This window comes from Pantoea sp. nfd-35, assembly GCF_056892255.1.
Map to the genome: position 1 here is coordinate 3,106,823 of NZ_CP122403.1, position 57,671 is coordinate 3,164,493.

Here is a 57,671-nt window from a genome sequence, read left to right on the forward strand (position 1 = left end):
TGCCAAGAATCCAGGCAAAATACCACATGTGTTGACTCCTTATCAGTACAGTGAGTTGCTGTTGCTCTCAACATGCTCTTTGGTAATACGGCCAAACATCTTCCAGTAACACCAGCTGGTGTAAAGCAGGATGATGGGCACAAAAATAATCGCGGCAAAGGTCATGGTTTTCAGCGTCAGCAGACTGGAGGTTGCATCCCACATGGTCAGACTGGTGCCCGGTACCGTGCTGGAAGGCATAATAAACGGAAACATGGCAATACCGGCCGTCATAATGACGCAGGCAAGCGTCAGTGAAGAGAACACAAACGCCCATGCGCTTTTGTGCATACGTGAGCACAGCACCGTCAGCAGAGGCAGCACAACGCCCAGCAGTGGGAACAACCACAGCACGGGATGCTGCTGGAAATTCACCATCCAGGCACCGGCTTCGCGCACCACGGTTTTACCCAGCGGATTCGAGGCCGCATAGTGATCAAGCGTACTGGTCACCACATAACCGTCAATGCCGTACTTCACCCACACGCCCGCCAGTGCGAAGCACACCATCATCACCAGCGTGGAAATCTGGGTCGTGGCGCGCGCGCGCAGGTACAGTTCGCCGTTCGTGCGCATCTGCAGGTAGGTTGCGCCCTGCGCCAGTATCATGGCGACGCTCACCACCCCTGCCAGCAGGCCGAAGGGATTAAGTAACTGGAAGAAGTTACCGGTGTAATACAGGCGCATATACTCATCAGCATGAAACGGAACGCCCTGGAGCAGGTTGCCAAAGGCCACGCCAATCACCAAAGGAGGGACGAAGCTGCCGATGAAAATGCCCCAGTCCCAGGCACCGCGCCAGCGCTTGTCTTCAATCTTAGAGCGGTAATCAAAGCCCACCGGACGAAAGAACAGCGACGCCAGCACCAGAATCATTGCCACATAAAATCCTGAAAACGCCGCCGCATAAACCATCGGCCAGGCGGCAAACAGCGCACCACCCGCAGTAATTAACCAGACCTGGTTACCGTCCCAGTGCGGCGCAATGGTGTTAATCATTACCCGACGCTCGGTATCGGTGCGTCCCAGCAGGCGCGTCAGCATGCCCACGCCCATATCAAAGCCATCAGTGACGGCAAAGCCCACCAGCAAAATGCCGATCAGCAGCCACCAGACAAAGCGCAGAACTTCGTAATCAAACATGGCGGTTCTCCTTATCCACGTACCGGCTGAACGGTTTTCGCCATCTGCTCATGGTGATAACGACCCGTTTTCAGGCTACTTGGACCCAACCGGGCAAATTTAAACATCAGGTACATCTCGGCGACCAGGAACAGGGTATACAGACCGCAGATCAGCCCCATGGAGAACAGGATATCCCCAACGGTGAGCGAGGAATTCGCCACAGCCGTAGGCAGCACTTCGCCTATCGCCCAGGGTTGACGGCCGTACTCCGCCACAAACCAGCCTGCTTCAACCGCAATCCACGGCAGCGGAATGCCATACAGCGCGGCCTTGAGTAACCAGCGATGTTTGCCGATACGATTACGAATGACGCTCCAGAATGACAGCGTGATAACGCCGAGTAACAGCACGCCGCAGAGCACCATGATGCGGAAGGCAAAATACAGCGGCGCCACGCGTGGAATGGAATCCTGTGTTGCCTGCTTGATTTGCGCCTCGCTGGCATCTGAGACGTTTGGCGTATAGCGCTTCAACAACAGACCATAACCCAGATCTTTTTTGCTGTGATTAAAGGCATCACGCACGGCCGGATCGGTATTCCCGCTGCGCAGTTCATTTAACAGTGCGTAGGCTTTCATCCCGTTACGAATGCGAACTTCATGTTGGGTCATAAGCTCTTTCAGGCCCGTTACAGGCGTATCCGTAGAACGGGTGGCAATGAGTCCCAGCAGATAAGGAATTTGAATGGCGTAGTGGTTCTCTTGTGATGCCTGATCGGGCAAACCGAACAGCGTAAACGCAGCCGGTGCGGGCTGGGTTTCCCATTCGGCTTCAATGGCCGCCAGCTTGGTTTTCTGCACATCGCCCATTTCGTAACCGGACTCGTCACCCAACACGATGACTGACAATACGGCTGCCATACCGAAACTTGCCGCGATAGCAAAAGAGCGTTTGGCAAACGCCATGTCGCGGCCTTTCAGTAAATACCAGGCGCTGATACCCAAAATAAACATGGCACCCGTGGTGTACCCTGCCGCGACGGTGTGAACAAATTTCACCTGGGCGACCGGATTTAAGACCAGCTCAGAGAAGCTCAGCATCTCCATGCGCATGGTTTCAAAGTTAAACTCAGAGGCAATTGGGTTTTGCATCCAGCCGTTTGCCACCAGAATCCACAGCGCCGACATATTGGATCCCAGCGCCACCAGCCAGGTCACGGCCAGGTGCTGAACTTTGCCCAGCCGATCCCAGCCGAAAAAGAACAGGCCAACAAAGGTGGACTCAAGAAAGAAAGCCATTAATCCTTCAATAGCTAACGGCGCGCCAAAAATATCGCCGACATAATGAGAATAGTAAGACCAGTTGGTGCCGAACTGAAACTCCATGGTCAGTCCGGTCGCCACGCCCAGCGCAAAGTTAATACCAAATAACTTGCCCCAGAATTTTGTCATATCCTTATAAACTTGTTTGCCGCTCAGCACATAGACCGTTTCCATTATCGCCAGCAAAAACGCCATACCGAGCGTTAAAGGTACGAAAAGAAAATGGTACATGGCTGTTAAGGCAAACTGTAAACGCGACAGCTCGACAATATCTAGCATAATGACTCCTTGCTCCTCACCTTAACTCTGTATCCGTACAGACTGAATAAGAGTCAGGAACGACTGATTATTGATTCCAGTTTTGTCATCGACAGGACAGTTCTGTGTGCGGCCTGGGATGAGGGCGTAACCGTTAGCGGTAACCTGTGAAACACCAATGCAGCCGCGTGGTTCAGACGTTTAACGGGGCATAATTTAAAAATTGATGCTTTCCCGTATTTGAACAAACGTTTGATTATTTTTTTAAAAGGCTGGATTGATGCAGCGCAATTTAAGCGCTTAACCGCGCCCTTTGCTAGCAGTAAAGTTTGTTATATATGGCGGGAAATTGATTTGGAATAAGGAAATAATGTGGGAAATATGTTTAAACGGAAGCTTTGTTAAAAATGTGTCACCGGACAATTCAATTTTATATAAATATTTAACTTTATAGCGTGTTTAATAACGCCCATTCTTTTTGCGCCCCAAAAGCCAGGTCAGATAAAGCATAGCAAACACCACGGAAATACTTAAGATTATTTTATGTTATTTAAGGCACGACGCCAATCAGTTATGCGGCAAAAAGGCGTGCTCAGGTTTAAGCGATAAAAAAAGCCACCCGAAGGTGGCTTAATGCATTCCGCCCAGACCGCTTATTTGGCTGGCAGAACCGCTTTCACGGCATCGCCGATGTCAGCCAGGCTGCGTACGGTTTTCACACCTGCGGCTTCCAGCGCAGCAAACTTCTCGTCTGCCGTTCCTTTACCACCGGCAATGATGGCGCCAGCGTGGCCCATACGTTTGCCCTTCGGTGCCGTTACGCCCGCAATGTAGCCGACAACCGGCTTGGTCACGTGCTCTTTGATGAACGCAGCAGCTTCTTCTTCCGCACTACCACCGATTTCACCGATCATGACGATCGCTTCAGTCTGTGGATCGTCCTGGAACATTTTCAGGATGTCGATGAAGTTTGAACCCGGGATCGGGTCGCCGCCGATGCCGACACAGGTAGACTGACCGTAACCGATATCGGTGGTTTGCTTAACGGCTTCATAGGTCAGGGTACCGGAACGCGAGACGATACCGACACGGCCAGGCTGGTGAATGTGGCCCGGCATGATGCCGATCTTACATTCGCCAGGGGTGATTACACCCGGGCAGTTTGGCCCGATCATGCGCACGCCTGCTTCATCCAGCTTCATCTTCACGGTCAGCATATCCAGCGTTGGGATGCCTTCGGTGATGGTGATGATCAGCTTGATACCGGCATCGATAGCTTCCAGGATACCGTCTTTGCAGAACGGAGCTGGCACATAGATGACGGTTGCGGTCGCGCCTGTGGCTTCAACGGCTTCACGCACGGTGTTGAACACCGGCAGGCCCAGATGGGTCGTGCCGCCTTTGCCCGGTGTTACGCCACCAACCAGCTGCGTGCCGTATGCCAGCGCCTGCTCAGAGTGGAAAGTTCCCTGTCCGCCGGTGAATCCCTGGCAAATGACTTTGGTGTTTTTGTCGATCAAAATGGACATTATTTACCCTCCGCAGCAGCAACAACACGCTGTGCCGCGTCTGTCAGACTGGTTGCTGCAATGATGTTCAGACCACTGTCCGCCAGTTTCTTAGCGCCCAGTTCAGCGTTGTTACCTTCCAGACGTACCACGACCGGTACGTTAACACCGACTTCTGCTACTGCACCGATGATGCCGTCTGCGATCAGGTCGCAACGCACGATGCCGCCGAAGATGTTAACGAATACCGCTTTCACCGCGTCGTCAGACAGGATGATTTTAAAGGCTTCGGTTACGCGCTCTTTGGTCGCGCCGCCGCCGACATCCAGGAAGTTCGCTGGCTGGCCACCGTGGTGCTTAACGATGTCCATCGTACCCATCGCGAGGCCTGCGCCGTTAACCATACAACCGATGTTGCCTTCCAGCGCAACATAGTTCAGTTCCCACTGTGTCGCGTGCGCTTCACGAGGATCTTCCTGGCTTGGATCGCGCATTTCACGCAGCTCTGGCTGACGGAACAGGGCATTGCCATCAGCACCCAGTTTGCCATCCAGACAGATCAGGTCGCCCTGCTTGGTGATCACCAGCGGGTTGATCTCAACCATCGCCAGATCGCGCTCCAGGAACATGGTGGCCAGACCCATGAAAATTTTGGTGAACTGGCTGACTTGCTTACCGGTCAGGCCCAGTTTAAAGGCTAACTCACGGCCCTGATAAGGCTGTGGACCGGCCAGTGGATCAAGCGCCATTTTGTGGATCAGGTGTGGCGTTTCTTCTGCCACTTTCTCGATTTCCACGCCGCCTTCGGTCGATGCCATAAAGATGACGCGACGGGTTGCACGGTCAACCACGGCACCCAGGTACAGCTCCTGATCGATATCGGTTGCCGCTTCAACCAGAATCTGGTTTACCGGCTGACCATTGGCGTCAGTTTGGTAGGTTACCAGACGTTTGCCCAGCCAGTTTTCAGCGAAAGCACGGATGTCTTCTTTGCTGTTAACCACTTTCACACCGCCCGCTTTACCGCGGCCACCGGCATGAACCTGACATTTAACTACCCACGGGCCTGCACCGATTTTCGATGCCGCTTCTTCTGCTTCACGTGGTGTAGTACAGGCGTAGCCGGTCGGTGCTGGCATGCCATACCGTGCAAACAGCTGTTTAGCCTGGTATTCGTGTAAGTTCATGATGTTCTATCCATTCAGATCTGAAAAGAGTATTGAGATTGGGCACGCAACGCGTGCCCAGTGATGAATCAGACATCCAGCAGCAGACGCGCCGGATCTTCCAGCATCTCTTTCACTGCGACCAGATAGCCAACAGATTCACGACCATCGATTAAACGGTGATCGTAGGAGAGAGCCAGGTACATCATTGGCAGGATCACAACCTGACCATTGACCGCCATAGGACGATCTTTAATGGCGTGCATGCCCAGAATCGCGCTCTGTGGCGGGTTGATGATTGGCGTAGACATCAGCGAACCGAACACACCACCGTTGGTGATGGTAAAGTTACCGCCCGTCAGATCGTCAACCGTCAGCTTGCCGTCACGGCCTTTCACTGCCAGTTCTTTAATTTTCTTCTCGATGTCAGCCATGCTCAGCGCATCAACGTCACGCAGGACAGGCGTCACCAGGCCGCGTGGCGTAGAGACGGCAATACTCACATCGAAATAGTTGTGGTACACCACGTCTTCGCCATCGATAGAGGCGTTGACTTCTGGATAACGCTTCAGCGCTTCGACCACGGCCTTGATGTAGAAAGACATAAAGCCCAGACGCACACCGTGACGCTTCTCGAACGCATCGCCGTACTGCTTACGCAGATCCATAATCGGCTTCATGTTGATTTCGTTGAAGGTCGTCAACATGGCGGTGCTGTTCTTGGCTTCCAGCAGACGCTCCGCGACGCGCTTACGTAAACGCGTCATCGGAACACGTTTTTCGCTGCGGTTGGCAACAGGCTGCTGAGCCGTTGCTGCACCCGCCGATGGCGCGGCAGCTTTCTCAGCCTGCGGTTTGTTCGCCAGATGTTTTTCAACGTCTTCACGCGTTAAACGTCCGCCCACGCCGGTGCCTTTGATCTGCGCAGCGTCAAGATTATGCTCCGCAATCAGGCGACGGATCGCCGGGCTGAGCGCATCGCTGCTCTCTTCTTCAAGCGACGCTGTCTGACGCTGGGCTGGCGTGGTGTCATTGCTTTCCGCTTTGGCACTGCTTTCTTTACCCGCACTGTTGCCTTCTTTCAGGCGACCCAGGATCTGGCGGGACGTAACGGTTGCCCCTTCGTCTTCCAGCACGGCTTCCAGCACGCCATCGGCAGATGCCGGCACTTCCAGCACGACTTTGTCAGTTTCAATTTCGACGATGACTTCATCGCGGCTGACTGCATCGCCTGGTTTCTTGTGCCAGGTTGCTACTGTGGCATCTGCAACCGATTCAGGCAGGTCGGGAACGAGAATATCTACGCTACTCATTATCTTTCCTTTTAATTAATTGACGTTCAGTGCGTCATTAACCAGGTCTTGCTGCTGTTGTTGGTGTACGGACATATAACCCACGGCCGGAGAAGCCGATGCCGGGCGACCTGCATAACGCAGGGTGGCGCCAAACGGCACGACATCACGGAAATGATGCTGGCTACAGTACCAGGCGCCCTGGTTTAGAGGCTCTTCCTGGCACCAGACAAAGTCCTGTACGTGAGAATAGGCTTTCAATGCTTCCTGTACCGCCTGATGCGGGAACGGGTAAAGCTGTTCGATGCGCACGATGGCAACATCGGTTTTCTCGTCTTTGCGACGCTGTTCCAGCAGATCGTAGTAAACCTTACCGGAGCACAGCACGACGCGTTTTACGCCCTGCGGATCCAGATCGTCGATCTCACCAATGGCCGGCTGGAAACTGCCGTTTGCCAGTTCATCCAGCGACGAGATCGCCAGCGGATGGCGCAACAGCGACTTCGGCGACATCACCACCAGCGGACGGCGCATCCCGCGCAGCGCCTGACGGCGCAGCATGTGATACACCTGAGCGGGCGTCGACGGGACGCAAACCTGCATGTTCTGCTCGGCGCAAAGTTGCAGATAGCGTTCCAGACGGGCAGAGGAGTGTTCCGGGCCCTGACCTTCGTAACCATGTGGCAGCAACATCACCAGGCCACACATACGGCCCCACTTCTGTTCGCCAGAGCTGATGAACTGGTCAATCACCACCTGAGCACCGTTGGCAAAGTCACCAAACTGCGCTTCCCAGATGGTCAGCACGCGCGGCTCAGCCGTGGCGTAACCGTATTCAAACGCCAGCACCGCTTCTTCAGACAGCACCGAATCCCAGACTTTGAACTCGCCCTGGCTGTTATGAATATGGTGCAGCGGCGTATAGGTTGAACCGTTAGCCTGGTTGTGCACGACCGCATGGCGATGGAAGAAGGTTCCACGACCGGAGTCTTCACCCGAGAGGCGAACCGGAATACCTTCATCCACCAGCGTGGCGTACGCCAGATTCTCGGCACCGCCCCAGTCGAACGCTTTCTCGCCTTCGGCCATCAGCTTGCGATCGTTATAGATCTTGGCCACGCGCGACTGCACTTCAATCTGCTCAGGGACCTGACTGATACGCAATGCCAGTTCCTTCAGGCGTTTCATGTCAACCTGTGCCGGATAAGGCTCATCCCATTCGTGGTTCAGATAAGGCGACCACGTGAAGGAGTGCAGGCTCATCGGACGCCATTCCGGCACCACGCATTCGCCCGCATCGAGCGCATCGCGGTACAGGTTCACCATCTCGGTGGCATCTTCCTGCGACGCGACACCTTCGCCTTCCAGACGATCGGCGTAAATTTTACGCGGCGTCGGATGCTTTTTGATTTTCTGGTACATCAACGGCTGGGTAGCACTTGGCTCATCCGCCTCGTTGTGACCATGACGGCGATAGCACACCAGATCGATAAACACATCGCGTTTGAAGGTGTTGCGATAGTCCAGCGCCAGGCGGGTAACAAAGGCCACCGCTTCCGGATCGTCAGCATTGACGTGGAAAATCGGTGCCAGCACCATCTTGCCGATGTCAGTACAGTACGGGGTTGAACGCGCATCTTTCGGGTTGGAGGTGGTAAAACCAACCTGGTTGTTAATGACGATACGTACCGTGCCGCCCACTTCGTAGCCGCGCGCCTGAGACATGTTCAGGGTTTCCTGAACCACGCCCTGACCAATCACCGCCGCATCACCGTGAATGGTGATAGGCAACACTTTATTGCTGACCGGTTCGGCCAGACGATCGAGACGTGCACGTACCGATCCCATGACCACCGGGCTGACAATTTCCAGGTGAGACGGGTTAAACGCCAGCGCCAGATGCACCAGACCACCTTCGGTTTCGATATCCGAAGAGAAGCCCATGTGATACTTCACATCACCGGTGCCCAGATGCTCTTTGTGTTTACCGGAGAATTCGTCGAACAGATCCTGTGGCTTTTTACCCAGTACGTTAATCAGTACGTTAAGACGGCCACGGTGCGCCATCCCCAGTACCACTTCACGTGTGCCGCTTTTGCCCGCATGACGAATCATCTCGCGCAGCATCGGCACCAGCGCATCACCGCCTTCCAGCGAGAAGCGTTTTGCACCCGGGAATTTCGCGCCCAGATATTTTTCCAGCCCTTCTGCCGCGGTCAGCTCTTTCAGGAAACCTTTTTTCTCTTCGCCACTGAATGACGTCTGGCTCGCACCGGATTCGATACGCTGCTGGATCCAGCGTTTCTCTTCGGTGTTATTGATGTGCATATACTCTGCACCAATCGAGCCACAGTAGGTCTGCTTCAGCGCGTCGAACAGATCGGCCAGCTTCATGGTTTCTTTGCCAATGGCAAAAGAACCTACGTTAAAGCTTTCCTGAAAATCGGCGTCGGTCAGATCGTGAAAGGCAGGATCGAGATCGGCAACGCGGTCCTGTTTCCACAGGCCAAGCGGATCGAGATTTGCTTCCTGATGTCCGCGGAAACGAAACGCGTTAATCAGCTGCAGCACTTTCACTTGTTTGGAGTTGGTTGCCGGATCGGTAACTGAGGAGGTGTAACGAGATGCGTCTTTCGCCAGGCGACGGAAATATTCGCGAGTTGCGGAGTGGAACTGCTCAGGTTTCACTCCCGTGCCTGGTAACTGTTGGAACATCGAGCGCCACACTGCATCCACAGAGTCAGGATCGGTCAGGAAATCCTCATAGAGTTGCTCTATGTAAGACTGATTCGCGCCGGCCAGCCAGGAGGAGTCCAGCCAGGGCTTCATCGCGCTGTTCTGCATTGTGATCCCTTAAGCAATGTTATGCTTTTTTGAGGTTTCATTTGTTGCCGCTTTCGCGGTTTGCCGTAGTGAGTTCAGCGATACGAGCACTGTGCGCAGCGCGCGCCCGGCCCGTAAGGGAACCTTTGTAAACGTGGTCGGGACCGCGTTTACAGAGGCTTCCGTAAAATACCGGGAACCTGAGGTTCCCGGTGGTACAACTACGCGCTGCGTTGCAGCAGCATCGACTTAATGTGGCCGATAGCACGCGTCGGGTTTAGCCCTTTAGGACAAACACTTACACAGTTCATGATGCTGTGACAGCGGAAAACGCTGAATGCATCGCTCAGATTATCCAGACGCGCATCCGTTTCCGTATCACGGCTGTCAATCAGGAAGCGGTAAGCGGCCAGCAGGCCTGCAGGACCAATAAACTTGTCCGGGTTCCACCAGAACGACGGGCAAGAGGTTGAGCAACAGGCGCAGAGAATACACTCATACAATCCGTCCAGATGCTCACGCTCGCCCGGCGACTGCAGATGCTCACGCGCTGGCGGGTTTTCACCGTTATTCAATAAGAAAGGCTTAATTTTCTCATACTGGGCATAAAACTGGCCCATGTCCACCACCAGGTCGCGCACGACCGGCAGGCCCGGTAGAGGACGGATAACGATTTTCTGCTTGCCGTTGCCTAACGCCGAGACCGGCGTGATGCAGGCCAGGCCGTTTTTCCCGTTCATGTTCAGGCCGTCTGAGCCGCACACGCCTTCACGGCACGAGCGACGAAACGCCAGGGTAGGATCCTTCTCTTTCAGACGGATCAGCGCATCCAGCAGCATCATGTCACGGCCGTCTTCCGCTTCCAGGGTATAGTCCTGCATGCGCGGTTTGTCATCGACGTCCGGGTTGTAACGATAGATCGAAAATTCAAGTCTCATGATGATCTCCGCAATTAGTAGGTACGCGCTTTCGGCGGGAAGGCCGCACGCAGTTTCGGTTGCATGTTCACCTCACGGCGCGTCATGCTTTCCGTTTGCGGAACATAGAGGCTATGGCACAGCCAGTTGGCATCATCACGTTCCGGATAGTCGAAGCGGCTGTGTGCGCCACGGCTCTCAGTGCGGTAGTTGGCCGCCACTGCGGTGGCATAAGCGGTTTCCATCAGGTTATCCAGCTCAAGGCACTCAATACGCTGTGTATTGAAGTCAGGTGAGCGGTCATCCAGGCGCGCGGACTTCAGACGCTCACGGATCTCTTTCAGTTCAGCAAGCCCTTCACGCATCGCATCGCCTTCACGGAATACCGAGAAGTTGTTCTGCATGCAGCGTTGCAACGCCTTGCGGATTTCAACCGGATCTTCACCCGTGGTGTTATTTTCCCAGCGGTTGAAACGCGCCATCGCGGCATCAATGTTTTCCTGGCTGGCTTCACGCAGTTCACCCTGCTCTTCCAGACATTCAAGCAGATGCACGCCAGCTGCACGACCGAAGACCACCAGGTCCAGCAGCGAGTTGCCACCCAGACGGTTCGCCCCGTGTACCGATACGCAGGCGATTTCACCCACCGCGAACAGGCCAGGAATCACTTCGTCTTCGCCCTGCTCATTCACACGCAGCGCCTGACCGGTGACTTTGGTTGGCACGCCGCCCATCATGTAGTGACAGGTTGGGATAACCGGAATCGGCTCTTTAATCGGGTCAACGTGAGCAAAGGTACGGGACAGCTCAAGGATGCCCGGCAGGCGCGATTCCAGCACTTCCGCACCCAGGTGATCGAGTTTAAGCTTGATGTGCGGGCCCCATGGACCGTCGCAACCGCGACCTTCACGGATTTCCACCATCATCGAACGGGCCACAACGTCACGACCGGCAAGGTCTTTGGCGTTAGGCGCATAGCGCTCCATGAAACGCTCACCATGTTTGTTCAGCAGATAACCGCCTTCACCACGACAGCCTTCGGTGACCAGTACACCAGCACCGGCGATACCGGTTGGGTGGAACTGCCACATTTCCATATCCTGCACAGGCACGCCCGCGCGCAGCGCCATGCCAACACCGTCGCCGGTATTGATGTGGGCGTTCGTCGTGGACTGATAAATACGTCCTGCACCGCCCGTCGCCAGAATGGTGGCCTTGGCTTTGAAGTAAACCGTTTCGCCGGTTTCCATGCAGATTGCCGTACAGCCTACAATGGCACCGTCGTCATTTTTGACCAGATCCAGTGCATACCATTCGGAGAAGATAGTGGTTTTATTTTTCAGGTTCTGCTGGTACAGCGTATGCAGCAGTGCGTGGCCGGTACGGTCGGCCGCTGCGGCAGTACGCGCCGCCTGCTCACCGCCGAAGTTTTTCGACTGACCACCAAACGGACGCTGATAAACGCGGCCGTCATCAAGACGGGAGAAGGGCAAGCCCATGTGCTCCAGTTCCAGAATCGCTTCCGGACCGACGTGACACATGTATTCAATCGCGTCCTGGTCACCGATGTAGTCGGAACCTTTGACGGTGTCATACATATGCCATTCCCAGTTATCGTCATGGGTGTTACCCAGCGCAACGGTGATTCCGCCCTGCGCGGAGACCGTATGGGAACGGGTCGGGAAGACTTTGGACAACAGGGCACAGGTCTGGCCCGACTGGGAGATTTGCAACGCCGCGCGCATACCCGCGCCGCCTGCGCCGATCACCACGGCATCAAATTCTCTTACTGGTAAACTCATTTACACACCCCACACCACAACAAATCCATAAATTGCATATGACAACAGCGCCACTACGATGACCAACTGCAACAGCAGACGCGTTGCCAGCGGTTTAACGTAGTCCGTTAAGACCTGCCACATACCGATCCAGCCGTGGATCAGAATGGAAAACAGCGTCAGGAGCGTGAACACTTTTGTAAATGCAGAAGCGAAGAAGCCACGCCAGATGTCATACGTCAGCGTGTCTGTCATCACCACGAAACCGAGGAGATAGATGATGTAAAGCGTGATGAGGATTGCCGTCGCGCGCAGCAGCAGCCAGTCCTGAATGCCATTGCGACCCAACGCGGATGCATTGCTTACCATACGAGGACTCCTGCTAAAATTGAAAGCACGACAGTAATACCAAACGTCACCTGCGCAGAACGCTTACCTGCTTCGAGCGTTTCGGCCAGATAACCAAAATCCATTAACATGTGACGTATCCCGCCCACTGCATGATAGGCCAGCGCAGTCAAAATGCCCCACATGATGAACTTCGCAAAGAAGCCATTCATGACAGATGCAGCGTGCTGGAAACCTTCAGGAGAAGAGAGGGAAAGACCGAGAAGCCATAACAGGATGCCGAGAGCAACCAGGGTGATGACGCCGGAGACGCGGTGAAGAATGGACGATATTGCAGTAACGGGAAACCGGATCGTCGAGAGATCCAAGTTGACAGGTCTTTGTTTTTTCACGGTTTTGCCCACACAGCTCTTTTTTATTTTGCTTCCTCCGGACATAAGACCTGAACCCTAAACGTGTTCAGACTTTATCCGTCACCAAAATAGCAACATCCAGTGTTAAATGACGTGTTACAAACGCTGGGTGGCTCCTGGTGTCAGGGTATTCCGGAGACCTGGCCGGAAGTATAGGACGATCACATTCTGATTACAATTCCCCTACAAACTCTTTGGAGAATTTTGGGTGGAACAGTGATCATTCTCACGTTTTTCACAATTCATACAAATTTAATTATCTGATTTGACAATAGTTCAACAATTCAGTTACAAACTATCCCGATAAAATCCTATGATGCACAAAAGTTATGGGGATACACTTTCTCCTAAGCTCAAGTTATGTAACATTGCCACTAACAGCTTTTAAAACCATCAGGTTATTGGTTACAAAGAAGTTATGTCCTGACCGGATCTTTAACAACCGCGATATGCACATGTCACGGCTTTACATTTCCTGTGGAACGCGCCTCTCACTCTGTACCCTTCACTGCTTATAATGCAGAGTGACATCGTGAAGTACTGCCTAAATGCAACATGCGCGCGTTTCAGGTGTCGAAAGATCCTTACCTGCCCAAGGCGCTATGGAGACGAAAATGACAGATAAAAAAGTGACGCTAACCCTACCCGACGAAAAGCCTATTGAACTGAAAGTGCTGCAAGGCACGCTGGGCCAGGATGTCGTCGATGTCCGCGAACTGGGTTCTAACGGCCTGTTTACCTTCGATCCTGGTTTCACGTCTACCGCGTCCTGCGAGTCAAAAATCACCTTTATCGATGGCGATGAAGGTATCCTGCTTCACCGTGGTTTTCCCATCGATCAGTTGGCCACCCACTCTAACTACCTGGAAGTGTGCTATATCCTGCTGAATGGTGAAGCCCCGACTCAGAAACAGTTTGAAGAGTTCAAAGTCACCGTTACCCGCCACACCATGATTCATGAGCAGATCACGCGTCTGTTCCACGGCTTCCGTCGCGACTCACATCCAATGGCTGTGATGTGCGGCGTGACTGGCGCCCTGGCCGCGTTTTATCACGACTCGCTGGATGTGAACATTGAGCGCCATCGTGAAATCGCCGCTTTCCGCCTGCTGTCTAAAATGCCTACCATGGCAGCGATGTGTTACAAGTATTCAATCGGCCAGCCGTTCGTTTATCCACGTAACGACCTTTCCTACGCCGGTAACTTCCTGCACATGATGTTTGCAACGCCTTGTGAAGAATACAAGGTCAACCCTGTGCTTGAACGCGCCATGGATCGCATTCTGATTCTGCATGCCGATCACGAGCAGAACGCCTCAACCTCAACCGTCCGTACGGCAGGTTCATCAGGCGCTAACCCGTTTGCCTGTATCGCGGCCGGTATCGCCTCCCTGTGGGGACCGGCGCACGGTGGCGCAAACGAAGCCTGTCTGCGCATGCTGGAAGAGATCAGCACCGTTGAACACATTCCTGAGTTCGTGCGCCGTGCTAAAGACAAAAACGACTCCTTCCGCCTGATGGGCTTTGGTCATCGCGTTTACAAAAACTATGACCCACGCGCGACCGTCATGCGTGAAACCTGTCATGAAGTGCTGAACGAGCTGGGCATGAAAGATGACCTGCTGGAAGTGGCGCTGGAGCTGGAACACATTGCGCTGAACGACCCGTACTTCATCGAGCGTAAACTCTATCCAAACGTGGACTTCTACTCCGGTATTATCCTGAAAGCCATGGGCATTCCGTCTTCCATGTTTACCGTGATTTTTGCCATGGCACGTACCGTTGGCTGGATCGCCCACTGGAAAGAGATGCACGACGAAGGCATGAAAATTGCCCGTCCGCGTCAGCTGTATACCGGTTATACCGAGCGCGACTTTACGTCACAGCTGGATAAATAAGCCTGTCGCCTGGGCGAATATCGCACCGGGCCATCGACGACAAAACGGCTATGCTGACAAGGCATAGCCGTTTTTTTGCCCGAAGGATGCAGGTTCCGTTGAGGCCGGACAGGTTTAACCTTATCGCTAAAGATGCTGTCGGATCACGGCAAAATGTTACTTTTTCGCGGCTGTTTCGCCAGCCTGAGCCGCTCTGAATTTACGCCACTCATCCCGCGTCACCTCCCAGAGTTCAGAGTCATGTTCGCCTGAAACATAGCGTTGCTTTCCCGTTCTGATACAACGCATACCGCTTTTAACCGAGATAGCGACCGACCGCACGTTTGCTGCGGCTTTGGGCGTTCTTAATACCGGTTTATTCAGCACATTGAACCAGTAATCGGTAACGGCATTGCTGGCCTCCGACATGTAACCCTGCCCCTGCCAGTGGGGTACTAACCAGAAGCCGCGATGGTTGTCCGGCGTGTCCATCAGGCTGATGACCCCGATCAGCATCGTCTCCGCTTCCCTGCGCCGTATCGTCCAGTACCAGCCTTTTCCCGCCTCAACAGCGGGTAATGCCACGTTCGCAACAAAGTCTCTGGCGGCGCCGTCCGGATAGGGCCAGGGCACCGAATCGATCAGGTAACGGACAATTTCCCATTGGGGAAACGCCACCTGAATCGCATCCGCGTCCTGCAGGGTGAGCGGTTTTAAAACCAGCCGTTCGGTCAGGATTTCAGGCGTCATGATGGTCTCCCTGCAGCAGAAAACGGAATGATTAACGGAGCCTGCCCGTCAGGCCCGCCTGTCTTTTTATACCTGACAGCCCGGACACCAGTAAAATGGCCGTGAGGATAAAACGCCCTTCTCAATCACCGTGCCGCAGCGCCGACACGTCTTGCCCTGACGATGAAAGACTTCAAAACGAAAGGCAGCTTCGCTGTGATACTTTTTCATCGTGCCACGCATGCGGTAGGCATGACGCGGTACGGACAGCAGCGCGTCGCTGAAGGCGTCAAGCTGTGACTCGCTCAGTGACTGCGCGTTATGGTGTGGAAGCAGCTGTGCCAGCCAGAGGATCTCCACGCGCAGATAGTTGCCTAATCCGGCCAGAAACGCCTGGTCCAGTAATAAACCGCTGAACTGGCGACGGCGGAAGCGCGCTGAGAGCAGGCGCTGCTTTACCTCCTCCGGCGTCAGCGCGGGGCTTAACACATCAGGCCCAATGCGATTCAGGAACGGATGACTGGCCAGGGTTTCCGCATTCAGCAATTCAATATCCGAAGCGCTGTAGAGCAGGATGGCCTGGTCTGCCGTTGCCAGGCGCACACGTAGCTGCCGTTTAGTCTCGGGCTGCACGTCTGGCGACACGATGCGCCAGACGCCGTAAAGTTGATTATGCGAATAGAGCGTCAGACCATTGCTGAAATGTGTCAGCAACGCTTTGCCGCGCGTTTCAATCGACTCTACCTTTTCCCCCACTAATGTGGGCTCGTAAGTTTTTAATGCAGGGAAAGCAAACCAGACGTCGGCCAAAGGCTGCCCGACAATGGCCATTTCAAGCTGATCCGCCACACGGCGAATCTCCGGTCCTTCTGGCATCACTCGTCCTCTTAATGGGTTGCGCCACCCGCTTCCTTGAGATCGTTGGCGGTTTCCAGCGTGGTCTGCACCGCAATTTTCAGCGCCTCGATCACGGTTGCGGCGGGCATGCTGGGTGCGCCAGGATGGTGGACCGCCTGCTCTGGCAGGTAAGGGATATGAATAAATCCGCCACGCGCCGCGCTGTCATGTTGATGCAGCCAGTGCAGCAGACCATACATCACCCGGTTACAGGTAAAGGTGCCGGCGGTTTGCGACACCGAAGCCGGAATACCGGCTTTGCGCACGGCGGCCACAATGGCTTTGATCGGCAGGCGTGAAAAGTAGGCGGCCGGGCCATCCTGCGCAATCGGCTCATCCACGGGTTGATGGCCCGCGTTATCGGGAATGCGGGCGTCATCGACGTTAATGCCGATGCGCTCGACGGTGATATCGCTGCGCCCGCCCGCCTGCCCCACAGCAATAATGGCATCCGGCTTAATCTCTTCCAGCGCCTGATACAACACGTCCAGCACCTCGCTGAACACGACCGGCAGTTGGCGCGTCACAATACGTGCCCCGCCAATCTGCTGGCCTTCAAGCGCGCTGACCGCCTGCCAGGAGGGATTAATGGATTCGCCACCAAAGGGCTCAAACGCCGTCATCAATACCGTTTTCATGCTGCCTCACAGAAACATCAGGAAATAGAGTAAAAACACGTTAACAATTAACAGTAGCACACCGGTTGGGACCTGAGCTTTGATGACCGCGTTACGATCCGGCAACTCCAGCAGCGCGGCGGGCACGATATTAAAGTTCGCGGCCATTGGTGTCATTAAGGTTCCGCAGTAGCCGGAAAACATGCCGATTGCCGCCATGACAGCCGGATTACCACCATGTTGTAGCACCAGAATGGGAATGCCCACACCGGCGGTAATAATCGGGAAAGCGGCAAAGGCGTTGCCCATGACCATAGTTAACAGCGCAATGCCAACAGCGTAAACGGTCACGGCAATAAAGCGGTTATCGACCGCCAGATAATGTTCGGTCAGATGCGAGATGGCGCCGCCCACGCCCGCAGCGGTGAACAACAGCCCCAGCGTGGCCAGAATTTGCGGTAGCAGGAAAGCCCAGCCCACACAATCCAGCAGACGCCGGGTTTCCTGCATCGACTGAACCGGCTTCTCATGCGTCAGTTTCATGGCGATTAGCCAGCCCAGCAGGCAGCCCACCGTCATGGAAAACAGCGTGACCAGGGTGGAATGATTGCCGGGTCCAAATACCCCGTTCTGCAAACCGGGAATATTATTAAAGGCCAGAACGCCAACCACCGTTACGACAGGAATCGCTAACGCAGGCAGAAAGAGTTTATTTTTAAGGCGTTGTGCGCTGGCCTCTTTTTCCTCTTCGCTACGTTGATGGTAGCGACCAAGCTTTACGCCACCACAGCCGGCAATTAAGCCCATCAGCACAACTGCCACGCCCACGGTAATATGCAGGGTGCGCGTGCCGCTCTGTGTTGATCCCATCAGCTGTGACATCAGCTGCGTTGTCCAGTCCCCCACCAAAAAAATCAGACCGTATAAGCCCCAAAACAGGCCGGTGGTAAAGCGACGTGGGTTCCCGCTGTCACGCCAGGATAAAAAAGCCACGACCAGCAGAATCACGCCAGCCAGCCACATCAAATATTGTTGCTGGAACATTAGCGATCTCCTCTGGCGTTGATGGCCTGGCTGTTGATGGCACTCAGTTCACGCGCGAGCTGACGGTCCAGCCTTATCAGGCGCGCGGAGTGAATCAGAAAAGCCGCAATGGCCGTTGGAATGCCCCACAGCGCGATATGCAGCGGCTCGGTCTGAATACCGGCGGACTCCTGCATAAAGTTGTGCATAAAGATGATGGCGCCAAAGGCGACAAAGATATCTTCGCCAAAGAACAGGCCGACGTTATCCGTCGCAGCGGACATGGCTCGCAGGCGATGGCGAATCTCAGGCGACAGTTCACCGTAACGGCTTTCGCTGGCCCCTTCGGCCATCGGTGCCAGCAGCGGTCGCACCATTTGCGGGTGACCACCCAGGCTGGTCAGCCCCAGCGCCGCAGTGATCTCGCGTACAAACAGGTAGATGATGAGCAGTCGCCCTGCCGTCGCCGTTTTAATCTGTGCGATCCACGTCTGGGCGCGCTGTTTCAGACCATGGCGCTCCAGCAGGCCAATGACCGCCAGCGGCAACAGCAAAATAAGCGGCAGATTGCGGGTATTCAGGAAGCCCTCGCCCAGTTTTTGCAGAATATCGCCCAGCGGCATCATGGCGGCAATCCCGGTGACGAAGCCCGCAACGATCACCACCAGTACCGGATTAAAGCGTAAAACGAAGCCTGCGACGATGGCAGCAATGCCCAGTAGTGGCCAGAGATTCACTACGCTGTCCATATTTTCCCCTTGTGATAGACCAAAAAAAGCCTGAGCTTATCAGCCCGGCGGTGCTGTTTTATTGACTGGTTACAGCAATATTGTTATTTGCGAAGCTGGCCCGTAATCGTTGAGCGAACTGCAGCGCGTGTGCGCCGTCACCATGCACGCAGACGGTCTGCGCGTTAACCGCTACCCACTCACCACTTACGCTTTTTACCCGCCCCTGCTGCACCATCATCAACGTCTGATCGATTGCCTGAGCTTCCTCTTCAATTAATGCGCCGGGTTGACCGCGGGGCACCAGAGCACCGCTGCTGAGATAACCGCGATCGGCAAAAACTTCCTCGCGGGTTTTCAGGCCATGGTGCGCCGCCGCACGAATCGATTCGCTGTTCGCCAGCCCCACGACGATCAGTCCGGCATCGACGGCCTTAACGGCACGCGCAATGGTGTCCGCCAGGCCCGCGTCGGCGGCAGCCTGGTTATACAACATCCCATGCGGCTTTACATGGACCAACGATTGCCCTTCGCTCTCCGCCAGGCTTTTCAATGCGCCGACCTGATAGATGATTTGTGCGTAAAGGGTTTCTGGCGGCAGTTGCATGGCGCTGCGACCAAAATTCTCCCGGTCAGGGAAGCTGGGATGCGCACCAATCGCCACACCGTACGCTTTGGCCCAGCGAACGGACTGCAGCATCATTTCTGCATCGCCCGCGTGAAACCCGCAGGCGATATTGGCGGAGCTTACCAGTTGCAATAGCGCACGATCGCTACTGCCGCCCTCGCCCAAATCGGCGTTTAAATCAATTTTCATTAGCCAGTCCCCATGCCATTTGATCCAGGGCGAGCTGTTGCTGCCGCTTTGCCGCCTGCGCTTCCTGAGCCGTGCAGAGAATAAAATGGATCGGTTCACCCAGACGAATCTGCGCCAGATGGTAGAGATCGCTCTCTATCACACAGGCGATGCGCGGATAGCCCCCGGTGGTTTGTGCATCCGCCAGCAATACAATGGGTTGTCCGTTTCCCGGCACCTGAATAACGCCGGGTACCAGTCCGTGAGATAGCAGCTCGCGTGAGGCCTCACGCTGCAAGGTTGGCCCCTGCAAACGGTAGCCCATGCGGTTGCTTTGCGGATTGAGTGTCCATGCCGCTCGCCACAGCTTTTGCTGTGCCTCTTCACTAAACTCATGATATTCCGGCCCCGGCAGCGCCCGAATGCGATTGCCCCACAGCAACTGCTTCACCCCTTTCTTGTGCATAAAGGGCTGCCCCGGTTTGCCCAGAGGAATACGATCGCCATCCTGCAACGTGCGCCCCTGGAAGCCGCCAAACCCGGCTTTGATATCTGTGCTGCATGAGCCCAGTACCTCTGGGACTTCGAATCCTCCCTGTATCGCCAGATAACTGCGCATACCGTGAACCGGTTTCTTTAACACCAGCACCTGGCCTTTTTTAACCGGCAACCGCCAGCCGGTCCAGACGGGTTTCCCATCCAGTTCGGCCTGACAGCCGGCGCCCGTCAGGGCGAACCAGCCATCGAGTCTGAACTCGGCTTTAAACTGGCCCAGGACAATTTCCAGAACGGCGCTGCCCGGCGGATTACCGACCAGTAAATTTGCCGTGATCATGGCAGGCTGATCCAGAACGCCACTGACGCCGATACCATACTGACGCCAGCGGTTGCGGCCCAGATCCTGAATGCTGGTGGCCAGCCCCGCCCGAAGAATTGTTAACATATACCTTCCTTTTGCGGCACAAACCGGACTTTGTCGCCGGGTTGCAGCAACGTCGGTGGCTGCTGTTGCGGAGTGAAAAGCGCCACCGGGGTTTGACCAATCAACTGCCAGCCGCCCGGAGAAGCCAGCGGATACACGCCCGTCTGGCTCCCGCCTATCCCCACCGAACCTGCCGGTACGGCTACGCGCGGTTCCGCGCGGCGCGGCATGTGCAGGCGGGGATCAAGCCCGGCCAGATAGGGGAATCCCGGCTGAAAACCAATAAAAAAGACGTCGTACTCGCTACTGCTGTGTAACTCGACCACCTGCTTTGCTGACAGTCCAGCATGATCGGCCACCTGAAGCAGATCGGGGCCTGCTTCACCGCCGTAGATAACCGGCACTTTTACCAGACGAGATCCGGTGGCCTGCGCTTCGCTTTCCAGCCACCACTGCTGAAGCTGCGCTGTGGCCTGCTGCGCGTCGGAGGGCGCCTCCTCCAGCAACAACGTGAGGTTGTTCATGCCGGGAATCACGTCCCGTATCGCGCCATGTGACTGTAAGCGCTCGCTCAACTGCCATATTCGCTGCTGACTGGTGAGGGAAACCGGCGGAGCCAGCTCCAGCACCACCGCGCGTTCGCCCAGCATGTAACATCGTGTTTCTTGCAACGCGCACCTCCCGGTTAAAAAAATGGTTGCGCTCAGGCAGTATGCTGGCGGTTGCGCTCAGGCAGTATGCTGGCGTCCAAAAGCAGGCACTGATGTTGCGGCCTTAGGAAGGTAGTTATGCGAAAGTGACAGAGAAGTGTCAATAGATTTGGGTTCTGCCGCGTGATACAGAACCCAGAGGATCAGGCAGGATTGGGGATATCAATAAAGGTCACATCAAGGCCATGCTCTGCTGCCAGCCACTCGCCCAGCGCCTGAATGCCGCAGCGTTCGGTGGCATGATGACCCGCGGCAAAAAAGTGCAGACCCTGCTCACGTGCGCTGTGAATCGTCTGCTCTGACACTTCGCCAGTAATAAATGCGTCTACCCCAAAGCCAGCCGCAGCGTCGATAAATCCTTGTCCACCGCCGCTGCACCAGGCTACACGACGAATTGCAGCAGGTGCATTATCACCGCAGTGCAGCGGTTGACGCCCTAATACCTCGGTAATACGCTGTGCCAGCTGCTCACCGGTAATGGGCTGAGCGAACTCGCCCCACGGCACCAGCGGCATGATCTCGCCTACCACATCGATCCCCAACAGCCTGGCCAGTTGCGCATTATTCCCTAACTGCGGGTGCGCATCGAGCGGCAGGTGCCAGCCATAGAGGTTAATATCGTTAGCCAACAGGGTGCGCAGCCGCTTGCGCTTCATCCCTTTAATGACCGCAGGCTCGCTTTTCCAGAAATAACCGTGATGGACCAGCACGGCATCGGCCTGGCGGGCCACCGCTTCATCCAGTAATGCCTGGCAGGCGGTCACGCCCGTAATCACCGTTTTTACCCTGGCGCGGCCTTCAACCTGAAGGCCGTTTGGCGCATAGTCGCTGAAGGCAGCGGTATTGAGCTGCTGGTTGACGATTTTTTCTAACTCGTAGTGATTCATTTCTGCTCCTTGCCGCCTCAGGCCGCGTTCTTCGCGCGCTCAAAGGCGTTGAGTGTCTTTTTACGTGCGTCCTTATGTTCCACGATTGGCGCCGGATAATCGAGTTTCTTGTTATTTTTCTGCGCCCATTGGTGAGGCTGATGGATATCGCTGTCAGGCACCTCTTCCAACTCTGGCAGATAGCGGCGAATAAACTCCCCCTCTTTGTCGAAGCGCTCGCCCTGCGTGGTCGGGTTGAAGATGCGGAAATAAGGCGCGGCATCGGTGCCGGTTGACGCCGCCCATTGCCAGCCGCCATTGTTGGCAGCCAGGTCGCCATCGATCAACTGCTGCATGAAGTACCGCTCGCCCTCTCGCCAGTCGATAAGCAGGTCTTTCACCAGAAAGCTGGCGGTAATCATGCGAAGTCGATTGTGCATCCAGCCGATGGTCTGCATCTGACGCATGGCGGCATCCACAATGGGATAACCGGTTTTCCCCGCCTTCCAGGCGTCGAAGTGCGCACTGTTACGTTGCCACGCCACGTTGCGTGTCCAGTGAACAAAAGGCTGATGTTTGCACAAGCGCGGATGTGCCACGATGAGGTGACGGTAAAATTCACGCCATATCAATTCGTTGATCCATACGGCAGCCGGACCGCTATCCAGCGCTTTGGGTTGTTCATGTAGGATTCGATGCAGGCATTGCCGCGGCGAGAGCACGCCGGTAGAGAGATAGACCGATAAACGACTGGTGCTGTCCAGCGCGGGCAAATCGCGCTGCTTTGCGTAATCGAGCACCGCCTGTTTGGCAAACTCACGTAACCGCTTAACGGCCGCCTGTTCACCGGGCGGAAACAGCGACGTGTCGATATCCGCTTTTGGATAATCAAAAGGCGGAAGGCTTTTTGGCTCTTTAAGCGGCGCACCTTCACGGGCTTTGGGAGCCGGCACACACTCGGGTAAACCCTGTTGTAGCCGCCGTAAGAAGGCCTTGCTGAACGGCGTAAACACTTTATACATCTCGCCATCGCCGGTTTGAATACTGCCCGGTGGCAGCAGCAGGCTGTCATCAAAGCCCTGGCAGACTACGTTCGCCTCATGCAGGCGTTTTTCTGCGCTGGCATCCCGTTCACGCTCATTGACTTCGTACTGGTAATTGTAGAAAAGCTTATCGACCTGCTGCTTCTGGCAGAAGCCGACCAGAAAATCGATGCTGGCCGCGAAATCATCACACTGATGAAAGTGAAGCGGAATGCCCCGCTCCGCGAGGGAGGACTGCAGCATATCCAGACTCTGATGAATAAATGCGACCTGGCGGGCCGCCATCTCATGTTGCTGCCACTGCCCGGGCGTTGCGATAAACAGCGCAATTACCCTGGCATCGGGTTGGGTGCAGGCCGCGTGCAGCGCCAGATTATCGTTAATACGCAGGTCGTTTCGCAGCCAGACTAAATGCGTGGTCATAGTACTCCTGAATCATTGTCCGTATCGCAGGCGCAGGGCTTCGGGGTAAGGATCGAAGTAACGCTGCTGCGTCAGCCAGGGGTGCGGATATTCCGCCATATAGTGCTTAAGAATCGTAATGGGTGCTAACAGCGGTTGCGTTCCCTGCCGGTAGCAGTCAATCAGCGACGTCAGCTCTTTGCGCTGAGGAGAGCTTAACTGACTACGGAAATAACCCTGAACGTGCATCAAAACGTTAGTGTGATTCGTGCGGGACGCGGGCTGTGACATCAAATCCATCAGTCGGCTGCGGTATTCAAAGGCAAAAGCCTCCAACGATTCCCACTGGTTCATTGAGGCAACAAACGGCCCCAGCTCACGGTATTTCTTCTGGGAATGCGCCAACAGCAGCAGCTTGTAGCGGCTGTGAAAAGCCATCAGGTTGTGACGAGTCAGGCCCTGTTTCCACATCTGATTAAACTCATGCAGGGCACAAATCCGGCCAATAAAATTTTCGCGCAGGGTGGGATCGTTAAGGCGACCATCTTCTTCAAGCGGTAGCCAGGGCATTTCACGCTGCAAAAAGGCGGTAAAAATGCCGGTGCCTGCTTTGCGGTTATTGTTGGTGGCGGGTTCATAAATCCTGACCCGTTCCATGCCGCAGCTGGGTGATTTTGCACACAGGATGTAGCCACAGAGATGATGAAGGGATTTAACGCGGTTTTCGGACCAGTCGCGCATTTTATCGGTGATGTCCTCTCCGCCCTCTTTACTGAAACACAGGTGCAGAGCATCATCATCGCCCATTTTAACGAGGCGTAAGGCCGGGCGAGGCGTAGGAAGGCCAATCGCCATTTCGGGGCAGACAGGTTCAAAACGTACAAAAGGGGTGAGTTGATCAGTAGCGAAAGCCAGGCGCTTATGGCCGCCATCAAATCTGACGCTCTCACCAAGCAGACAAGCGCTGATTCCAACCGGAATTTTCTCACTCATACTTGTACAACCTCCGAAAACTTGTAGAGGTTTAAGTGTAGCGCAAAATAGTGGGGAAATCAGCCTGCGGGGCTTTGCAGATGACGATAATGCTCAAAAAAAGCCCGTTCCCCGTAATAAGATTCAGGGAACGGGCCAGAAATTCAGGGGCTGAGGCGGTTTAATGCAGTCTGATTACCAAAAGACACCGGCAGCGGCTTCAGACTGTGCCAACCAGACCGGCTTGGTGCTGGTTTTGCACCACATACGATGCAGATAGCTGTAAAAGCGGGCACGATCCTTGCGAAACAGCATGACCGGCAGAGCCAGCAGGCCCAACAGGATAACCAGCGTACGGCGCAAAATGATTTTATGACGAGAATAAGTCCGGTACATGGATTCCTCCTGACGAAAAGTCGGTTAAATGTGATCTGCATCCAATATTACGCCTGATTGTGTAATTTTACTACTCATCTGACCACTAAATTTGACTATTTTTTGTACTGTTAATGACAATCTGAAAATTAGTTACATTTTGGTTAAATAATGGTTTTGACGATGATCTTTAGCGCGATTCGATGGCAACACGGACGAAAGGCTGAAAAGTTGATACAGTGTGTTTTCCCTTTTCAGGCAATGGCAGGATTGGCGTGACCACGGTTTTAATCATTGAAGATGAGAAAGAAATTCGCCGCTTCGTGCGCATCGCGTTGGAAAGCGAAGGCCTGAAGGTTTTCGATGCCGAAACGCTACAACGTGGGTTGATTGAGGCGGCGACGCGAAAACCCGATCTGGTCATTCTCGATCTCGGCCTGCCCGATGGCGATGGCAAAACCTTTATTGGCGAGCTGCGTCAGTGGAGCACGCTGCCCGTGATTGTGCTGTCGGCCCGAATCGACGAACAGGATAAAATTGACGCACTGGATGCAGGGGCAGACGATTACCTGACGAAACCCTTCGGTATTGGTGAACTGCTGGCACGCGTTCGCGTCGCCTTGCGCCGTCATGCCGGACAACATACCGATCCCAAGGTCAGCTTCGCCGACGTTACCGTGGATATTGCGGCACGTAGAGTGCTACGCGCTGGCGAGGAAGTGCACCTTACGCCGATAGAGTTTCGTTTGCTGACGACGCTGCTGAACAACGCGGGAAAAGTGCTGACCCAGCGGCAGCTGTTGAGCCAGGTGTGGGGACCAAACGCCGTTGAACACAGCCACTATCTGCGGATCTATATGGGGCACCTGCGGCAAAAGCTGGAGGAGAATCCTACCCAGCCGGTACATCTGCTCACGGAAACCGGCATCGGCTACCGGTTTATGCCATAAAAAAAGCGCCACTTAGGCGCTTTTTTCATTTAACAGGCCAATCAGGCGTTTTTCAGCACTTCGCTGACAATCTCTACCGCTTCTTTTTCTATCTGCGCGCGGTGTTCTGCGCCCAGGAAACTTTCACAATAGATTTTGTATGCATCTTCGGTGCCTGAAGGACGGGCCGCAAACCAGCCGTTTTCCGTCATCACTTTCAGGCCGCCGATAGACGCGCCATTGCCCGGCGCAGCGGTCAGACGCGCGGTGATCGGATCGCCCGCCAGCGTGTCAGCACTCACCATTTCAGGTGACAGCTTAGACAGCGCCGCTTTCTGTGCGGAACTGGCTGACGCCTGCAGGCGATTGTAGCTGGGTGCACCGAAACGCGCGGCCAGCTCATCATAGTGCTCCTGCGGGTTCTTGCCGGTGACCGCGGTAATCTCCGCTGCCAGCAGACACATGATGATCCCGTCTTTATCGGTGGACCAGGGCGTACCGTCAAAGCGCAGGAATGAAGCGCCCGCACTCTCTTCCCCACCGAAGCCAAAGCTGCCGTCGAACAGGCCATCCACGAACCACTTAAAGCCCACCGGCACTTCCACCAGCTTGCGGCCGATGTCGTTAACGACGCGGTCAATCATGGCACTGGACACCAGAGTTTTCCCCACGGCAACGTCTTTGCCCCACTGTGGGCGATGCTGGAACAGATAGTTGATGGCAACGGCCAGATAGTGGTTCGGGTTCATCAGGCCGGCAGGCGTGACGATACCGTGGCGGTCATAATCGGGATCGTTGCCAAACGCCAGGTCAAATTTGTCCTTATAGGCCAGCAGGCCCGCCATGGCAGATTCGGACGAGCAGTCCATGCGCACCACGCCGTCTTTATCAAGATGCATAAAGCGGAACGTCTGATCAACGGCGTCATTCACCAGGGTCAGATCGAGTTTGTAGTGCTCAGCAATGCGCTGCCAGTAAGCGATGCCGGAACCGCCAAGCGGATCGACGCCGATTTTCAGGCCCGCTTTTTGAATCGCCGGGAAATCGATGATCTGTGAAAGGCCTTCAACATAAGGCTGGATCAAATCTTTCTCAACCACGTGACCGCTGGCCCAGGCCTGGTCCAGTGGCAGACGCTTCACGCCTTTCAGGCCCTCTTTCAACAGCTGATTCGCGCGATCTTCAACCACTTTGGTGACGTTGGTATCGGCAGGGCCACCGTTCGGCGGATTGTATTTAATCCCGCCGTCTTCAGGTGGGTTGTGCGAAGGCGTAATAACGATGCCATCCGCCAGCTGATCGCCCGATTTATTGTGCTCAAGGATGGCGTTTGAAATCGCCGGCGTTGGCGTATAGCCATTGTCCTGTTGAACAATCACGTCTACGCCGTTTGCGGCCAGCACTTCCAGCACGGACAACAGCGCAGGTTCCGAAAGCGCATGCGTATCTTTACCTACGTAGCACGGACCGGTAATCCCGTTCTTTTTACGCTCTTCGGCAATCGCCTGAGCTATCGCCAGGATGTGCTTTTCGTTAAAGCTGTGGCGTCCTGCGCTACCGCGATGGCCTGATGTGCCAAATTTCACCGCATGTTCTGGGTTAGCCACATCGGGCTGCAGGACATAATATTGTGAAGTTAATTGTGCAACGTTAATCAAATCGCTCTGCTGGGCAGGCTGCCCGGCACGGGGGTGATTGGCCATTGGCGCTTCTCCCTGACGCTTCAGTTTAAATGGTGCCGCAAACTTTCTCTGCCAGTTCCGATGGGAACTGCATCGACAGCATAATGTGTTCAACCATGCTGCGTTTGCGACCGGTATTGGTATTGGTAATAACCCAGTACGGCGTGCCGGGAACGTGCTTCGGCTTGGTATGGGTACCGCTTTGCAGCAACGTATGTTCATCGCCCGCGAAATAGATGCGCGTGCGGCCCTGCAGCGACGTTGTCGCCTCGGCAAACGCTGCGGTATCCAGACGATAGAGCGTTGACAAGATTAGCATAAAGCGGTTAACCGCCCGCTTCTGCTCCGCATATTCATCCGACAGCATTAGCTCACGCACCGCGCGAACACGATCCTGAGGACGCGATTCATTACCTGCCGACGGTGCCGCTTTAGACGGGGCCGGTGCGGAGACGGGCTGCGTGTCATTGACCGCCGCGGGCTGACCGGCAGTAAACTTCAGCATACGGCGCAGAATATCGGATGCACTTTCGCCAATGTGTTGCGTGTGGCTGGCAATATAACGGTAGAGCTCTTCGTCAACTTCGATCGTTTTCATCTTATTCCGTACGGTTTTTTTACTCACGACAGAACCCGCGATTTTCTGAATACCCCGAGGTGCTGATCGGCATTTCAAAAAGGAGGCAGGTTCTAACATGAAGATTATAAAGTTAAATTCAGACAGGCTGATAGCATTCAAACGGTTTATGGGCAAAAGTCAGAATATGTCCTAATGCCGCCGGAAGCAGCGCGCCTGAAAAGGTGAAACCATGATAACCTAAGCTCAGGTCTCACACTTAAGAACTTTGCTATGATTTTGAATGCGCGCCTGCAAACTGAACAATCTTCTTCTGATTCCACACCTGTCCTGCTGATTCATGGTCTGTTTGGCAGTCTTGATAACCTTGGTATTCTGGCGCGAGGGCTTAAAGACGATCGACCGCTTATTCAGGTTGATGTGCGCAACCACGGGCTATCGCCGCGCGCAGACGAGATGAACTACAGGGTGATGGCTCAGGACATGCTGGATACGCTGGATGCTCAGGGGATTGAGCGGATCGCGGTCATTGGTCATTCCATGGGCGGTAAGATCGCCATGACAATGAGCGCGCTGGCACCAGAACGTATCGAACAGATGGTGATGATCGACATCGCGCCCGTTGACTATCAGACACGTCGGCATGACGAGATTTTCGCCGCTATCCGGGCCGTCACGGCCGCTGGCGTCACCTTGCGCACTGAAGCCGCAGAGATCATGCGCAACCACATTGATGAGGACGGCGTCATTCAGTTCATCCTGAAATCATTCAGTCAGGGCGAATGGCGCTTTAATGTCCCGGTGTTATGGGACAACTATGCGCTGATCTCCGGCTGGCAGGAGGTGCCTGCCTGGCCACATCCCGCGCTGTTTATTCGCGGTGGCGACTCACCTTACCTGGATAATCAGTATCGTGACGCGTTAATCAGGCAGTTCCCGGCCGCGCATGCACATGTGATCGGTGGTGCTGGTCACTGGGTCCATGCTGAAAAACCTGATGCCGTTTTACGCAGTATTCGACGCTTTTTTGCGCTTTAAAACATCTTAACTGGCTGTAAAAGTTTAAGATTGGCGTCCGCGGTTAGCCTGGAGTATGATGGCGCGCTAAATTTTTGCCGTAGGCGCGGTTGCCCGCGGGAAGAGTCAATACTTTAATCTGCGCAGCGGAAACGTCTCGTTCGCGCCCACTCAGTTGTACTAAGTCATGGCAAAAGAACACACTGACCGTACGACGCTCGATCTGTTCGCTAACGAGCGTCGCCCGGGTCGCCCAAAAACCAGTCCGCTTACGCGTGATGAACAACTGCGTATCAACAAACGCAATCAACTGAAACGCGACAAAGGGCGCGGACTTCGTCGTGTCGAACTCAAAATGAACAGTGAAGCCGTTGAAGCGCTGAATATGCTGGCTGAGCAGCGCAATCTCAGCCGCAGCGAATTAATTGAACAAATGCTGCTGGCACAACTCAAACTGGACTCACGCGGGTAAACCGCACACAGAAACAAATGTCGCGGCTTTACACATTCCGCCCTTTTGCGCGGTCTGCTATCATTTGCTGAACAGGCTCCGGCATTCATTCTATCATCAGGATTTAAGAGGTTATTTTACCCATGGCAATCGTAGGCATCTTCTTTGGCAGCGATACCGGTAACACCGAAAACATTGCAAAAATGATCCAGAAACAACTGGGTAAAGACGTTGCAGAAGTTCACGACATCGCGAAAAGCACTAAAGAAGACTTAGAAGCCTTTGACATTCTGCTGCTGGGCATCCCCACCTGGTATTACGGTGAAGCCCAGTGCGACTGGGATGACTTCTTCCCGACGCTGGAAGAGATCGACTTTAACGGCAAGCTGGTTGCGCTGTTTGGCTGTGGCGATCAGGAAGATTACGCAGAGTACTTCTGTGATGCCATGGGAACCATTCGTGACATCATCGAACCTAACGGCGCCATCATCGTGGGCCACTGGCCGACCGAGGGTTACCACTTCGAAGCGTCAAAAGGCCTGGCTGATGACAACCACTTCCTGGGTCTGGCTATTGATGAAGATCGCCAGCCAGAGCTGACCAACGAACGCGTTGATAAATGGGTTAAGCAAATTTTTGATGAGCTGCAGCTCAAAGAAATCATTGAAGCCTGATCGCGCTGAGCTCAGTGTGGACGCAGGTTCACACTGGGCAAACGGCTTTTCCTATAAAAATAATAGCTACATTTTTGTAACTTTCCCCATTTAATCTGTAGAATACCCGCATCGATCATCTGCTTATTTCCCTGGAACTGAGATGACAAAACGCGAAATGCGACTCGTCCGCTTTCCATGCCATGCGCAGCGAACATCGCCGCTGGCGCATCGCAAGGACATCGGTTTTCATTTCAGCGCATCAGTTCTATAATGAGACGCAAATGAGAATGGCGGTCGATCGACATACAGGCTACGTGCCACAAGAGTGACTAAAGTAACAGGACAATATCCGCATGACTGACAACAATACCGCATTAAAGAAGGCTGGCCTGAAAGTCACATTGCCCAGACTCAAAATTCTGGAAGTGCTTCAGGAACCTGCATGCCATCACGTCAGCGCGGAAGATCTGTATAAACGCCTGATCGACATGGGCGAAGAGATTGGACTGGCCACGGTCTACCGTGTGCTTAACCAGTTCGACGATGCAGGCATCGTGACCCGCCACAACTTTGAAGGCGGTAAATCGGTGTTTGAGCTGACGCAGCAGCACCATCACGACCACCTGATCTGTCTGGATTGCGGTAAAGTGATTGAATTTAGTGACGAATCCATTGAGACGCGTCAACGTGAAATCGCGACCCGTCATGGTATTAAGCTCACCAACCACAGCCTGTACCTGTACGGTCACTGTGCACTGGGCGACTGCCGTGAAGACGAAACGCTGCACGACAAATAAGCGCTTTCGGGTATAAAGTAAAAAAGCCGATGTTCACATCGGCTTTTTTATTGCTGTCGCTCAGGTCACGAGCGTTTCCTGCAGGTAGCGCCAGCGTGGAACAGAGGTGGTGCAGTCCAGAATCGCCAGCGAAATACGGCTTTTATTTTCACCATTCATCATCTGCAGTTCGCGATACTGAATCGTCACTTCGTTCGCATGCTCAGAAAGAATTACATGCTCACTGGTCGCAATGCGCATCCCTTCCCTTGCCCCCTGCAGTCGTCGAAAAAGATCTTCAACCTGATCCAGATTCAGCTGTTTTCCCTGCGGCGTGACCATCTTAAAATCGGGATGAAAGTGCGAGAGCAGCAGATGAAAACTGTCGCCACCATCCCGACCATGATTAAAAATATGTTCAATAAGCTGATGTAACACGACAACGCTATGTTTGGCTTCCTGTGCAAAAAGTGTCATTTTTTCCTTTTAAACCCACAAACTGATACTTCAGAGGGTTAGCCTACCTGAAAAAAAAGAATTAACACTGGGAAATTTATTAAAAAAATTAAACTGAGAGCGGTTCCACAAAAATAAAATTAATACTCTGACTCTGCTCAGGAGAAACGTCGGTACTAAAAAAAATCGCCGCAATAAAAAAGGGCGATAACTCGCCCTTTCGATTACTCTGCGGTCAACATCACAGAGAAATTATTCGCCGATTTTCGCCCAGGTATCGCGTAAACCTACCGTGCGGTTAAACACTAACTGTGAAGGGGTTGAATAAACGCTGTCGGCACAGAAGTAGCCTTCGCGCTCAAACTGGTAGGGCGCGCTGGCCACCGCATCACGCAGGCCGGGTTCAACAAAGCCCTGTTTGACTTCCAGCGAGTCGGGATTAATCGTGGTCAGGAAATCGTCTGCCGCGCCAGGATTGGGTACGCTAAACAGGCGATCGTAAAGACGGAACTCAGCGGGCAGCGCATGTTCAGCGGACACCCAGTGGATCACGCCTTTAACTTTACGGCCGTCAGCAGGATCTTTGCTCAGCGTATCCACATCACAGGTGCAGTAGATGCAGGTGATATTGCCTTCTTCATCTTTCGCGATACGCTCGGCTCGGATCACGTACGCATTACGCAGGCGCACCTCTTTACCCAGCACCAGGCGTTTATACTGCTTGTTAGCTTCTTCACGGAAATCGGCCCGATCGATCCAGATTTCGCGGCTGAACGGCACGTCGCGCGTCCCCATCTCCGGTTTGTTAGGATGGTTCGGCATGCTAAGCACTTCGTTATGGCCTGCCGGCAGGTTTTCCAGCACCAGCTTCACCGGATCCAACACCGCCATCGCGCGTGGCGCATTTTCGTTGAGATCGTCGCGGATACAAGACTCCAGCGAGGCCATTTCAACAATGTTGTCCTGCTTGGTGATACCAATACGCCGGCAAAACTCACGGATTGAGGCCGCGGTATAACCACGGCGACGCAGGCCGGACACGGTTAACATACGGGGATCGTCCCAGCCTTCCACATGCTTCTCACTGACCAGCTGCGTGAGTTTGCGTTTTGACATCACCGCATATTCAAGATTCAGGCGCGAAAATTCGTACTGACGTGGATGAACCGGAATCGTGATGTTGTCCAGCACCCAGTCATACAGACGGCGGTTATCCTGGAACTCCAGTGTACAGAGTGAATGCGTAATGCCTTCCAGCGCATCGGAAATGCAGTGGGTAAAATCGTACATCGGGTAGATGCACCATTTGTTGCCGGTTTGATGATGCTCAGCAAACTTAATGCGGTACAGCACCGGGTCGCGCATAACGATAAAGCTGGAAGCCATATCAATTTTTGCACGCAGACAGGCTTTACCTTCTGCAAATTCACCGTTGCGCATTTTTTCAAACAGGGCAAGGTTCTCTTCCACGCTGCGATCGCGGTATGGGCTGTTTTTACCCGGCGCGGTTAACGTTCCCCGGTATTCACGAATTTCTTCAGGGGTCAGTTCATCAACATAGGCAAGTCCCTTTCCGATCAGTTCAACCGCATACTGGTAAAGCTGATCAAAATAGTCAGATGAATAACGAACGTCGCCACTCCACGAAAAACCCAACCACTGCACATCACGCTTGATGGACTCAACAAATTCCATATCCTCTTTAACCGGATTGGTATCGTCAAAACGCAGATTGCACTCGCCCTGATAGTCTTGTGCAACACCAAAATTCAGGCAGATTGATTTAGCATGACCGATGTGCAGATAACCATTTGGCTCTGGCGGGAAACGGGTATGCACACTGCTGTGCTTCCCGCTCGCCAAATCCTCGTCAATAATCTGACGAATAAAGTTAGTTGGGCGGGCTTCAGCCTCACTCATCTCAAAATCCTCAACGCGTAGAAAGGGTGGTTTATACCACGTAATATCCGGGTATGATCCACAAAGCGTTGCAGAGAAACAACCGTTTGTTGGGCGTTTAAAATAAAAAAGGCAGGAATCGCTTCCTGCCTTTTATTGTTGATACAGCGAATTAGCCTTTAATTTCATACAGCGGGGTTTCACCCGCGATCACCTGGCCCTGCGTCAACAGCGTTAATCCTGCGAAGTCTTCAATATTGCTGACCACCACCGGACTTATCATCGAGCGGGCATGGGCGTTGAGATAGTCAAGATCCATCTCCAGCACCGGCTGACCTGCCGTAACCTGAGCGCCCTCTTCCACTAAACGGGTAAAGCCCTGACCGCCCAGCGCCACGGTATCCAGCCCCATGTGCACCACGATCTCCACCCCATTTTCACTTTCCAGGCAGAACGCATGGTTAGTGTTAAAGATTTTCACCACGGTGCCCGCAATGGGGGCCACAACGCGCTTGTCGCTGGGTTTGATTGCCACACCGTCGCCGACCGCTTTACTGGCAAAAGCCTCATCCGGTACGGCATCCAGCGGCACAATTTCACCGCTTACGGGCGCCACTAAGGTCGCGATAACGCGTTTTTCACTGTTTAACACAGCCTGAGGTTTCACGTCGCTGGCCGCAGCGGGTGCGCTGGCGGTGCTGGCGGTAGCGGCTGCAACCGGGCCTTTCACCAACACTTTTTTCATGGCCATGGCGATACTTTCAGCCTGTGTGCCGACGATTATCTGAACGCTCTGCTTGTTCAGGCGGATGACACCTGAGGCACCCAGGCGTTTCGCCACGCCTTCATTAACCTGCCCGGCATCCTTCACATTCAGACGCAAACGCGTAATGCAGGCATCGATCGCGGTTAAGTTGTCTGAACCGCCCACCGCGCCAATGTAACGACGCGCCAGAGATTCGGTCGCGCTCTCACCGTTGTCGGTAGTATCCACATTCACGTCATAACCATCGGTTTCATCGCCAGCAACCGCCAGCTCACGGCCCGGCGTCATCAGGTTGAATTTTTTGATGGTGAAACGGAACACAACATAGTAGATAACGAAGAACACCAGCCCTTGCGGAATCAGCATGTACCAGTGCGTCGCCAGGGGATTGCGGGATGAGAGCACCATGTCCACCAGCCCCGCGCTGAAACCAAAGCCGGCAATCCAATGCATGCTGGCAGCAATAAACACAGACAGACCGGTCAACACAGCATGGATGACATAGAGTACCGGTGCCACGAACATAAAGGAAAATTCCAGCGGTTCGGTAATGCCGGTAAAGAAGGCGGCAAAAGCCGCCGCCAACATGATCCCGCCGACCTTCGCCCGATTTTCAGGACGAGCACAATGGTAAATCGCCAGCGCTGCGCCGGGTAAACCGAACATCATGATAGGGAAGAAGCCCGCCTGATAACGGCCCGTGATGCCCGGAATAGCGGTGCCATTCGCCAGCGACTGCGCACCGCCGAGGAATTTAGGAATGTCGTTGATGCCCGCGACGTCGAACCAGAACACGGAGTTCAGCGCATGATGTAAGCCTACCGGAATAAGCAATCGGTTGAAGAAGGCATAGACGCCAGCCCCTACCGATCCCAGCTTCTGGATATGCTCACCAAAGCTCACCAGACCATTAAAGATGACTGGCCAGATATACATCAGGATGAACGCGACCAGAATCATCAGGAACGAGACCAGAATCGGGACCAGACGACGGCCGCTGAAGAACGAGAACGCTTTGGGCAGTTCAACATGGCTAAAGCGGTTGTAGACTTCGGCTGACAGAACCCCAACCAGAATACCGACAAACTGATTGCTGATTTTCCCAAAGGCCGCAGGGACGTCAGCCACCGGTATTTTCTGAATCATCGCCACGGCGGCAGGCGAACACAACGTCGTCACGACCAGGAAACCAACAAAGCCGGTGAGTGCGGCCGCGCCGTCTTTATCTTTTGACATACCGTACGCCACGCCAATCGCGAACAGCACTGACATGTTTTCAATGATCGCGCCACCGGATTTAATCAGCAGGGCGGCAAAGGCATTGCCCGCGCCCCAGCTGTCCGGATCGATCCAGTAGCCGATCCCCATAAGTATTGCTGCAGCAGGCAAAGTGGCGACCGGCACCATCAGCGCCCGTCCCACTCGTTGTAAATAACTTAACATTGACCCTTCCCCCTATGAACTGACTCTGTAGCTATGCTGCCGCTTAATGTTGTTATGTCAGCAGCAAGCCTCTTACGGCATTACACTCAATGCTGAGGAGTGTAATAACAATTTAATTCGCTTCACAAATTAATAGCTACTATCTGTGACAATTATCACCATAAATCGATTTTTAAGGTCACTCTCACTGGCTATAAAGGCAAACTTATTTTATGATGCGAAATATCAAGATGTGCGCTTTCTTACACCCTTTGCGCCTGCCACTTCAGGCCTGACCCGCGTATTAGCTGCACGTCTGACCGTTAACTCACATTCGAGGTGCAATATGAGACTGATTCCTTTATCCACCCCAACTCAGGTCGGCAAATGGGCGGCACGCCATATCGTCAATCGCATCAATGCGTTTAATCCCCGTGCTGACAAGCCTTTTATCCTGGGACTGCCCACGGGCGGAACGCCGCTGGAAGCCTATAAACACCTGATTGACATGCACAAAGCGGGCCAGGTCAGCTTTAAACATGTCGTGACCTTTAACATGGACGAATACGTTGGCTTGCCGAAAGAGCATCCGGAAAGCTATCACAGCTTTATGTACCGCAATTTCTTCGACCACGTTGATATCCAACCAGAAAATATCAATTTACTGAATGGTAATGCGCCAGATATTGACGCAGAATGTCGCCGTTATGAAGATAAAATTCGGACACTGGGTAAAATTCACCTGTTTATGGGCGGCGTTGGTAACGATGGGCATATCGCGTTTAATGAACCCGCCTCCTCTCTGTCTTCACGCACCCGGATTAAAACCCTGACGCACGACACGCGCGTAGCGAACTCGCGTTTTTTCAACGGTGATGTGGATCAGGTACCCAAATACGCGCTGACAGTCGGCGTTGGTACGCTGCTGGATGCCGAAGAAGTCATGATCCTGGTCACCGGGCACGTAAAAGCCCAGGCGTTGCAGGCTGCTGTTGAAGGGAACGTGAACCATATGTGGACGATTAGCTGCCTGCAGCTTCATCCTAAATCCGTGGTGGTCTGTGATGAGCCTGCCACCATGGAGCTAAAAGTCAAAACGGTGAAATACTTCCGTGAAATGGAAGCGGAAAATATGCAGGGCGTTTAACACAATCATTTCGTCACCTGCGGTTAGACGCGTTAACGGCAGGCAAGCCGGGAGAACAAGATGTACGCATTAGTGAACGGCCGTATCTACAGCGGCGATGACATTTTCGATCATCATGCTGTCGTCATCGCTGACGGCAAAATTGAGCGGGTTTGCTCTCTGGCAGCCTTGCCGCCAGAAATAGAACAGCAGGATGTTGGGGGCGCGATTATCGCACCCGGCTTTATTGACCTGCAGCTTAACGGCTGTGGAGGCGTGCAGTTTAATGACGATATCAATGCCATCAGCGTGGAAACGCTGGAAACCATGCACCGCGCCAATGTTAAATCCGGCTGCACCAGCTTTCTGCCAACGCTGATTACCAGCAGTGACGAACTCATGGTGCGCGCCGTCGAAACAATGCGCGCCTTTTTGCAGAAGTATCCCCACTTTCTGCTGGGATTACATCTGGAAGGTCCGTGGCTGAACGTCGCCAAAAAAGGCACCCATAACCCTGCCCTTATTCGCCAGCCCGATCCGAAGATGGTCGATTTCCTGTGTGCGAACGCGGATGTGATTAGCAAGGTCACACTGGCGCCAGAAAGCGTCGGAAGCGCCGTGATTCGCCAACTCAGCGACGCCGGTATTGTGGTGTCTGCGGGTCATTCCAATGCCACTTTCGAAGAAGCCAAAGCGGGTTTTGCCGCCGGCATCACCTTTGCGACGCACCTTTATAATGCCATGCCGGCCTTTGCAGGGCGTGAGCCGGGCCTAATCGGTGCGCTGTTTGATGCGCCTGATGTATACTGCGGCATCATTGCGGATGGTTTACATGTTCATTACGCTAACGTTCGTAATGCCAAACGCATTAAGGGTGACAAGCTGGTCCTGGTAACCGATGCCACTGCGCCCGCAGGTGCCACAATCGATAAGTTTATTTTTGCTGGTAAAACAATATATTATCGTGATGGACTCTGTGTTGATGAACATGGCACGCTGAGCGGTTCCGCACTGACGATGATCGAAGCCGTGCAAAACAGCGTTGAACATGCAGGCATTCCACTGGATGAAGCGCTGCGCATGGCATCACTTTATCCGGCACGGGCAATGGGCGTAGAAAAACAGTCAGGCACTATCCAGGCAGGAAAACTCGCCAATCTGACCGTATTTACACGCGACTTTAAAATTATTAAGACGTTAGTCAATGGAGATAACGTCCTGAGCGAGTAAGCACTGAATGACTACTGGCGGCCAGACACAAATTGGAAATGTCGATCTTGTCAAACAACTGAACAGCGCAGCCGTCTACCGGTTAATCGACCAACAGGGACCGATTTCGCGCATTCAGATTGCGGATCTGAGCCAACTCGCGCCCGCCAGTGTGACCAAAATTACCCGCCAGCTTATTGAGCGCGGCCTGATCAAAGAGGTGGACCAGCAGGCGTCCACCGGCGGACGCCGCGCGATCTCCATCGTCACTGAAACCCGTCACTTTCACACTATCGGCGTGCGCCTCGGCCGCAACGATGCGACCTTAACGCTGTTCGATTTAAGCGGCAAATCACTGGCTCAGCAGGATTATCCCCTGCCGCAAACCACGCAGGACACGCTGGAGCAGGCGCTGTTCGATGCCGTTGCGCATTTTATTCAGCAGAGCGAAGCGAAAATTCGTGAGCTGATAGCCATATCGGTGATTCTGCCTGGCCTGGTCGATCCGCATAATGGCGTTATCCGTTATATGCCGCACATTACGGTGGACCAGTGGCCTCTGGTGGCCAACCTGAAAAAACGCTTTAAGGTGACCAGCTTTGTGGGTCATGACATTCGCAGTCTGGCGCTGGCAGAGCACTATTTTGGCGCAACCCGTGATTGTGCTGATTCCATATTAGTGCGACTGCATCGGGGAACGGGCGCAGGGATTATTGCCAACGGACAAATATTCCTGGGCAGTAATGGCAACGTGGGTGAAATCGGCCATATCCAGGTCGATCCGCTCGGGGAACGCTGCCATTGCGGTAACTTTGGCTGCCTTGAAACCATCGCGGCGAATGGCGCCATTGAACAGCGCGTCAGAGATCTGTTGAATAAAGGCTACCCCAGCATATTAACTCAGGATGCCTGCCAGATGCCGCATATCTGTCAGGCGGCGAACCAGGGCGATGCGCTGGCAAGTGAAGTTGTCGAATACGTGGGTCGCTATCTGGGTAAAGCCATTGCTATCGCCATTAACCTGTTTAATCCGCAAAAAATTGTGTTGGCCGGCGAAATTACGGAAGCTGAACGCGTGTTGCTCCCGGCCATAGAAAGTTGCATTAATACCCAGGCGCTGGCGGCCTTCCGTAAACATCTGCCGGTGGTGCGTTCACAACTCGATCACCGCTCCGCGATTGGGGCCTTTGCCCTGGCAAAACGGGCGATGTTAAACGGCATTCTGCTGCAACATCTTTTGGAAGACTAAGCGCGGCCTTACTCAGCGCGGCGCGTATCGGAACCCCTTTATGACGATTAAAAATGTAATTTGTGATATCGATGGCGTGCTGATGCACGACAATACCGCAGTGCCCGGCGCGAAAGAATTTTTGCAGCGCATCCTGGCGAAAGACATGCCATTGGTGGTGCTGACCAATTATCCTTCACAAACGGCGCGTGATTTGGCAAACCGTTTTTCCTCAGCGGGAATCGACATACCGGATTCGGTGTTTTACACCTCAGCCATGGCCACCGCGGACTTTTTACGCCGCCAGGAAGGCAAAAAAGCCTATGTCATTGGCGAAGGTGCGCTGGTACACGAGCTGTATAAAGCCGGTTTTACCATCACTGACGTTAACCCGGATTTCGTTATCGTCGGGGAAACCCGCTCATTCAACTGGGACATGATGCACAAGGCCGCTTTCTTTGTGGCAAACGGCGCGCGGTTCATTGCAACCAATCCCGATACGCATGCCCGGGGCTTTGTGCCCGCCTGTGGCGCACTGTGTGCCGGTATTGAAAAGATTTCAGGTCGCAGGCCATTTTACGTTGGCAAGCCCAGCCCCTACATCATGCGCGCCGCGCTGAACAAGATGCAGGCCCATTCAGAGGAAACGGTTATCGTGGGCGATAATCTTCGTACCGATATCCTCGCTGGTTTTCAGGCCGGTCTGGAAACGATTCTGGTGCTTTCTGGCGTATCCACGCTTACCGACATTGATGCGATGCCTTTCCGTCCTGACTGGATTTTCCCGTCTGTTGCCGATATCGACCTCTTTTGATTCATTTCTCTTATGACGCACTGCCAGATTCTGTGGTGCGTCTCACCTTTATGGCTCTCTGCGCCCGTTATCCTCGCTCAAAAAGCGTGCTGAAATTTCATTTCATTGACGATTCAACAATAAAAACCCAATTCTGTTAGATAAAATTCAATACACCTCGCTACACAACAACATTTTCATCAGCAAAATACGATTCCTCTTGCATTGGGGACCGTAAATAACGCATTTTCTTATACATCACGCAGCAACAGGCTGCCGGACAAACGTAAAATTACATCGCCGCAGGTGAGTTCAGGAGTCAGATATGTGTTCTATTTTTGGTGTGCTGGATCTGAAAAGCGATCCCGTTGAGTTACGTAAAAAAGCATTGGAAAGCTCACGTTTAATGCGTCACCGTGGGCCGGACTGGTCAGGCGTTTACGCCGATGACCACGCCATTCTTGCTCATGAGCGCCTCTCAATTGTTGACGTGAACAACGGTGCACAGCCGCTGTATAACGCTGACCACACCCACGTACTGGCAGTCAATGGTGAGATCTACAACCATCAGGCCCTGCGCGCAAAATTAAGCGATCGCTACGCGTTTCAGACCGGTTCTGACTGCGAAGTGATTCTGGCGCTGTACCAGGAGAAAGGTGTCGATTTTCTTGACGAACTGGAAGGCATGTTTGCCTTCATCCTGTATGACAGCGTCAAAGGCACCTATCTGATTGGCCGTGACCATATCGGTATCATCCCGCTGTATATGGGCAACGATGAGCACGGTAACCTGTTTGTCGCCTCAGAAATGAAAGCGCTGGTGCCGGTGTGCCGTTCAATCAAAGAATTCCCGCCGGGAAGCTACCTTTCCAGCACCGACGGTGAAATTCGTCGTTACTGGCAGCGTGACTGGATGGAATACCAGAACGTTGAGAACAACGTGACCGACGCAGCAGAACTGAAACATGCGCTGGAAGAGTCAGTGAAAAGCCACCTGATGTCCGATGTTCCGTATGGCGTGCTGCTGTCTGGTGGTCTGGACTCGTCAATTATTTCAGCGGTAACCAAACGTTTCGCGGCCAAACGCGTGGAAGATCAGGATAAAAGTGACGCCTGGTGGCCACAGCTGCACTCGTTCGCGGTCGGTCTGGAAGGATCGCCGGATCTGAAAGCGGCCAAACTGGTGGCAGAGCATCTGGGTACGGTGCACCACGAAATTCACTTCACGGTGCAGGAAGGCCTGGATGCGATTCGTGACGTGATCTACCACATTGAAACCTATGATGTGACCACGATTCGCGCCTCCACACCGATGTACCTGATGTCGCGTAAGATTAAAGCCATGGGCATCAAAATGGTGCTGTCGGGCGAAGGGGCTGACGAAGTCTTTGGTGGTTATCTGTATTTCCATAAAGCGCCAAACGCGAAAGAGTTCCATGAGGAGAACGTTCGCAAACTGCTGGCCCTGCATATGTTTGACTGCGCACGCGCCAACAAAGCGATGTCTGCCTGGGGCGTTGAAGCACGCGTGCCGTTCCTGGATAAGAAATTCCTGGATGTCGCCATGCGTATTAACCCACAAGACAAGATGTGCGGCAGCAACGGTAAAATGGAAAAACACATTCTGCGTGAATGCTTCTCCTCTTACCTGCCCGAAAGCGTGGCCTGGCGCCAGAAAGAGCAGTTCTCTGACGGCGTGGGTTACAGCTGGATTGACACACTGAAAGAAGTCGCGGCCAAACAAATCAGCGATCAGCAACTGGCGACGGCGCACTTCCGTTTCCCGTATAACACGCCGGGGTCGAAAGAAGCGTACCTGTACCGTGAAATCTTTGAAGAACTCTTCCCACTGCCGAGCGCTGCCGAGTGCGTACCAGGCGGGCCGTCTGTTGCCTGTTCATCGGCAAAAGCCATCGAGTGGGACGAAGCCTTTAAAAACATGGATGACCCGTCAGGACGTGCCGTAGGCGTTCACCAGTCTGCCTACAAATAAGTGCTATACTGAGTGACAATATGGGCCGTATACGGCCCATCTTTTTTGTTATTGCCGTTGTATTCACTGAAAAATTGCCGAATAAAGCATCACCCTGGTTATAAGCCAGACAAACAGGCGTTTGAAGGCAAAAAACGGCAAAAAACTTGTTGACGCTGTGTAGTCAACTCCGCATAATGCGCCCCGCAACGCCGATGAAGGTTGCGCGAAAAAAAGATGGCTACGTAGCTCAGCTGGTTAGAGCACAGCACTCATAATGCTGGGGTCACAGGTTCGATTCCCGTCGTAGCCACCATCTTTTTTCTGCGGGAGTGGCGAAATTGGTAGACGCACCAGATTTAGGTTCTGGCGCCGCAAGGTGTGCGAGTTCAAGTCTCGCCTCCCGCACCATTTCATGATTCGGCAGCATGGATGGGGTATCGCCAAGCGGTAAGGCACCGGTTTTTGATACCGGCATTCCCTGGTTCGAATCCAGGTACCCCAGCCAATTTCGATGTATCTCGCGGCTGCGAGTGGACGAATGGGATATCGCCAAGCGGTAAGGCACCGGTTTTTGATACCGGCATTCCCTGGTTCGAATCCAGGTATCCCAGCCATCATCGAAAGGCAGTACAATTTGGCTACGTAGCTCAGCTGGTTAGAGCACAGCACTCATAATGCTGGGGTCACAGGTTCGATTCCCGTCGTAGCCACCATTTTCTTGGGGTGTCGCCAAGCGGTAAGGCACTGGTTTCTGATACCAGCATTCCGGGGTTCGAATCCCTGCACCCCAGCCATTTTTAGACAATTTGATTTGACACCATTGGGGTGTCGCCAAGCGGTAAGGCACTGGTTTCTGATACCAGCATTCCGGGGTTCGAATCCCTGCACCCCAGCCAAATTAAGCAACAAAGCCCGCTTCTGCGGGCTTTGTTGTTTTTGTCTTTCGGTCAAACAGGCCACGCATCACCTCAAGGCAACGCGCAGCCGATGCTTACAATCCCAGTGCGTATCGCAAAACCTGACGCTTCAGCACGCCTGAATGCTCAGCGGCAATGAGCCCCAGATTGCGCACCAGCTTTAGCGGCCCAACCTGGTTACTGAAGGTAAAATAGAACAGGTCCATGCCACTCTGCATCAGCAAATTATCGTTGCGCCGCTGGCGTTGATAGCGCAGCAGTATGCGTTCGGATGACCAGTCCTCTGCTTTATTTCGCGCCTCAATCAATACGTCCATTAATGCATCGATATCCCGATAGCCCAGATTGACGCCCTGCCCCGCCAGAGGATTAATGGTGTGCGCGGCATCCCCCACCAGCGCCAGCCCTGGCATAACATAGCGCGAGGCGTGACGACGCACCAGCGGGAAGCCCCCGGCTGCATGGGCATGAAAGCGTCCCAGCCGTGCCGGGAAATGCCGGGCAATTTCTTTTTCCAGCTGCGCCATCGGCATAGTCTGTAGCTGACGAATGCGTGCAGCGGAGTCGTACCACACCAGAGAAGCATGGTTGCCAAACAGCGGCAGAAACGCACGCGGCCCCTGCGGCGTAAAATGCTGCCAGGTGGCATCGCCAGCGGGATGTTCACAGGTGACGCTGACCAGCAGACAGGACTGCGCGTAGCGCCAGCCACGAATGCCGATACCGGCCATTTGCCGCACCTGCGAGTTGGCACCATCGGCCCCCACGACTAATGCCGTGCTGATCGCAGTCCCATTGCTCAATGACAGCGTCCAGCCGCCATTGCAGGGCTGGAGGTCGTCCATCGTCGCCGGGCACAGCAGGGTGATGCCGCGCTGTTCCATCTCTTCCCACAGGGCGCGTTGCAACACATTATTTTCAACCATGTAACCGAGTTCAGGCAGCCCCAGCGATTCGGCGTCGAAATTGACCTGCGCCGTTTGCCACTCCCAGGTTTCAAGTTTGCGATAAGGCGCACAGCGCATCGCCTCAACACGTTGCCAGACGTTGAGCTGTTTCAGGAGTGCCACGGAAGAGGATCCGACCGCGGAAATACGCACATCGGGCAGGCTGTGTGGATCAAAAGGAGGTGGTGTTGCCCGCTCTACAACCGCCACACGAAACTGGTGCTGCGTCAGACCACATGCCAGCGCGGCGCCGACCATGCCACCGCCTACTATCACCACATCAAACCGGTTATCCTGCATAACTTTTTTCCCTCTTATCTGCCGTCACTTTTCAGCACGGTTGTCTTACGGCAAAGTGTACCGGAAAAATCAGACACGATCAGAAAAGCCCTCAGGCTGGTCACATCCGCAGCAAAGCATTACAATACGCCCCCAGCACTTCACTGCACTGATTTAATGGCTAGCTCGATGACAAAAAAACTGCATATCAAAACCTGGGGATGTCAGATGAATGAGTACGATTCATCTAAGATGTCTGACCTACTGAACAGCACGCACGGCTATACCCTGACAGAGGAAGCCGAAGAGGCGGATATTCTGCTGCTCAACACCTGCTCTATCCGCGAGAAAGCGCAGGAGAAGGTCTTCCACCAGTTGGGGCGCTGGAAAAAACTGAAAGAGCGCAACCCGGATTTGATTATCGGTGTCGGCGGCTGCGTTGCGTCACAGGAAGGCGATCATATTCGCCAGCGTGCGCCGTGCGTGGACATCGTCTTTGGTCCGCAAACCCTGCACCGTCTGCCCGAAATGATTAACACCGTGCGCGGCAGCAAAAGTCCGGTTGTGGATATCAGCTTCCCGGAAATCGAAAAGTTTGACCGCCTGCCTGAACCGCGTGCCGAAGGGCCAACCGCGTTTGTCTCCATCATGGAAGGCTGCAACAAATACTGTACGTTCTGCGTGGTGCCTTATACCCGCGGCGAGGAAGTCAGCCGTCCCTCAGATGATATTCTGCTGGAGATCGCCCAACTGGCTGCACAGGGGGTTCGCGAGGTCAACCTGCTCGGTCAGAACGTCAATGCCTATCGCGGCGCAACCTTCGATGGTGACGTTTGCACCTTTGCTGAGCTGTTGCGTCTGGTCGCGGCCATCGACGGCATTGACCGCATTCGTTTCACCACCAGCCACCCGATTGAATTCACTGATGACATCATTGAGGTCTATCGCGATACGCCAGAGTTGGTGAGCTTCCTGCATCTGCCCGTACAGAGCGGTGCCGACCGTATTCTGACGCTGATGAAGCGTGCGCATACCGCGCTGGAATACAAGGCCATCATTCGCAAACTGCGGGCGGCGCGTCCGGATATTGAAATCAGCTCTGACTTTATCATTGGCTTCCCGGGGGAAACCCAGCAGGACTTTGAACAGACCATGAAGCTGATTGGCGATATCAACTTTGATATGAGCTACAGCTTTATCTACTCCGCGCGTCCCGGTACACCGGCGGCAGACCTGCCTGACGACGTCAGCGAAGACGAGAAGAAACAGCGTCTCTATATTCTGCAGGAACGTATCAATCAGCAGGCGATGGCCATCAGCCGTCGTATGATGGGCAGCGTGCAGCGCATTCTGGTCGAGGGCATCTCACGTAAAAACGTGATGGAGCTGACTGGCCGCACCGAAAACAACCGTGTGGTCAACTTTGAAGGGCCCGTGGAGATGATTGGTAAATTTGCCGACGTGGAAATCGTGGACGTTTATACCAACTCACTGCGCGGCAAGCTGGTTCGTACAGAAGAGGAACTGGGCCTGCGTGTGGCGGAAAGCCCGGCGTCCGTTATCGCCCGTACCCGCAAGGAAAACGACATCGGCGTTGGCGTATTCCAGCCCTGATGCTTCGTTTTGTGCGGCGGCCCAGCATTCGCCGCCGCACATTCTGCTGTTTTGCACTTGGTTTATGCCAGTGCCGCCCAAATATCACTTCACAAGCTTGCGCCCCGGCGCTACCGCATAAATAATTTCGTTACGATGCATCCGCTTAACGCGTTTGATGCAGCAGCAAACCCTTTCAACTGGCCCTGAGTGACCCAAAGGATTCGTTTGAATATTGAAACCCGTGAAATCGCCCTTGAACCGGCTGATAACCGCCGTCTGATGAGCCTGTGTGGTCCGTTCGACGATAATGTGAAACAGCTGGAACGTCGTCTTGGCATTGAGATTAATCGCCGTGACAACCAGTTTAAACTGGTTGGTCGGGTGCTGTGTGTGAATGCCGCGGTTGATATCCTGAAAACGCTCTATGTCGATACTGCGCCAGTGCGCGGGGAGATCCCGGATATTGAGCCTGAACAGATTCACCTGGCGATTAAAGAGAGCCGGGTGCTGGAACAAACGGCGGAAAGCGTGCCGGACTATGGTAAGGCGGTCAACATTAAGACCAAACGTGGCGTCATTAAGCCACGTACGCCGAATCAGGCACAGTACATTGCAAATGTTCTCGACCATGACATCACCTTTGGCGTGGGTCCGGCCGGTACGGGTAAAACCTATCTGGCCGTGGCCGCCGCGGTCGATGCGCTGGAGCGTCAGGAGATTCGACGTATCCTGCTGACGCGTCCCGCGGTCGAAGCGGGGGAAAAACTGGGCTTTCTGCCGGGCGACCTGAGTCAGAAAGTGGACCCGTATCTGCGCCCTCTTTATGACGCCCTGTTTGAGATGTTGGGATTCGAGAAGGTCGAGAAACTCATGGAGCGCAACGTCATTGAAGTGGCCCCGCTGGCCTACATGCGCGGCCGTACGCTCAATGACGCCTTCATTATTCTTGATGAAAGTCAGAACACCACTATCGAGCAGATGAAGATGTTTCTGACCCGTATTGGCTTTAACTCTAAAGCGGTCATCACCGGTGACGTGACGCAGATTGACCTGCCGCGCCACACGAAATCCGGTTTACGTCATGCCATTGAGGTGCTGTCTGAAGTGGAAGAGATCAGCTTCAACTTCTTCCACAGCGAAGACGTTGTGCGTCATCCCGTAGTGGCACGCATTGTGACCGCTTATGAAGCCTGGGAAGAAGCCGATCAAAAACGCCGCGATCAGCAAGCGGAAGAGCGTAAACGTGATGCCCTTGCGGCCCAGCACAGCGCCCAGGAGAATTCATGAGCGACGTGATCCTCGATCTGCAGCTGGCCTGCGAGCAGACCGATAATTTACCGACTGAAAGCCAGTTTCAACGCTGGCTGGAAGCGGCGGTAACGCCCTTCCAGCCAGAAAGTGAAGTGACCATTCGTCTGGTGGATGAAGCCGAAAGTCATGAACTTAATCTGACCTATCGGGGCAAAGATAAACCGACCAATGTGCTGTCATTTCCCTTTGAAGCCCCGCCCGGCATTGAATTACCGCTGTTAGGCGATCTGATCATTTGTCGTCAGGTCGTTGAGCAGGAAGCGCAGGAGCAGGGAAAAACCCCAGAAGCCCACTGGGCGCACATGGTGATCCATGGCACGCTGCATCTGTTGGGTTATGATCACATTGAAGACAGTGAAGCCGAAGAGATGGAAGGTATTGAGACAGAGATAATGCTTGCTCTTGGTTATCCTGATCCGTACATTTCGGAGAAAGAAAACACCTGAGTATCTGATTCAGGCCACCCTGCTGCTGGTGAACAGGCCGGCAGCGTAATTTCCTTACCAGAGAGATCTTTAAAAACCGCCATGAGCGACGACCATTCTCAAAACAGCGATGCACCCAGTAGTAAAAAGGGATTTTTTTCCCTTCTCATCAACCAACTGTTCCACGGTGAACCTAAAAACCGTGACGAGCTACTGGGCCTGATCCGTGACTCCAATCAAAAAGATCTGATTGATCAGGATACCCGGGACATGCTCGAGGGCGTGCTGGATATTGCAGAACAGCGCGTGCGTGACATCATGATCCCCCGCTCCCAGATGATTACGCTGAAACGTAATCAGAACCTGGAAGAGTGCCTCAGCGTGATTATCGATTCCGCGCACTCCCGCTTTCCGGTCATCAGCGAAGACAAAGACCACGTTGAAGGGATCCTGATGGCGAAAGATCTGCTGCCGTTTATGAGCAGCGAATCTGAGCCTTTCAGCGTGGAAAAAGTCCTGCGTCCGGCGGTCGTGGTCCCTGAGAGCAAGCGCGTTGACCGCATGCTGAAAGAGTTTCGCTCCCAGCGCTATCATATGGCGATTGTGATCGATGAGTTTGGTGGTGTGTCCGGGCTGGTCACGATTGAAGATATTCTGGAACTGATAGTGGGCGAAATCGAAGACGAATATGACGATGAAGAAGATCGTGATATCCGCCAGCTCAACCGTCAGACTTATACCGTTCGGGCACTTACCCCGATTGAAGATTTCAACGAGGTATTTGGCACCCAGTTCAGCGACGATGAAGTGGATACCATCGGTGGACTGGTGATGCAGGGCTTTGGTCACCTGCCGGCGCGCGGCGAAAGCATCGACATCGATGGTTACCAGTTCAAAGTTGCCATGGCTGACAGCCGTCGTATCATCCAGGTTCACGTAAAAATTCCGGAAAATTCGGCGCAACCTCAACTGGATGACGAATAAATTTATGGCATTAGCCTCACTTTACCAGCAGCAGCGGGTCCGTCTGCTGCTGGCTTTACTCAGCGGTGCCTGCGGCACGCTGGCGTTTTCCCCCTATGATTTTTGGCCTGCCGCCCTCGTCTCGCTTTGTGGGTTGCAAATCCTTACGTTAAACCGCACCAGCCCGCAGGCCAGCGCCATAGGTTTCATCTGGGGGTTTGGCCTTTTTGGCAGCGGTATCAACTGGGTCTATGTCAGTATCGCTACCTTTGGCGGAATGCCAGGCCCGGTTAACGTATTCCTGGTGGTTTTGCTCGCGGCTTATCTGGCTATTTATCCGGCGCTGTTTGCCGGACTGCTCAACCGCATTTGGCCGCGAACTACCCTGTGGCGACTGGCCCTGGCCGCCCCGGCACTGTGGCAGATCACCGAATTTTTACGCGGCTGGATATTAACCGGCTTTCCGTGGCTGCAGTTCGGCTATAGCCAGATTAACGGCCCGTTAAAAGGGATTGCGCCCCTGGCCGGTGTGGAAACCATCACCTTCCTGCTGATGATCGTTGCGGGCTTACTGGTTTATGCTCTGCAGCAACGCCATCTTAAAAGCCTGCTGGGCGCGTTGGCATTACTGGCGGTATGCTGGCCGTTACGCTATCTGCACTGGTATCAGGCGCTGCCGAAGCAGGCGGTAAACGTGGCGCTGGTACAGGGTGATATTCCCCAGTCAATGAAGTGGGATCCGCAGCAGCTGCTAAATACCCTGCGCATCTACAGCGATTTGAGTCAGCCGCTGATGGGCAAAGCCCCCATTATTATCTGGCCTGAGTCGGCCATTACCGATCTGGAAAGCAACCAGCAGCCTTTTCTGCGTTCGCTGGATAATGAACTGCGCGCGCGCGGCAGCTCGCTGGTAACCGGCATCGTCGATTCACGGCTGGAACAGAATCGTTACCACGACTACAACACGGTCATCGTGCTGGGCGGCCCGAAACCCTATAACTACTACAGCACTAACCGCTACCAAAAAAACCACCTGGTACCGTTTGGGGAATTCGTGCCCATGGCCGATCTGCTGCGTCCGCTGGCCCCTTTCTTTGATTTGCCGATGTCCGCCTTTAGCCGCGGCGCTTATCTGCAACCTCAGCTTAATGTGGCGAATTATCATCTGACCACGGCCATTTGCTATGAGATTGTGTTGGGTGAACAGGTGCGCGCTAACTTCCGTCCGGATACCAATTTCCTGTTAACCGTTTCTAACGACGCCTGGTTTGGTCACTCGATTGGCCCCTGGCAGCATTTCCAGATGGCGCGTATGCGAGCGCTGGAACTGGGCAGGCCACTTCTGCGCGGCACTAACAACGGCGTAACGGCCGTGGTGAATGCCGATGGCGATGTGGAGAAAGTGCTGCCCCAGTTCACCCGGGATGTTTTAGTGGATAACGTGACGCCCACCCGCGGTGAAACACCCTATTCCAAAGCCGGCATCTGGCCGGTGTGGTTGGCCGCGCTGCTGAGCGGCGTCATTGCCTTTATCAGGCGTAACCGCTAATCCTCTGCGGCGAAGCGCTGTTTCGCCGCCTCTTTTTCTGTCCGCTTCTGCCTCTGCCTCTGCCTCTGCCTCTGCCTCTGCCTCTGCCTCTGCCTCTGCCTCTGCCTCTGCCTCTGCCTCTGCCTCTGCCTCTGCAGTAAAACGGCCATTTCACCCAATTGTCATTTTGTTTTGGCACGATGATTGCAAAATGTTTCTGTATTCATCGACATTCGGGCCAGTTAACGGACTAGACGCACTAAAAAGAGTCCAGATGCGCACCTTTTACGTGCAATGGCGATTATTTGCCTTTTTTTGGTGCGAATGACATCGCAAAAAAGAAACTTTTTTGTTTCATTGAGTTAACAATCCGCTATGTTAGTGAATATTCTTAGCGCAGTCGCGCGAAGGGATAACAAAAAAAGCAGCGCAAAATACACACAACATCACACAATCAGTACAGGGTAGATCCTGTGCACTTTCCACATGAAGGAGTTGGAACATGCAATTACGCAAAGTGGCATTATCTCTTCTGCTGTTAAGCGCAGCGGCGGGAGCGGCCCAGGCGGAAGATCTGAGCGGTACCCTGAAGAAAATCAATGACAATGGCGTCATTGTCATCGGGCATCGTGAATCATCAGTTCCCTTTTCTTATTACGACAACCAGCAAAAGGTCGTTGGCTATTCTCAGGCGTATTCAAACGCTATCGCAGAAGCTATTAAAGCCAAGTTAAATAAGCCCGATCTGCAAATCAAAATGATCCCGATCACCTCGCAAAACCGTATTCCCCTGCTGCAAAACGGCACATACGATTACGAATGTGGCTCTACCACTAACAATCTTGAGCGCCAGAAACAGGCGGCGTTCTCCGATACCATTTTTGTTATCGGCACCCGTTTGCTGGTTAAGAAAGGCAGCCCGATCAAAGATTTTGACGATTTGAAAGGCAAAACCGTTGTAGTGACCTCGGGTACCACGTCAGAAGTGCTGCTGCACAAACTGAACGACGAGAAAAAGATGGATATGCGCATCATCAGCGCCAAAGACCATGGTGATTCATTCCGCACGCTGGAAACCGGTCGCGCCGTGGCCTTTATGATGGATGATGCCCTGCTGGCAGGCGAACGCGCCAAAGCGAAAAAGCCGGATGACTGGGTCATCATCGGTACGCCACAGTCTAAAGAAGCCTATGGCTGTATGCTGCGTAAAGACGATCCGCAGTTCAAAGCCCTGGTCGATGACACCATTGCCAAAGCCCAGACCTCCGGTCAGGCAGAGAAATGGTTCGACACCTGGTTTAAACAGCCTATTCCGCCAAAAAACCTGAACATGAACTTTGAACTGTCTGACGACATGAAAACACTGTTCAAAACGCCGAATGACAAGGCACTGAATTAACAACGATAACAAGGGCGGCCTCGTCGCCCTCTCGATTGCTGAAACCGCGGCGTGGACAGACAGCCTGAACGGGTCGTTCCCCCGAATCAGGCGAAATTAGCCGCTCATCAATCTTCAGGGTAGCTCTGCTACCCTTTTTTACCGGAGCTCGTTATGGGTATCGATTGGAACTGGGGCATATTTCTCGAACAGGCCCCGTTCGGTAATACCACCTATCTCGGCTGGCTGTGGTCCGGTTTTCAGGTGACGATTGCCGTCTCCTGTTGTGCCTGGATTATTGCTTTCTGTGTGGGTTCATTTTTCGGCATTCTGCGTACTGTGCCTAATCGTCTGTTATCAACGATAGGAACCTGCTATGTCGAACTGTTTCGTAATATCCCCCTGATTGTTCAGTTCTTCTTCTGGTATTTGGTTGCGCCAGAGTTGGTAGGGCAGGATCTGGGGATGTGGTTTAAGTCGGAGCTGGATCCCAATCTGCAATTCTTTATCTCCTCTGTTGTCTGTCTGGGACTGTTCACCGCTGCCCGTGTGTGCGAGCAGGTGCGTGCAGCCATTCAGTCTTTACCGCGTGGACAAAAGAATGCCGGGCTGGCCATGGGGCTGACGCTGCCCCAAACCTATCGCTATGTGCTGTTGCCCAATGCTTACCGGGTGATCGTGCCGCCAATGACGTCAGAAATGCTTAATCTGGTGAAAAACTCGGCTATTGCCTCGACGATCGGCCTGGTGGATATGGCGGCTCAGGCCGGCAAACTGCTGGACTATTCCTCGCACGCCTACGAATCCTTTACGGCGATTACCCTGGCTTACGTGGGAATTAACCTGGTGATTATGGTACTGATGGGCCTGGTCGAACGCAAAGTGCGCCTGCCTGGCAACGTGGGAGGCAAATAATGTACGCATTTGACTGGAGTTCGATTCCTCCCAGCCTGCCTTATCTGTTCAGTGGCCTGATGATCACCTTTAAGATCACCCTGACGGCCGTTGTGTTTGGCATCCTGTGGGGCACCCTGCTGGCGGTGATGCGCCTGTCCACTTTTAAACCTGTCAGTTGGTTTGCCAAAGTGTATGTCAACCTGTTCCGCTCAGTGCCGCTGGTGATGGTGCTGCTGTGGTTTTATCTGGTCGTTCCCAGCTTTTTACAGCAGGTGCTGGGGATTTCGCCCAAGACCGACATCCGCCTGATCTCAGCAATGGTGGCCTTTTCCCTGTTTGAAGCCGCCTACTATTCTGAAATCATTCGTGCCGGGATTATCAGTATCGCGCGTGGGCAGTCCAGCGCTGCGCTGGCGCTGGGAATGACGCAGTGGCAGTCGATGAGGCTGGTTATTCTTCCTCAGGCGTTTCGCGCCATGGTGCCGCTGTTACTGACGCAGGGCATCGTCCTGTTTCAGGATACCTCGCTGGTTTATGTATTGAGTCTGGCTGACTTCTTCCGTACCGCTTCCACCATTGGCGAGCGTGACGGCACCCAGGTAGAAATGATTTTGTTTGCTGGTCTGGTCTACTTTGTGATCAGCCTGAGCGCGTCGCTGTTGGTCAGCTATCTAAAAAGAAAAAGGACGGTTTAAATGATTAACCTGAAAAACGTTTCCAAGTGGTATGGTCAATTTCAGGTGCTAACCGACTGCTCTACCGAGGTTCAGACCGGTGAAGTGGTGGTGGTATGTGGACCGTCAGGTTCCGGCAAATCAACCCTGATTAAAACCGTCAATGGCCTGGAGCCGATCCAGCAGGGCAGCATTACGGTAAACGGCACAGAGGTAAACAATAAAAAAACCAATCTGGCCACGCTGCGCAGCAAAGTCGGCATGGTGTTTCAGCATTTCGAACTGTTTCCTCACCTGAGCATTATCGACAATCTGGTACTGGCGCAGGTCAAAGTGCTGAAGCGTGATAAAGCCGCCGCCCGTGATAAAGGCCTCAAGCTTCTGACTCGCGTCGGTCTGTCTGCCCATGCGGAAAAGTTTCCCGGACAGCTTTCCGGCGGTCAGCAGCAGCGTGTCGCCATTGCCCGGGCGCTGTGTATGGATCCCATTGCCATGTTGTTCGATGAACCCACATCGGCGCTGGATCCTGAAATGATCAACGAAGTGCTGGACGTGATGGTGGAACTGGCGCAGGAAGGCATGACCATGATGGTTGTTACGCACGAAATGGGCTTTGCCCGTAAGGTAGCCAACCGGGTCATCTTTATGGATGAAGGCAAAATTATTGAAGACACGAATAAAGACGACTTCTTTAATAATCCGCAGTCAGAACGGGCGAAGGATTTCCTGGCAAAAATTCTGCACTAAAAAACAGGCGGGCACCCTGCCCGCCTGCTTCTTTTACGGCTCAAAAGGCTGACGATAAAACTGATCGTGGTGACATTCCGGGCAGCGCGACAGGGTTTCTGGCGTATAAATCGCCCGGGTAAAATGGCATTTTTCGCAGACCAGGTTGCCCAGGCCCACCACCTCACCACTTTGGTAAACGCCGTGGTGTTGCAAATCCTGAAAGACTTCCCGCCATTCCAGCTGACTTTTATCGGTGATGTCCGCCAGCTCTTTCCAGATGCTTTCCCGGATCACGCGCATAAAGACCGAGTCCGCCACCGGTTCTTCTGCTTCGGCATAGTTACGACCAAACTCCGCCAAATCGCGGCGCACCGACGCCAGCGCCCGATCGATTTCGTCCGGTGTCAGATCGGAGTGCGCACGTAAATGACTGCGTCTATCTTCTACCAGCGTATCCAGATCGCGATCGCCGTGGCGAAGACGTTCGGTTAATACCGCCAACGACTCATGATACTCCTGTGCCACTTTATTCATTTTATTCTCCTTTTTGCGCTCGGTACCTGTACTAAGTTTAGCTACTTTGTCACATTTGCCCGGTTCCCTGGGTAAGGAATGGTAAAAGAGTGAAAGCACTGACGCTTTGACGATAAATCGCCTCTGCAAAAGTGGGAAGTGTTGTTGATGCGCGGCCTTATGGGTATGCTATGCGGATCGTAAAGTCAGCAAAGTGTCATCTATTAAGGACCACAGGCAGCCATGCAAGAGCAATACCGCCCGGAAGAGATTGAATCCCGCGTTCAGCAGCAGTGGGATGAAAACGAAACGTTTAAAGTGACTGAGCAGGAAGGCAAAGAGAAATATTATTGCCTGTCCATGTTGCCCTATCCTTCTGGCCGCCTTCATATGGGTCACGTTCGTAACTACACCATCGGCGACGTCATTGCGCGTTATCAGCGCATGCTCGGCAAAAATGTGCTGCAGCCTATCGGTTGGGATGCGTTCGGTCTGCCTGCGGAAGGCGCGGCGGTAAAAAACAACACTGCGCCCGCCCCCTGGACTTATGACAACATCGCGTATATGAAAAACCAGCTTAAACTGCTGGGCTTTGGCTATGACTGGAGCCGCGAACTGGCGACCTGTCAGCCAGAGTATTACCGCTGGGAACAGTGGTTCTTTACCAAACTCTATGAGAAAGGCCTGGTTTACAAAAAAACCTCGGCGGTGAACTGGTGCCCGAACGACCAGACGGTACTGGCCAACGAGCAGGTTATTGACGGCTGCTGCTGGCGCTGTGACACCAAAGTTGAGCGTAAAGAGATCCCACAGTGGTTTATCAAAATCACCGATTACGCCGAAGAGCTGTTAAACGATCTGGATACGCTGGAAGAGTGGCCTGAGCAGGTCAAAACCATGCAGCGTAACTGGATCGGCCGCTCTGAAGGCGTGGAAATCACTTTTGACGTGGCGGACAGCCTTGAGAAAGTCACGGTTTATACCACGCGTCCAGATACCTTCTACGGCGCGACCTATGTCGCCGTGGCCGCCGGTCATCCGCTGGCGCTGCAGGCGGCTGCCAGCAATCCTGCCCTCGCTGACTTTATTGCCGAATGCCGCAATACCAAAGTGGCCGAAGCCGATATGGCCACCATGGAAAAGAAAGGCATGGCCACTGGCCTGTCTGCGGTGCACCCGTTAACAGGTGAGGCTGTTCCTGTCTGGGTCGCGAACTTTGTGCTGATGGAGTACGGCACGGGTGCCGTGATGGCGGTTCCGGCACATGACCAGCGTGACTGGGAGTTTGCCCACGAAATACGATCTGCCGATCAAGCCGGTGATCCTGAACCTGGACGGCAGCGAGCCGGACGTAAGCACTGGCGCAATGACCGATAAAGGTACGCTGTTTAACTCCGCCGAGTGCAGCGGTCTGGATCACAGTGCCGGTTTCAACGCCATTGCGGATGCGCTGGCGGCGAAAGGTGTTGGCGTACGTAAAGTCAATTATCGCCTGCGCGACTGGGGTGTTTCCCGTCAACGCTACTGGGGCGCGCCCATTCCGATGGTGACGCTGGAAGATGGCACCGTGATGCCCACGCCAGAAGATCAGCTTCCGGTTATCCTGCCTGAAGATGTGGTCATGGACGGCATCACCAGCCCGATTAAGGCCGATCCCGAGTGGGCAAAGACCACCGTGAACGGTCAGCCGGCCCTGCGCGAAACCGATACCTTTGACACCTTCATGGAGTCTTCATGGTATTACGCGCGCTACACCTGTGCGGACTATAAAGATGGCATGCTGGACCCGGCTGCAGCGAACTACTGGCTGCCAGTGGATCAGTATGTGGGCGGTATCGAACACGCCATCATGCACCTGATGTATTTCCGTTTCTTCCATAAGCTGCTGCGCGATGCCGGTCTGGTAAACTCGAATGAGCCTGCTAAACGTCTGCTGTGCCAGGGCATGGTATTGGCGGATGCGTTCTACTATCTGGGCGTCAACGGCGAACGTAACTGGGTTTCCCCGGTGGATGTCACCGTCGAGCGCGATGAGAAAGGCCGCATTACCAAAGCCGTGGACACCCAGGGCCGTGAGGTGATCTACGCAGGCATGAGCAAAATGTCGAAGTCGAAAAACAACGGCATTGACCCACAGTTGATGGTTGAGCGCTACGGCGCCGATACCGTACGTCTGTTTATGATGTTTGCCTCACCGGCCGACATGACGCTGGAGTGGCAGGAATCCGGTGTTGAAGGCGCGAACCGCTTCCTGAAGCGCGTCTGGAAACTGGCCTATGACCATTCACAGAAAGGCGCGACCGTCGCTCTGGACGTTGCCAGCCTGAACGATGATCAGAAAGGCTTACGTCGCGATCTGCATAAAACTATTGCCAAAGTGTCCGACGATATCGGCCGCCGTCAGACCTTTAACACCGCGATTGCCGCCGTGATGGAACTGATGAACAAGCTGACGCGTGCACCCCAGGACAGCGAACAGGATCGTGCACTGATGCAGGAAGCGTTACTCGCCGTGACGCGTTTACTGTATCCGTTCACGCCTCATGCCTGCTTCGTACTGTGGCAAACGCTGGGCGGCCAAGGCACCATCGACAATGCAGAATGGCCGGTTGCCGATGACGCCGCGATGGTTGAGGACGCCTTATTGGTTGTCGTGCAGGTTAACGGTAAAGTCCGTGGTAAAATTACCGTGGCAGCCGATGCTACCCAGGAACAGGTTCAGGCTCGTGCGGCTGAGGAACCATTAGTGGCGAAATACCTTGATGGTGTTAGCATTCGTAAAGTCATTTATGTACCGGGCAAACTGCTTAACCTGGTTGTGGGTTAAGTTCAGGAGGAACTGTGCGACATCCGATTATCAGGTTGTTTGTCATGCTGGCGGTGGTGATCACCGCCGGCTGTGGTTTTCATCCGCGCGGCACCACTCAGGTGCCAACCGAACTGAGAACGCTGATTTTAGACAGTGGTGACCCTTATGGCCCGCTGACGCGTACCGTGCGCCAACAGCTGCGGATTAACAACGTCAATATTGTTGAGGCGACGCAGAAAAACAGCCTGACCGTCCCGACGATGCGTCTTGGTGGAGAAGCACAAAGCCGCAGTACCGCATCCGTATTTATCAGCGGTACCACAGCAGAGTATCAGTTGACGATGTCGGTTTCTGCTCAGGTGCTGATCCCCAATAAAGGGATCTATCCGATCAGCGCAACCGTCTACCGCTCGTTCTTTGATAACCCGAACGCGGCGCTGGCGAAAGATGCTGAGCAGGACATGATTATGCAGGAGATGCGTCAGCGCGCTGCCGAACAGCTGGTTCGTAAGCTGCTTACCGTGCATGCCGCGCAGATGGAAAATCAGCAGATGCCCTCTACATCGACGGTTTCAAAAGCGGTTCAGCCTGCTGCCGGGGTCTCTTCCTCTGCGGCAACTATGTCGAAATGATCAGGATTTATCCGGAACAATTCAGCGCGCAACTCCGTGAGGGGCTGCGCGCCTGTTATTTATTAACCGGTAATGAACCCTTACTGTTGCAGGAAAGTGCAGATGCGATTCGGGCCAGTGCCCTGGCACAGGGCTTTGAAGAACATCTGAGTTTTACACTGG

52 protein-coding genes, 7 tRNA genes and 1 pseudogene (2 of these 60 running past the window's edge) are annotated in these 57,671 nt (G+C 53.9%); 30 read left to right on the plus strand and 30 right to left on the minus strand.

The genetic code is table 11. The features are described 5' to 3' along the window. The 11 genes from cydX to sdhC all read right to left on the minus strand — a co-directional run. A protein-coding gene (gene cydX / locus P9J57_RS14485) for a cytochrome bd-I oxidase subunit CydX (protein ID WP_013025070.1) crosses the window boundary here: on the minus strand, nt 1–28 show its 5' portion. Its footprint begins 86 nt before the window's first position; only the first 28 of its 114 coding nucleotides appear in the window; the start codon lies at nt 26–28; the stop codon falls past the left edge of the window. Nucleotides 29–42: 14 nt separating this feature from the next. Further along, nucleotides 43–1,182 (minus strand): cytochrome d ubiquinol oxidase subunit II, encoded by a 1,140-nt coding sequence (gene cydB / locus P9J57_RS14490; RefSeq protein WP_013025069.1) that lies wholly within the window; start codon nt 1,180–1,182, stop codon nt 43–45. Between the two features lie 11 nt (nt 1,183–1,193). Continuing rightward, nucleotides 1,194–2,765: a cytochrome ubiquinol oxidase subunit I gene (gene cydA, locus P9J57_RS14495; RefSeq protein ID WP_250330957.1), complete on the minus strand. Its 1,572-nt coding sequence runs from the start codon at nt 2,763–2,765 to the stop codon at nt 1,194–1,196. A 632-nt stretch (nt 2,766–3,397) separates the two neighbouring features. Continuing rightward, a complete protein-coding gene (gene sucD / locus P9J57_RS14500; protein WP_013025067.1) occupies nt 3,398–4,273 on the minus strand; it encodes a succinate--CoA ligase subunit alpha in 876 nt (291 codons plus the stop codon). After that, entirely contained in the window at nt 4,273–5,439 is a 1,167-nt protein-coding gene (gene sucC, locus P9J57_RS14505) for an ADP-forming succinate--CoA ligase subunit beta (RefSeq protein ID WP_013025065.1), read from the minus strand. Before sucC ends, sucD begins: the two co-directional genes overlap by 1 nt. Before the next feature lie 68 nt (nt 5,440–5,507). After that, a complete protein-coding gene (gene odhB, locus P9J57_RS14510) occupies nt 5,508–6,731 on the minus strand; it encodes a 2-oxoglutarate dehydrogenase complex dihydrolipoyllysine-residue succinyltransferase (protein WP_275234069.1) in 1,224 nt (407 codons plus the stop codon). Between the two features lie 15 nt (nt 6,732–6,746). Then, nucleotides 6,747–9,554 carry a 2-oxoglutarate dehydrogenase E1 component gene (sucA, locus tag P9J57_RS14515; protein ID WP_013025063.1) on the minus strand — a complete coding sequence of 936 codons (2,808 nt, stop codon included), beginning with the start codon at nt 9,552–9,554 and terminating at the stop codon, nt 6,747–6,749. A gap of 200 nt (nt 9,555–9,754) precedes the next feature. Continuing rightward, complete coding sequence (locus P9J57_RS14520) at nt 9,755–10,471, minus strand: succinate dehydrogenase iron-sulfur subunit (protein ID WP_013025062.1); 717 nt, start codon at nt 10,469–10,471, stop codon at nt 9,755–9,757. A gap of 14 nt (nt 10,472–10,485) precedes the next feature. Continuing rightward, entirely contained in the window at nt 10,486–12,252 is a 1,767-nt protein-coding gene (sdhA, locus tag P9J57_RS14525; protein WP_013025061.1) for a succinate dehydrogenase flavoprotein subunit, read from the minus strand. Next, entirely contained in the window at nt 12,253–12,600 is a 348-nt protein-coding gene (gene sdhD, locus P9J57_RS14530) for a succinate dehydrogenase membrane anchor subunit (RefSeq protein ID WP_013025060.1), read from the minus strand. Then, a complete protein-coding gene (gene sdhC / locus P9J57_RS14535) occupies nt 12,594–13,016 on the minus strand; it encodes a succinate dehydrogenase cytochrome b556 subunit (RefSeq protein WP_013025059.1) in 423 nt (140 codons plus the stop codon). The genes sdhD and sdhC overlap by 7 nt, the downstream gene beginning before the upstream one ends. A gap of 590 nt (nt 13,017–13,606) precedes the next feature. On the opposite strand from sdhC, the gene P9J57_RS14540 reads away from it, so the two are divergent. Further along, nucleotides 13,607–14,890 (plus strand): citrate synthase, encoded by a 1,284-nt coding sequence (locus P9J57_RS14540; RefSeq protein WP_014606294.1) that lies wholly within the window; start codon nt 13,607–13,609, stop codon nt 14,888–14,890. A gap of 156 nt (nt 14,891–15,046) precedes the next feature. Here P9J57_RS14540 and P9J57_RS14545 read toward each other — a convergent pair whose 3' ends face one another. The 12 genes from P9J57_RS14545 to P9J57_RS14600 all read right to left on the minus strand — a co-directional run bounded on the left by P9J57_RS14545 (nt 15,047) and on the right by P9J57_RS14600 (nt 24,970). Beyond that, a complete protein-coding gene (locus P9J57_RS14545) occupies nt 15,047–15,619 on the minus strand; it encodes a GNAT family N-acetyltransferase (protein WP_014593193.1) in 573 nt (190 codons plus the stop codon). A gap of 66 nt (nt 15,620–15,685) precedes the next feature. Continuing rightward, nucleotides 15,686–16,474: an endonuclease VIII gene (gene nei, locus P9J57_RS14550; protein ID WP_022623688.1), complete on the minus strand. Its 789-nt coding sequence runs from the start codon at nt 16,472–16,474 to the stop codon at nt 15,686–15,688. 11 nt (nt 16,475–16,485) lie between these two features. Further along, nucleotides 16,486–17,133: a pyroglutamyl-peptidase I gene (gene pcp, locus P9J57_RS14555; protein WP_014593191.1), complete on the minus strand. Its 648-nt coding sequence runs from the start codon at nt 17,131–17,133 to the stop codon at nt 16,486–16,488. Between the two features lie 6 nt (nt 17,134–17,139). Continuing rightward, nucleotides 17,140–18,156, minus strand: a complete 1,017-nt coding sequence (locus P9J57_RS14560; protein WP_483279267.1) for a DUF979 domain-containing protein — start codon at nt 18,154–18,156, stop codon at nt 17,140–17,142. Beyond that, nucleotides 18,156–18,884 (minus strand): DUF969 domain-containing protein, encoded by a 729-nt coding sequence (locus tag P9J57_RS14565; protein ID WP_013025053.1) that lies wholly within the window; start codon nt 18,882–18,884, stop codon nt 18,156–18,158. Before P9J57_RS14565 ends, P9J57_RS14560 begins: the two co-directional genes overlap by 1 nt. Nucleotides 18,885–18,942: 58 nt before the next feature. Continuing rightward, nucleotides 18,943–19,680: a 5-oxoprolinase subunit PxpA gene (gene pxpA, locus P9J57_RS14570; RefSeq protein ID WP_013025052.1), complete on the minus strand. Its 738-nt coding sequence runs from the start codon at nt 19,678–19,680 to the stop codon at nt 18,943–18,945. Then, nucleotides 19,670–20,602, minus strand: coding sequence for a 5-oxoprolinase subunit PxpC (gene pxpC, locus P9J57_RS14575; protein WP_483279268.1), 933 nt, complete (start codon nt 20,600–20,602; stop codon nt 19,670–19,672). The genes pxpA and pxpC overlap by 11 nt, the downstream gene beginning before the upstream one ends. Continuing rightward, nucleotides 20,596–21,252 (minus strand): 5-oxoprolinase subunit PxpB, encoded by a 657-nt coding sequence (gene pxpB / locus P9J57_RS14580; protein ID WP_013025050.1) that lies wholly within the window; start codon nt 21,250–21,252, stop codon nt 20,596–20,598. Before pxpB ends, pxpC begins: the two co-directional genes overlap by 7 nt. Nucleotides 21,253–21,434: 182 nt before the next feature. Next, nucleotides 21,435–22,178 carry a type 2 GTP cyclohydrolase I gene (locus P9J57_RS14585; protein WP_116219548.1) on the minus strand — a complete coding sequence of 248 codons (744 nt, stop codon included), beginning with the start codon at nt 22,176–22,178 and terminating at the stop codon, nt 21,435–21,437. A 17-nt stretch (nt 22,179–22,195) separates the two neighbouring features. Then, a complete protein-coding gene (gene phrB / locus P9J57_RS14590) occupies nt 22,196–23,623 on the minus strand; it encodes a deoxyribodipyrimidine photo-lyase (protein WP_483279269.1) in 1,428 nt (475 codons plus the stop codon). A gap of 12 nt (nt 23,624–23,635) precedes the next feature. Next, the gene (locus P9J57_RS14595) at nt 23,636–24,595 is read right to left on the minus strand and encodes a YbgA family protein (RefSeq protein WP_013025047.1); all 960 of its coding nucleotides are present in this window, start codon (nt 24,593–24,595) and stop codon (nt 23,636–23,638) included. Nucleotides 24,596–24,769: 174 nt separating this feature from the next. Beyond that, nucleotides 24,770–24,970, minus strand: coding sequence for a DUF2517 family protein (locus P9J57_RS14600; protein ID WP_013025046.1), 201 nt, complete (start codon nt 24,968–24,970; stop codon nt 24,770–24,772). 254 nt (nt 24,971–25,224) lie between these two features. Between P9J57_RS14600 and kdpE the strand changes: the two genes are divergently transcribed. Then, nucleotides 25,225–25,899 (plus strand): two-component system response regulator KdpE, encoded by a 675-nt coding sequence (kdpE, locus tag P9J57_RS14605; RefSeq protein ID WP_442851974.1) that lies wholly within the window; start codon nt 25,225–25,227, stop codon nt 25,897–25,899. A 41-nt stretch (nt 25,900–25,940) separates the two neighbouring features. On the opposite strand, the gene pgm is transcribed toward kdpE, so the two are convergent. After that, nucleotides 25,941–27,581, minus strand: a complete 1,641-nt coding sequence (gene pgm / locus P9J57_RS14610; RefSeq protein ID WP_013025044.1) for a phosphoglucomutase (alpha-D-glucose-1,6-bisphosphate-dependent) — start codon at nt 27,579–27,581, stop codon at nt 25,941–25,943. A gap of 25 nt (nt 27,582–27,606) precedes the next feature. After that, nucleotides 27,607–28,158 (minus strand): replication initiation negative regulator SeqA, encoded by a 552-nt coding sequence (seqA, locus tag P9J57_RS14615; protein ID WP_019104980.1) that lies wholly within the window; start codon nt 28,156–28,158, stop codon nt 27,607–27,609. Nucleotides 28,159–28,410: 252 nt separating this feature from the next. Between seqA and ybfF the strand changes: the two genes are divergently transcribed. From ybfF to fur, 4 genes are all read left to right on the plus strand, one after another. After that, complete coding sequence (gene ybfF, locus P9J57_RS14620) at nt 28,411–29,175, plus strand: esterase (RefSeq protein WP_442851975.1); 765 nt, start codon at nt 28,411–28,413, stop codon at nt 29,173–29,175. A 166-nt stretch (nt 29,176–29,341) separates the two neighbouring features. Then, the gene (gene ybfE / locus P9J57_RS14625) at nt 29,342–29,626 is read left to right on the plus strand and encodes a LexA regulated protein (RefSeq protein ID WP_013025041.1); all 285 of its coding nucleotides are present in this window, start codon (nt 29,342–29,344) and stop codon (nt 29,624–29,626) included. A 122-nt stretch (nt 29,627–29,748) separates the two neighbouring features. Beyond that, nucleotides 29,749–30,279 (plus strand): flavodoxin FldA, encoded by a 531-nt coding sequence (gene fldA / locus P9J57_RS14630; protein ID WP_006118431.1) that lies wholly within the window; start codon nt 29,749–29,751, stop codon nt 30,277–30,279. A gap of 335 nt (nt 30,280–30,614) precedes the next feature. Further along, entirely contained in the window at nt 30,615–31,058 is a 444-nt protein-coding gene (gene fur, locus P9J57_RS14635; protein WP_013025040.1) for a ferric iron uptake transcriptional regulator, read from the plus strand. Nucleotides 31,059–31,118: 60 nt separating this feature from the next. Here the strand turns inward: fur and P9J57_RS14640 are convergent, their stop codons facing one another. The 3 genes from P9J57_RS14640 to nagE all read right to left on the minus strand — a co-directional run bounded on the left by P9J57_RS14640 (nt 31,119) and on the right by nagE (nt 35,601). Continuing rightward, nucleotides 31,119–31,514 carry a hypothetical protein gene (locus P9J57_RS14640; RefSeq protein ID WP_013025039.1) on the minus strand — a complete coding sequence of 132 codons (396 nt, stop codon included), beginning with the start codon at nt 31,512–31,514 and terminating at the stop codon, nt 31,119–31,121. A 231-nt stretch (nt 31,515–31,745) separates the two neighbouring features. Further along, nucleotides 31,746–33,413: a glutamine--tRNA ligase gene (gene glnS, locus P9J57_RS14645; RefSeq protein ID WP_014593181.1), complete on the minus strand. Its 1,668-nt coding sequence runs from the start codon at nt 33,411–33,413 to the stop codon at nt 31,746–31,748. Nucleotides 33,414–33,564: 151 nt separating this feature from the next. Then, nucleotides 33,565–35,601 carry an N-acetylglucosamine-specific PTS transporter subunit IIBC gene (gene nagE, locus P9J57_RS14650; protein ID WP_014593180.1) on the minus strand — a complete coding sequence of 679 codons (2,037 nt, stop codon included), beginning with the start codon at nt 35,599–35,601 and terminating at the stop codon, nt 33,565–33,567. A gap of 325 nt (nt 35,602–35,926) precedes the next feature. Between nagE and nagB the strand changes: the two genes are divergently transcribed. From nagB to P9J57_RS14710, 12 genes are all read left to right on the plus strand, one after another. Further along, nucleotides 35,927–36,727: a glucosamine-6-phosphate deaminase gene (nagB, locus tag P9J57_RS14655; protein ID WP_014593179.1), complete on the plus strand. Its 801-nt coding sequence runs from the start codon at nt 35,927–35,929 to the stop codon at nt 36,725–36,727. Nucleotides 36,728–36,787: 60 nt separating this feature from the next. Continuing rightward, nucleotides 36,788–37,936, plus strand: coding sequence for an N-acetylglucosamine-6-phosphate deacetylase (gene nagA / locus P9J57_RS14660; RefSeq protein WP_072138636.1), 1,149 nt, complete (start codon nt 36,788–36,790; stop codon nt 37,934–37,936). Nucleotides 37,937–37,943: 7 nt separating this feature from the next. Next, nucleotides 37,944–39,164, plus strand: a complete 1,221-nt coding sequence (gene nagC / locus P9J57_RS14665) for a DNA-binding transcriptional regulator NagC (RefSeq protein WP_112899957.1) — start codon at nt 37,944–37,946, stop codon at nt 39,162–39,164. Nucleotides 39,165–39,204: 40 nt separating this feature from the next. Beyond that, on the plus strand, nt 39,205–39,957 hold the full coding sequence (locus P9J57_RS14670; protein WP_013025033.1) for an HAD-IIA family hydrolase: 753 nt from the start codon (nt 39,205–39,207) through the stop codon (nt 39,955–39,957). A gap of 304 nt (nt 39,958–40,261) precedes the next feature. Further along, on the plus strand, nt 40,262–41,929 hold the full coding sequence (asnB, locus tag P9J57_RS14675; protein WP_013025032.1) for an asparagine synthase B: 1,668 nt from the start codon (nt 40,262–40,264) through the stop codon (nt 41,927–41,929). Between the two features lie 218 nt (nt 41,930–42,147). After that, nucleotides 42,148–42,224: transfer RNA gene (locus P9J57_RS14680), tRNA-Met, on the plus strand. Nucleotides 42,225–42,234: 10 nt separating this feature from the next. Then, nucleotides 42,235–42,319, plus strand: a tRNA-Leu gene (locus tag P9J57_RS14685). 22 nt (nt 42,320–42,341) lie between these two features. Continuing rightward, nucleotides 42,342–42,416, plus strand: a tRNA-Gln gene (locus P9J57_RS14690). A 34-nt stretch (nt 42,417–42,450) separates the two neighbouring features. After that, nucleotides 42,451–42,525: transfer RNA gene (locus P9J57_RS14695), tRNA-Gln, on the plus strand. 22 nt (nt 42,526–42,547) lie between these two features. Next, nucleotides 42,548–42,624, plus strand: a tRNA-Met gene (locus P9J57_RS14700). 6 nt (nt 42,625–42,630) lie between these two features. Next, nucleotides 42,631–42,705, plus strand: a tRNA-Gln gene (locus P9J57_RS14705). A gap of 27 nt (nt 42,706–42,732) precedes the next feature. Continuing rightward, nucleotides 42,733–42,807 (plus strand) — tRNA-Gln (locus P9J57_RS14710). A 95-nt stretch (nt 42,808–42,902) separates the two neighbouring features. Here P9J57_RS14710 and ubiF read toward each other — a convergent pair. Then, the gene (ubiF, locus tag P9J57_RS14715; RefSeq protein ID WP_022623693.1) at nt 42,903–44,075 is read right to left on the minus strand and encodes a 3-demethoxyubiquinol 3-hydroxylase; all 1,173 of its coding nucleotides are present in this window, start codon (nt 44,073–44,075) and stop codon (nt 42,903–42,905) included. Nucleotides 44,076–44,243: 168 nt separating this feature from the next. On the opposite strand from ubiF, the gene miaB reads away from it, so the two are divergent. From miaB to P9J57_RS14760, 9 genes are all read left to right on the plus strand, one after another. Beyond that, entirely contained in the window at nt 44,244–45,668 is a 1,425-nt protein-coding gene (miaB, locus tag P9J57_RS14720) for a tRNA (N6-isopentenyl adenosine(37)-C2)-methylthiotransferase MiaB (RefSeq protein WP_014606307.1), read from the plus strand. A gap of 207 nt (nt 45,669–45,875) precedes the next feature. Further along, nucleotides 45,876–46,937 carry a PhoH family protein gene (locus tag P9J57_RS14725; protein ID WP_014606308.1) on the plus strand — a complete coding sequence of 354 codons (1,062 nt, stop codon included), beginning with the start codon at nt 45,876–45,878 and terminating at the stop codon, nt 46,935–46,937. Then, complete coding sequence (gene ybeY / locus P9J57_RS14730) at nt 46,934–47,407, plus strand: rRNA maturation RNase YbeY (protein ID WP_013025028.1); 474 nt, start codon at nt 46,934–46,936, stop codon at nt 47,405–47,407. The genes P9J57_RS14725 and ybeY overlap by 4 nt, the downstream gene beginning before the upstream one ends. 81 nt (nt 47,408–47,488) lie before the next feature. Next, nucleotides 47,489–48,370 carry a CNNM family magnesium/cobalt transport protein CorC gene (corC, locus tag P9J57_RS14735; protein WP_014593173.1) on the plus strand — a complete coding sequence of 294 codons (882 nt, stop codon included), beginning with the start codon at nt 47,489–47,491 and terminating at the stop codon, nt 48,368–48,370. Nucleotides 48,371–48,374: 4 nt separating this feature from the next. Next, a complete protein-coding gene (gene lnt, locus P9J57_RS14740) occupies nt 48,375–49,898 on the plus strand; it encodes an apolipoprotein N-acyltransferase (protein ID WP_064374275.1) in 1,524 nt (507 codons plus the stop codon). Between the two features lie 481 nt (nt 49,899–50,379). Next, nucleotides 50,380–51,276 (plus strand): amino acid ABC transporter substrate-binding protein, encoded by an 897-nt coding sequence (locus tag P9J57_RS14745; protein WP_013025024.1) that lies wholly within the window; start codon nt 50,380–50,382, stop codon nt 51,274–51,276. Between the two features lie 153 nt (nt 51,277–51,429). Continuing rightward, entirely contained in the window at nt 51,430–52,170 is a 741-nt protein-coding gene (locus P9J57_RS14750) for an amino acid ABC transporter permease (protein ID WP_013025023.1), read from the plus strand. Continuing rightward, on the plus strand, nt 52,170–52,847 hold the full coding sequence (gene gltK, locus P9J57_RS14755; RefSeq protein ID WP_112899955.1) for a glutamate/aspartate ABC transporter permease GltK: 678 nt from the start codon (nt 52,170–52,172) through the stop codon (nt 52,845–52,847). Before P9J57_RS14750 ends, gltK begins: the two co-directional genes overlap by 1 nt. Then, nucleotides 52,848–53,573: an amino acid ABC transporter ATP-binding protein gene (locus P9J57_RS14760; protein WP_013025021.1), complete on the plus strand. Its 726-nt coding sequence runs from the start codon at nt 52,848–52,850 to the stop codon at nt 53,571–53,573. A gap of 33 nt (nt 53,574–53,606) precedes the next feature. Here P9J57_RS14760 and P9J57_RS14765 read toward each other — a convergent pair whose 3' ends face one another. Then, nucleotides 53,607–54,089 carry a zinc ribbon-containing protein gene (locus P9J57_RS14765; RefSeq protein ID WP_014606311.1) on the minus strand — a complete coding sequence of 161 codons (483 nt, stop codon included), beginning with the start codon at nt 54,087–54,089 and terminating at the stop codon, nt 53,607–53,609. 222 nt (nt 54,090–54,311) lie between these two features. On the opposite strand from P9J57_RS14765, the pseudogene leuS reads away from it, so the two are divergent. From leuS to holA, 3 genes and pseudogenes are all read left to right on the plus strand, one after another. Then, nucleotides 54,312–56,895, plus strand: a pseudogene (leuS, locus tag P9J57_RS14770) (leucine--tRNA ligase). Nucleotides 56,896–56,909: 14 nt separating this feature from the next. Then, the gene (gene lptE / locus P9J57_RS14775; RefSeq protein ID WP_013025018.1) at nt 56,910–57,509 is read left to right on the plus strand and encodes an LPS assembly lipoprotein LptE; all 600 of its coding nucleotides are present in this window, start codon (nt 56,910–56,912) and stop codon (nt 57,507–57,509) included. Continuing rightward, nucleotides 57,506–57,671: the beginning of a DNA polymerase III subunit delta gene (gene holA, locus P9J57_RS14780; RefSeq protein ID WP_483279270.1), read on the plus strand. The gene runs 866 nt beyond the window's last position; the window shows 166 of its 1,032 coding nt (coding positions 1–166); it begins with the start codon at nt 57,506–57,508; its stop codon lies beyond the right edge, outside the window. Before lptE ends, holA begins: the two co-directional genes overlap by 4 nt.

Excerpts from the sequence above, each read along its gene's own strand:
- cydB (WP_013025069.1), bottom strand. The coding sequence starts at position 1,182 with ATGTTTGATTACGAAGTTCTGCGCTTTGTCTGGTGGCTGCTGATCGGC.
- cydA (WP_250330957.1), bottom strand. The coding sequence starts at position 2,765 with ATGCTAGATATTGTCGAGCTGTCGCGTTTACAGTTTGCCTTAACAGCC.
- sucD (WP_013025067.1), bottom strand. The coding sequence starts at position 4,273 with ATGTCCATTTTGATCGACAAAAACACCAAAGTCATTTGCCAGGGATTC.
- sucC (WP_013025065.1), bottom strand. The coding sequence starts at position 5,439 with ATGAACTTACACGAATACCAGGCTAAACAGCTGTTTGCACGGTATGGC.
- odhB (WP_275234069.1), bottom strand. The coding sequence starts at position 6,731 with ATGAGTAGCGTAGATATTCTCGTTCCCGACCTGCCTGAATCGGTTGCA.
- sucA (WP_013025063.1), bottom strand. The coding sequence starts at position 9,554 with ATGCAGAACAGCGCGATGAAGCCCTGGCTGGACTCCTCCTGGCTGGCC.
- P9J57_RS14520 (WP_013025062.1), bottom strand. The coding sequence starts at position 10,471 with ATGAGACTTGAATTTTCGATCTATCGTTACAACCCGGACGTCGATGAC.
- sdhA (WP_013025061.1), bottom strand. The coding sequence starts at position 12,252 with ATGAGTTTACCAGTAAGAGAATTTGATGCCGTGGTGATCGGCGCAGGC.
- sdhD (WP_013025060.1), bottom strand. The coding sequence starts at position 12,600 with ATGGTAAGCAATGCATCCGCGTTGGGTCGCAATGGCATTCAGGACTGG.
- sdhC (WP_013025059.1), bottom strand. The coding sequence starts at position 13,016 with ATGTCCGGAGGAAGCAAAATAAAAAAGAGCTGTGTGGGCAAAACCGTG.
- P9J57_RS14540 (WP_014606294.1), top strand. The coding sequence starts at position 13,607 with ATGACAGATAAAAAAGTGACGCTAACCCTACCCGACGAAAAGCCTATT.
- P9J57_RS14545 (WP_014593193.1), bottom strand. The coding sequence starts at position 15,619 with ATGACGCCTGAAATCCTGACCGAACGGCTGGTTTTAAAACCGCTCACC.
- nei (WP_022623688.1), bottom strand. The coding sequence starts at position 16,474 with ATGCCAGAAGGACCGGAGATTCGCCGTGTGGCGGATCAGCTTGAAATG.
- pcp (WP_014593191.1), bottom strand. The coding sequence starts at position 17,133 with ATGAAAACGGTATTGATGACGGCGTTTGAGCCCTTTGGTGGCGAATCC.
- P9J57_RS14560 (WP_483279267.1), bottom strand. The coding sequence starts at position 18,156 with ATGTTCCAGCAACAATATTTGATGTGGCTGGCTGGCGTGATTCTGCTG.
- P9J57_RS14565 (WP_013025053.1), bottom strand. The coding sequence starts at position 18,884 with ATGGACAGCGTAGTGAATCTCTGGCCACTACTGGGCATTGCTGCCATC.
- pxpA (WP_013025052.1), bottom strand. The coding sequence starts at position 19,680 with ATGAAAATTGATTTAAACGCCGATTTGGGCGAGGGCGGCAGTAGCGAT.
- pxpC (WP_483279268.1), bottom strand. The coding sequence starts at position 20,602 with ATGTTAACAATTCTTCGGGCGGGGCTGGCCACCAGCATTCAGGATCTG.
- P9J57_RS14585 (WP_116219548.1), bottom strand. The coding sequence starts at position 22,178 with ATGAATCACTACGAGTTAGAAAAAATCGTCAACCAGCAGCTCAATACC.
- phrB (WP_483279269.1), bottom strand. The coding sequence starts at position 23,623 with ATGACCACGCATTTAGTCTGGCTGCGAAACGACCTGCGTATTAACGAT.
- P9J57_RS14595 (WP_013025047.1), bottom strand. The coding sequence starts at position 24,595 with ATGAGTGAGAAAATTCCGGTTGGAATCAGCGCTTGTCTGCTTGGTGAG.
- P9J57_RS14600 (WP_013025046.1), bottom strand. The coding sequence starts at position 24,970 with ATGTACCGGACTTATTCTCGTCATAAAATCATTTTGCGCCGTACGCTG.
- pgm (WP_013025044.1), bottom strand. The coding sequence starts at position 27,581 with ATGGCCAATCACCCCCGTGCCGGGCAGCCTGCCCAGCAGAGCGATTTG.
- seqA (WP_019104980.1), bottom strand. The coding sequence starts at position 28,158 with ATGAAAACGATCGAAGTTGACGAAGAGCTCTACCGTTATATTGCCAGC.
- ybfF (WP_442851975.1), top strand. The coding sequence starts at position 28,411 with ATGATTTTGAATGCGCGCCTGCAAACTGAACAATCTTCTTCTGATTCC.
- ybfE (WP_013025041.1), top strand. The coding sequence starts at position 29,342 with ATGGCAAAAGAACACACTGACCGTACGACGCTCGATCTGTTCGCTAAC.
- fldA (WP_006118431.1), top strand. The coding sequence starts at position 29,749 with ATGGCAATCGTAGGCATCTTCTTTGGCAGCGATACCGGTAACACCGAA.
- fur (WP_013025040.1), top strand. The coding sequence starts at position 30,615 with ATGACTGACAACAATACCGCATTAAAGAAGGCTGGCCTGAAAGTCACA.
- P9J57_RS14640 (WP_013025039.1), bottom strand. The coding sequence starts at position 31,514 with ATGACACTTTTTGCACAGGAAGCCAAACATAGCGTTGTCGTGTTACAT.
- glnS (WP_014593181.1), bottom strand. The coding sequence starts at position 33,413 with ATGAGTGAGGCTGAAGCCCGCCCAACTAACTTTATTCGTCAGATTATT.
- nagE (WP_014593180.1), bottom strand. The coding sequence starts at position 35,601 with ATGTTAAGTTATTTACAACGAGTGGGACGGGCGCTGATGGTGCCGGTC.
- nagB (WP_014593179.1), top strand. The coding sequence starts at position 35,927 with ATGAGACTGATTCCTTTATCCACCCCAACTCAGGTCGGCAAATGGGCG.
- nagA (WP_072138636.1), top strand. The coding sequence starts at position 36,788 with ATGTACGCATTAGTGAACGGCCGTATCTACAGCGGCGATGACATTTTC.
- nagC (WP_112899957.1), top strand. The coding sequence starts at position 37,944 with ATGACTACTGGCGGCCAGACACAAATTGGAAATGTCGATCTTGTCAAA.
- P9J57_RS14670 (WP_013025033.1), top strand. The coding sequence starts at position 39,205 with ATGACGATTAAAAATGTAATTTGTGATATCGATGGCGTGCTGATGCAC.
- asnB (WP_013025032.1), top strand. The coding sequence starts at position 40,262 with ATGTGTTCTATTTTTGGTGTGCTGGATCTGAAAAGCGATCCCGTTGAG.
- ubiF (WP_022623693.1), bottom strand. The coding sequence starts at position 44,075 with ATGCAGGATAACCGGTTTGATGTGGTGATAGTAGGCGGTGGCATGGTC.
- miaB (WP_014606307.1), top strand. The coding sequence starts at position 44,244 with ATGACAAAAAAACTGCATATCAAAACCTGGGGATGTCAGATGAATGAG.
- ybeY (WP_013025028.1), top strand. The coding sequence starts at position 46,934 with ATGAGCGACGTGATCCTCGATCTGCAGCTGGCCTGCGAGCAGACCGAT.
- corC (WP_014593173.1), top strand. The coding sequence starts at position 47,489 with ATGAGCGACGACCATTCTCAAAACAGCGATGCACCCAGTAGTAAAAAG.
- lnt (WP_064374275.1), top strand. The coding sequence starts at position 48,375 with ATGGCATTAGCCTCACTTTACCAGCAGCAGCGGGTCCGTCTGCTGCTG.
- P9J57_RS14745 (WP_013025024.1), top strand. The coding sequence starts at position 50,380 with ATGCAATTACGCAAAGTGGCATTATCTCTTCTGCTGTTAAGCGCAGCG.
- P9J57_RS14750 (WP_013025023.1), top strand. The coding sequence starts at position 51,430 with ATGGGTATCGATTGGAACTGGGGCATATTTCTCGAACAGGCCCCGTTC.
- gltK (WP_112899955.1), top strand. The coding sequence starts at position 52,170 with ATGTACGCATTTGACTGGAGTTCGATTCCTCCCAGCCTGCCTTATCTG.
- P9J57_RS14760 (WP_013025021.1), top strand. The coding sequence starts at position 52,848 with ATGATTAACCTGAAAAACGTTTCCAAGTGGTATGGTCAATTTCAGGTG.
- P9J57_RS14765 (WP_014606311.1), bottom strand. The coding sequence starts at position 54,089 with ATGAATAAAGTGGCACAGGAGTATCATGAGTCGTTGGCGGTATTAACC.